This window comes from Cellvibrio sp. ARAG 10.3, from assembly GCF_051846955.1.
GTDB lineage: Bacteria > Pseudomonadota > Gammaproteobacteria > Pseudomonadales > Cellvibrionaceae > Cellvibrio.
In genome coordinates this window covers 1-57,671 of the sequence record NZ_JBPYCU010000018.1, presented here as the reverse complement: position 1 = coordinate 57,671, position 57,671 = coordinate 1, and the positions used below count along the sequence as shown (strand labels likewise).

Sequence of the window (57,671 nt, the reverse complement as noted above, 5' to 3'; positions counted from 1 at the left end):
ACACAGGGTTTTACAGGATGAGAAAGAACCTACCCATAACGGTTAACGAGCGTCGTTTTCCCTCCCATGTCAAATTAATCTCCGTCACCGATACCCAGGGCACGATCCTGGATTGCAATCAGGAATTTGTTGATGTCAGTGGCTTCAGTCGCGACGAATTGATTGGCCAACCCCACAACATTGTTCGACACCCGGAAATGCCGCCAGCAGCATTCAAGATTATGTGGGAACATTTAAAAGCCGGTAAGCCCTGGATGGGCCTGGTAAAAAATCGCTGCAAGAACGGCGACTATTATTGGGTCGATGCCTATGTCACACCGGTTACCCAGAATGGCAAAGTGGTGGGTTACGAATCGGTGCGCTCATGTCCCAAAGCGGAAGATGTTGCCCGCGCATCAAAAATTTACCCGATGCTGCTGGAAGGCAAGGGCTACTCGGTGAGTAGCAAAATACCAGCAGAAAACATTCTGCTGGTTGCGGGCTTGCTCGCGGCGTTGATCGCGTTCTTTGTTGACTACAAAAACCTGGCGGGCATTTTGTTGGTGGCGAGCACCATCGCCTACGCCGTATGGAGTTCTTTCAACAAAAAAGCGATGTTTGATTCACTCAACAACATGCTGTCCAAAGCCTTTTCCCATGATCTGGCTGCAGTTACCTATACCGATTCTTCCGGTGTCCTGGGCAAGGTGAAGGTGGCGATCCTGAGCCAGGAGGCGCACCTGGGTGCGGTGATAACGCGGATCGAACATGCGGCGGCATCGGTGTCGAGAGAGTCCGACAAAGGCGAGGCGCTAACTACGTTAATGGTCGAAAAAGTGGAACGTCAGCAGGCAGAAACCATTCAGGTATCGGCTGCAATGAATCAAATGACCACCACCATCGGTGAAGTCGCGCGGCACGTATCGGATACGGCGCAGCACGCCGATGAGGCCAGTCAGCTTGCCAACCATGGTAACCAGCTGGCGCAAAGCGCGAGCGTGTCGATTGATGAATTGCGCAAGACGGTTCATCGCATCAGCGAATCGGTTGCCGGTGTTGCGCAACAAACGCAGAATATTTCCCAGGCCGCGCAAATCATTGAGCAAATTGCAGACCAGACAAATCTGTTAGCACTGAACGCGGCCATTGAAGCGGCACGTGCCGGTGATCAGGGGCGCGGTTTTGCGGTGGTGGCTGATGAAGTCAGGCACCTTGCCCGACGTACCCAGGATTCCACCAAGGATATTTACAACATCGTCAATGCATTGAAAATGGAAGCGTCATCGGCGGTTCAGGTGGCTGAAAAAGGTTTGGAAGATGCAGAGCAGGGCGCGGTCAAGGTTAGTGAGAGTACCAAGGCATTAAATGGTATTAATGAAGCGGTCAACCAGATCGCCCAGATGTCGACACAAATGGCCACTGCGGTCGATGAACAAGCCCATGTTGTGGAGGATGTAAATCGGCAGATCAGTAATATTTCTGATCTTGTCAATGAGAGTGAAGATGCAGTCAATAACACCGCGACCTCTATCCGGCAGTTAAAATCTGTGTCCAACGAATTGCATGAATTAGTGGTGCGGTTCAAACGTAAATAACCAAGGCTGTTTTGTGATCATCTCTTCTGGTTGGTTTTTTATTCATCGCCGAGCCATTGGATAAAAACCAACCTGCATTTCCCGCCTGAAGTTCCCCTGTCACAAAAATTTCATCTAAATGCATAAAAGCGCGCAATAAAAATGAAACGAACGCCGTTTACCTTGCCGTTGCGTTTCTATTTCCCATCAGGAACCTGGGTACTCACAGGCACCGGGAAGGAGTCTTCTCTTGTTTACAAGAAGTAGAAATAGCTGAGCATTCATTTTTACTAACTGCGATGAATAAGAGGTAGGCAAGTTGAAAAACAACACAACAAATACCATCAAGTTAAACAAGAATAACTTGAGCCTGGCAATCGGCAGCACTATCGTTGGCGCGGCACTGGCAACAGGTTCTTTCCAGGTCATGGCGCAGGCACCGAGCGAATCACAACCCTTCCTGGAGGAAATCGTGGTTACCGGTGGCTATGCAAAAAGTCTTGAACAAGCCATCGATATCAAGCGCACTTCTGTTGGCTTTTCTGATTCAATCGTTGCTACCGACATCGCTGACTTCCCCGAACAAAACCTGGCAGAAGCTCTGCAACGTATGCCGGGCGTTACCATTGAGCGTAATAAAGGTTTGGGCAGCCGCGTTAATGTGCGCAGTTTGCCAAGCGAATTCACCCATGTGTCTATCAACGACCTAGCGACGGCGTCAGGCAGTGGCGGTCGTGATGTCGAGTTCGATATCTTCGCCTCTGAAATTATTCAAAGCGTCACCGTACAAAAATCGCCCACCGCTGCCGATGAAGAAGGTGGCATTGCCGGTTCGGTGCTGATTTCTACGGCGCGTCCGTTCGATTACAACGAACCCAAATTTGTTGTCTCTGCTGAAGCGGCCCATAATTCAATCTCTGAAGAGGTTGATCCAAAAATATCTTTCCTGGCCAGCAACACCTTTGGCAACTGGGGTGCGTTGGTGTCTTTCTCCGCGTCCGAGCGTACCAACAGAACTGACTCCAATTCCGGTATCAACTTCCGTCCGTTGTCACGCTGGACTGAAAAAACCGGTTCATCACAATGGCAATCAGATCAAACCATTGACGTGCTTGAGCGCGATACCGGTGTGGTGATTACCGATCCGTTTGATAAGGAACAAACCAACCGTGTGGTGTTCCACGATAAGGTCGGTGATCGTGCTTATTTGAATGAACAGGAAAAGTGGGGCGCGACAACCTCCTTGCAATTCCAGCCCAGCGGTAGTTTCAGTCTGACCTTCGATGCGATGCTCGGCGGTTACGATAATACCGAAGATGAATACGATGCAGCGGCTTATACAGCATCCAGTATCAGCGCGCTGGAAACCGTGCATGAGTTCGATAGTACTACCCTGGCTGAACACGGTATTGTTGTGTTGCGCGATGTGTCTTATGCAGCTACCCAGCACGAATTCCTGAGCAAGGAAAACGTTCATAAAACCGACTACACCCAATACAGTCTGACGATGGATTGGGAAATTGCCGGTTGGATCATTGAAGGTTTGGTGGGTTATTCAGGTGCAGAAAAAACCTCTGATACCAGCAACCTGAAACACGTGGCTTTTGCACCATCGCGCTCGCGTTTTACCTCAACCGGTGGTGTAACTGTTGTTAGCGCCAACCCGAACAGCATCGACATGTATAACTCGCCAGAGCGTTATCTGTTCGATTCTTATGAAGTCAATCTGGAGGAGATCCAGGACGATAAATCTGCTGCACAGCTGGATTTTATCAAGCCGCTGCAATGGGATTTCCTGCCGGTTTTGGATCAGGTTCAGTTTGGTGTGCGTTACACCGATAAATCCAAAGAGCGTAACCGCGGCACAAATAATGTGAGAGGCCCGGCAGAGGGTGATACCTCCTGGCGCAATGTCCGAACCTTGCAAGACAGCGAGTTAACCCCGATTTCCGATCTGGTTCCCGGTGGTGAATATTTGTCTGAGTCATCCAGCAGTCCGAGCTGGTCGCAAGTTTCCAACAGCTATGCGCGCAACGAATTCCGTTACGATGGTTTCGGTGTGGAATTTGCGGATAGCGAGTACTATCGCGTTGACGAAGAAGTGGTAAGCCTTTACGCCATGGCCGATTTCAAATTTGATATCGCCGACATGCCAGTGTTGATCAATGCAGGTGTGCGTTCAGTAGATACATCGGTACTGTCTTTCGGTTATCACCAGGTGCAGAATTCAGATGGTTCTACCGGTTATACACCGACACCAATCTCCAAAGAAGGTAGTTATACCGACGTGTTGCCCAGCCTCAATATGACCATGGAGCTGACCGATACGCTGTTGCTCCGTGCTGCGGCATCCGAGACATTAATGCGCCCGGCCTTGGGTGACATTGCCTATAAGCGCACCGTCAGCGTCAACGATTTCAAATACTACGATGGCAATCCGGATCTGAAACCCACTTATGCTGATCAGTGGGAAATCGGTTTGGAATGGTACATGGATGAAGGTGTGCTCTTTGCCGCATCTTATTTTGAAAAAGAAATTGAAGGCGTGGTGCGTGAATCGCTGACCGGTATCGTCAGAGACGTCACCAAATACAATGCTAACGGTACCATTGACGGCGTGTATGACTTCGAGATTTACCAGAAGGTGAACGCAGAAGGTTCCTACGATGTATCCGGTGTTGAATTGATTGCACAATTCCCCTTGAACATCATTCACGAATCCCTGGACGGTTTTGGTATCAATGCCAACCTCACCATGCTGGACAACTCATTGACCGGCGAGTCTGATCTGGATATTCCGGCACCACCGGAAGGTCTGGCGGATCGAACTTATAACCTGACGGCCTACTACGAAAACGATAAATTCGACGCGCGTATTTCTTACAACTACAAAGACAAGTATGTAGAGTACATCGCGAGCGATATGTATCCGGTTTATCGTGATGCCTACGGTCAGACAGATATGGCCTTGGGATACCAGGTGACTGACAACGTGAAGGTTACCCTGGAAGGTATCAACATCACGGATGAAGAAACCTCTGCGTACACCATTGATCCGTCGTTCCCGAGTATGTACGAGTTTTCGGGCCGCCGTATCAGCCTTGGCGTCAGAGCTGACTTCTAAGTGTAACGGTTATCGACCTGCCAAAAGGGATGCCCGAGAGGGCATCCCTTTTTTATTTCTCGCACATTATTTACGCAGGCCCTGCCATCGCCAATGGCGAATCTCCGGCATGTCTTCACCGTGTTCCTCAATATAAAATGTATGCTCCCTGAGTTTGTCATTGATCATCTGCCGTAGGCCGTCCAGGTCGAATCCGCTGTGGGGGATGCGCTCAATCACGGCGCGTAACAGGTGAAAGCGATCCAGCCTGTTCATCACCACCATATCAAAAGGCGTGGTTGTGGTGCCTTCCTCCTGGAAGCCGTGCACATGAAAATTCTGATGGTTGGTGCGGCGATAGGTCAGGCGATGAATCAGGGCAGGGTAGCCGTGATAGGCGAAGATCACCGGCTTGTCATGCGTAAACAGATTATCAAAATCTTCATTATGTAAGCCGTGAGGATGTTCACTGGGCGATTGGAGTTTCATTAAATCCACAACATTGATCAAGCGCACTTTTAGCTCGGGTAAATGCGTATGCAACAACTGTACGGTGGCCAGAGCTTCTATTGTCGGCACATCCCCGGCGCAGGCAATAACCACATCCGGTTCCTGCTCACCCGTATTGCTTGCCCATTCCCACACACCGATACCCGCCGCACAATGATCAATAGCAGCATCCATACTTAACCACTGCGGCTGTTCATTTTTACCGGCGACAATGACATTGATGTAATTGCGACTGCGCAAGCAGTGGTCGGTAACAGACAGTAAGGTATTGGCATCTGGTGGCAAGTAAATACGAATCACCTCGGCTTTTTTGTTAACGACATGATCGATAAAGCCCGGATCCTGATGACTGGTGCCATTATGGTCCTGTCGCCAGACGTGCGAAGACAGTAAATAATTCAGTGAGGCTATCGAGCGGCGCCAGGGAATATGGTTGGCCACTTTTAACCATTTGGCATGTTGATTGACCATGGAATCAACAATATGAATAAAGGCTTCGTAACAGGATAAAAAACCGTGGCGCCCGGTGAGCAGATAACCTTCCAGCCAGCCCTGGCATTGATGTTCGCTTAATACTTCCATCACGCGCCCATCGGCAGCCAGTTTGTCATCACCGCTTACTGTTTCTGCCATCCAGGTGCGTGCCGTCACGTCCAATACATCCTGCCAGCGATTGGAATTATTCTCGTCGGGGCTAAAGAGGCGAAAGTTTTTACTCGGCAGATTCCGGCTCATTACATCGGCTAAAAATTTTCCCATCACGCGGGTCGCTTCGGCATCAACTGCGCCGGGGGCAGGAATAGGCAGCGCGTGGGTGCGAAAATCCGGCATGACTAAATCTGTTAGCAACATGCCGCCATTCGCATGGGGATTGGCCCCCATGCGCCGCTTGCCCGTAGGTGCCAGCGCGGCCAACTCGGGAATCAGTTTGCCATGTTGATCAAACAGTTCATCCGCGCGGTAGCTACGCAGCCACCGGTCCAGGATGGCCAGATGATCTGGATTACCCATATTGCTTACCGGTACCTGATGAGAACGAAAGGTATTTTCGACCGCTTTGCCGTCGACTTCGTCCGGCCCGGTCCAACCTTTCGGCGAGCGCAAGATAATCATCGGCCAACGCGGTCTGCCACTGATGCCCCGCATACGCGCATTGTGTTGGATGCTGCGTATGTCTCCTAATACCTGATCCAGCGTTGCCGCCATTTGTTGATGCATGGTTTCTGGTTCATCGCCTTCAACAAAATAAGGCTGATAGCCATAGCCGATAAAGAGTGCTCTCAGTTCATCGTGCGGAATTCGTGCAAGCAATGTTGGGTTGGCAATTTTATAACCATTCAGGTGCAGGATAGGTAACACGGCGCCATCGTTGACCGGATTAAGAAATTTGTTGGAATGCCAGCCGGTGGCCAAGGGCCCGGTTTCTGCTTCGCCATCCCCCACCACACAAGTGACGATTAAATCCGGATTATCAAACGCAGCGCCGAATGCATGGGATAACGAATAACCCAACTCACCGCCTTCGTGAATGGAGCCGGGGATGTCCGGCGCAACGTGACTGGGGATACCCCCCGGAAATGAAAATTGTTTGAACAACCGCTGCAGGCCGGCTTCGTTTTGGGGAACCTCGGGATACTTTTCACTATAAGAACCCTCGAGATAAGTGTTCGCGGCCAATGCAGGACCGCCATGACCCGGCCCGGTAATAAAGATCATGTTGAGATCGTGCTGCTTGATAAGGCGATTTAAATGCACGTAGATAAAATTCAAGCCGGGTGTGGTGCCCCAATGGCCCAGAAGCCGTGGTTTTACATCGGTCGCTGACAGCGGCTTTTTCAACAAAGGATTGGCATAAAGATAAATTTGCCCGACCGATAAATAGTTGGCCGCACGCCAATACGCATTCATCTTGTGCAGTAAATCAGTGTTTAACGGGGTTGCTTTTGCCGTGATGGCATCAGTGTTGGTGGGATGCATCGCGATGATTCCCTCTTCATTGATGGTGGTCAGTGATGCGCGCGTCGAATCTGGGAGACCAATGCATACTGCGGTATGTCTGCCTTGCGCAGTTCGCTTTGCCCTACCAAGGGGTAAACCTGTTGCGCTATCACCAGTTCTTCGTTTGTCGGTATCACCATGGTGAGCACCTGACTGTCGGCTGCTGAGATAGCGGCAGCATTGGTGTTATTTTTTTGGGCGTCGAGTTTTATGCCCATGAATTCAAGCCCTGCACAAACGCGTGCGCGTATTTCCGACAGATTTTCGCCAATACCGCCGGTGAAGATGATGGTATCTACACCTTTCAATGCCCCGGCCAGGGCGCAAATCCATTTTTTCGTTTGATAACAAAATAACTCTACAGCGTCTGCTGCGCGCTGATCATCATGCTCATGTAGCAGTAGTTCCCTGATGTCCGAACTGATTTCAGAAATGCCCAGCAAACCGGATTCATGGTTGACCATGTGTTGAAAAGCTGCCGCGCTCATCTGTTCTGTTTGTGCAAGATAAGCGTATAAACCCGGATCCAGATCACCGGAGCGACTACCCATGGGGAGGCCGGCAGTGGGTGTGAGCCCCATACTGGTGTCTACACTTTTACCTTGATACGCCGCCGTCAGGCTGGCGCCATTACCCAGGTGCGCCATAATCACCCGGCCGCTTGCGCGCCGGGACCCTTCAAGATGCCGCAACTCTTGCAACAGGAAAGTGTAAGACAAGCCATGAAAACCATAACGACGAATGCCTTGATTAAAATAACGGCGTGGAATAGCCAGGAGTTGTGCAACCTTGGGCAGGGAGCGATGGAAAGCAGTATCGAAACACGCGATCTGAAGAACGTCCGGCATATCTTTCGCGATGGCTTTGATAAGCGAGATTTCTTCCGGCAGGTGTTCAGGATCGATAGCAACCCATTCTTCGAGTGTTGTCAGCATGGCGGGTGTAACAATCTCAGCCTCGCGATAAAGCGGCCCGCCATGAACCACCCGGTGACCTACGGCCAGCAGCAAATTAGTATCGATATGGGTATTGATCCATTGCAGCAAAAGATGGATAGGGGACTGGTTTGCTCGCTCTGTTAGCGAATAGTCCTGTGTCTCCAGTGAGGCGCGTTTGAGGATGCCGCTTTCTTCCAGTTTCTCCAGGTCACCCTGATGCAGGCTGGCATTAATGTGCAATTGTGAGGAACCGATACCGGTCATCTTTCCGCTCAATACACAATGGATCGAGACATCATTTTCCGTTTGGGGCGATTCGAAGAGCGCGAATTTGATGCTCGATGAACCTCCATTAATTGTCAGGACATAAGCTTGGTTGGCTGCCATAAACAGAATCACCGTATAACCAGTACAGGCACAGTGGTATTCGCGAGTACTTTTTGTGTTTCACTGCCGAGAAATAATTTGTTTAGTCCTTTTCTGCCATGCGAGGCCATAAAGATAACGTCGCAACCACATTTTTCGGCAGCATTGACAATTTCTTCGTAAGGATTGAAGTTGATAGCCGTCATCGTTTTGCAACTCACCCCGGCTGCCTTCGCCGCATCGGACACGCGCTGCACATAATCGTGCGCTAATTTGAACACTTGCTCGTCGTGCAGGTGTTGCCATTCCTCCATGTAGAGCGGGTCGGGTGCCATGCCGTCATGCAAGGGCAAATAAGGTTCCGCAACAGAAATGGCTACCAGCTTGGCATCCGCATCTTTTGCAAAGTCCACAGCATATTTAATGACTTTATCCGACAAGGGCGAACCGTCTGTCGGCACCAGAATATTTTTGAACATGATGAGAACCTCTTGGTGGAAGGGGGTAGCGCGGCGATGTTACAGATCATTATCAACTTATTACCTGTCGACGTTATGATCTACATCAATAGATTTGTACCTCCTCAACCGGCTAAAACCACTTTCAACGCCATCAGGAAGCGAGATCGACAATATATAACCAGATCAAGTGCTTCTAAAAAGTATCGACTATCGTTTTTTTGAATATATCCCGATAGATACAAGCGAAGCGGCTTTTATTATTGATATTCCTATAGCTTATTAACAGGAAGAAAATTGAAATTTCACCTGGCCGGTATGGAAAATGCTATGGCGTAAATTTGTAATTCTGTGACCCAGTGTCTACCTTAAAAAAGATATCCATTTGCAAATGCAGGAAAACCTTCTAAAGGCAGGACACATAACATGGCTACAAAAACCCCGCGCACGACTGATCAGGACGAGGTTATTACCAACGAAAAATCCCCGGCAGTAATCAAGAAGTATGTTAAACGTCATTCGTCCGTGGGAGGCAATGCCTTTGCGAGTGATAGCTATATGTACTTTACCGAGAGCGATTTAAATAAAATCCTGGTCAATCTCGACCAGCTGCGCAGCAGTGTTTTCCCCAATATCAATCCCGATATCGAAGACAGTCTGAAAAAGCAGCAGGATTTTCCTTCCGTGTGCCTGATTGGTTTAGGGCGTTGTGGTTCCAATATTGCCCTGGATGTCGCATCCCTGGTGTACAGCGCGCGCAGCTTCTACCTGAACGAATTCAACAACGAAGAACGTCAGCATCGCGAACAGGAGCGCCCGATCAGTTGGATCAAGCGCAGCCTGAGTTTATCCAACACGGCCGCAACCAAGCCGGTGTTTTTGATTGAACCCTTGGTGATGTTGGGCGATCTCGATAAAGATATTGAAGGTCGCATCCGCTTCTCCAGCAAAGGGGAGAAGAGCGGTTTCCTGTATGACTACACCAAGATGAAGATCATGGATCTTTCCGAGGTGCATGCGGGGGGCGCAGGTAATGCGCCGATCCTGGGGCAGTACCTGGCCAAGATTATTCTGAATAAAGATACGCAACGTTTTTCCAACGCCGATTGGAAATTTATTCATTCGTACCTGATTGATTCCTGCGGCATTAAAGCCAACCAGTCGCGGCTGTATTTTTATATCTTCAGTGCGGGTGGCGGTACCGGTTCAGGCATGGCATCCGAATTTGGTCTGGCTCAGCAGTACGCCTACATGAGCAAAACCTTTGATACCCGATCTCCCAATGAAGACGAAGAAAATCGCGGTCATTCGTTTGTGTTCGAGCCGATCTTCACCAGTGGTATCTGCATCCTGCCGAATATTTCCGATCACGGCGGTGAAATGTCAGAAGCCTTGCATATCAATGCCGGGCGCCTGTTATGTAAATACCTGGCGGAAGAGTGGGATTTTTCCTACAACTTTGACAACGAAGACACCAACGATGCCAGTGTGATGCATCGCATCCGCCCCTGGAATGCGATGATGTTGATCTCTAACGACATCATGCGTTATGCCGAGGAAACCGACGATGGCGACATCCAGCATATCGACGTTAATGCCATGGAAAAGTACGCGAACCAATATATTTCCCAACAGATCTTTAACATCCTGACTGCCCAGGCCGTCACCACGGATTACGACGAAAATTATTTCCGTCGAGCGGGTATTGATATCGGTGAAACGATTCGCCTCGACGCCAACGACCTGTTTATGAGCCTCGCGGGTCCGGTCGCGGTGGCTTACGCGGAATCGGTGATTCCCGATGCTGCGTTGAATACCGACAAAGTAAAGATCTATGACAAGCACAATGATGACCTGGATATCGATGATCTGTTCTTTCGTTCCATCGACCTGCCGCATTTCAACAAAGTCACCCAGGCAATCGAAGGGATCAGCCTGCTGCCGATTGAATCCGGCCGTTACCGCGAAGCCCTGCAAAATTACCTTGACAATGATTACAACCCGGCAGAACTGAAAGACCTGCATTTCTTTAAAAACTGCTCCTCCGTGGTGTCCATTGTTTCCTTGCCCAAAGATTACAAACTGTCTTACATGGACCTGAACAAACTCAAGTCCCATTTGAACAGCTTGTTTCCTAACACCACGCTGAAACGCTATGCGCTGGTGATCGGTGCTTCAGCCAATATCTCGCTGACCACGCTGATCGCCAAAAGCCCCTGTCTGAGTGACGATTTCCTCACCCTGATCGTCGCCTACATCAAACGCTGCTTCGCCCAGGACGACTACCGCTTTGATGACAAGATCGATATGTCGATGCTCGATTTCATCCGCTCCGACAAGTTCGACGAGAAATTGATCGACGATATGCTCAACGAACACGAAAACCCGGCCAAGATCCTCGATACCAACTGGTACGCGATCAAACCCATGTACGAGAAAAAATACCGCGAATTAATCAACAACAACGATAAATTCGTGTCCATCAACGATATTCGTTTGTCGCGCGACAGCGTTAAAAAAGCGATTAAATACCTGCGTGAGATCTATCGCCACAAGATCAGTAAAACGCGAGTGATTTCGTTGAATGATCAGGGGGCTGAGGTTAAGACTGGGAGAAAGAAAGGTGGTTAAAGCAATCCCTAATGGTTTTTTTACATTGTAATAAGGAGGTTTATGGGTAATAAACTCAACAAAATCATGATGTTAAGCTCAATTGCTCATTGAAGTATTGGCGTCTATTGCCACTGGAGGAAAACTCATTTATATTTCCTTCCAAAGCTCACATCTCGCGTAAGGATTAAGGACTAAGCGCGGAATCTTACTCAGGGACTGCCTGATTACAGCTTCCCCTCTTCATCAAAAATATCCTTCCTATTTATCTGTGTAGCTTTAGTACAGATATATTACTTCCTCAAAAGTTTAATAACTATTCCAGCGTTTGCATGGAGGATTCATGTTCCGTTCGCTATTACTGTTAATCGCTTTTTTATCTCTCGGCTTTATACAATCCTCTCAGGCGGCGGAAATCGGCACCCATAACTATGATATTTATGTTGGTGATATCAATAGTGATGGGGATGATGACTTCTACTTTCATGGCAAACCCTTAACATTAATATTGCATGGTGATATAGCAACCCCCATTCTATTGCATGCCCCAACTAGTTTTGTTATTTACGGGGATTATGATACTTACGCAAGTCCTGCTGAATATTCTCTTACCTCAATAGAGATTGCAGCAAGAGTTGCTGCTGGTACTTTAAAGCTATACAAAAATAACCACGATTTTTATATCTGGAGCAACGGAAATGCGGGCCTGAATAATGTCTTATTGCGGGGTAGTGATTCATATGCACCAGCTTTGTTGTTATCCAGTTCGACAAACAATACTTTTCCCCTGCTAAGCCAAGTTTATAACACCTCTGGAAACTCTAATCTCAGTGACAGAAGCCTTCCCATAACATTTCAAGACATTAATTATGACGGTAGGAAAGACGTAATTGTCGGCTCTTATTCAAGCGACAGGGGTGAATATGCCTTTGTTGCTGACTCCGGGGGGATACCCGCCGTACAGTATCGTGAGCTGTCGCCATCTATAGATAGTCCTTTGCCAAGTGGAGCAACGCATGTCGGTATAACTCCTGGTGAATTCCGTGTTGATGAATCAGGTGCGGCAACCTATAGCGTTCCTATCATGCTTGCTGAAGGAACAGCGGGTGTAACCCCTCAGCTATCTTTAAATTATTCGAGCTTAGGTGCTAATGGAATAGCAGGAAAGGGATGGTCGCTTGGAGGGCTGTCATCCATTACGCGATGCCGTCAAACGTTGATTCATGATGGAACTTCCAAGCCTATTACTTGGACTGCACAAGATCGCTTTTGTATAGATGGCCAGCGCTTGATGTTGGTTTCTGGTACATATGGTGCTGCTAATAGTACCTATAAAACTGAGTTAGATAACTTCGCATTAGTTACAGCAAAAGGTGGTAGTACAGGCCACCCCGCTTATTTCCTCGTTGAAGCAAAGGATGGATCTACCTCGGTATACGGCAACACTACGAATGCTAAAGTGACTGGAGGAGCGGCGAACACAACCTTGACATGGGCAATAAATCGCTTTCAGGATAACGTAGGAAATGCAATTGATTTCGTCTATGAAGGCAATGGATCAAATGGTCAGCGCATTAAAACGATTCACTATGCCTTTCCATCAGTAAATTCTTCAGCAACGGCAAGCGCACGAACAGACTCAAAAGCAAGCATAATATTTGATTATGAAGCGCGAAGCGACATTTCTCCTGCATACATAGCTGGCCATGCATTTGGATTGACGCAGCGGCTCAAGCAAATCAGAGTTAATAACGAAGGAGCAGAGCTGCGCCGTTACAACCTTACCTATATGTCAACGCAAACATCTGACGCCCGTTATAAAAATAAAATTAGCCGTTTGCAACATATTCAAGAGTGTCGCCAAGTAGATAGCGCTACATTAGCGTGTTTGCCAGCTACGACATTTAATTGGGGTGGTGGTACACATGTGGCGCTAAATCAAACAATGGAAACAATAGATTTTCCCGATGCAACTGATGATAAGTATGTGCTGAATAATTTGTTTGCTGATGTGACTGGTAATGGGAAACAAGACCTGATTTATTTGATGTACGAAAGAAGTTATGCCACATCCAGTCTGCCGAACAAAGCAAGCCTTGCCGTTCGGATTAAATACGCTGATAGTACAGCTTCATCCATGATTCCTTTGGGTATGGTAGATAATTATAATCAAATTAAGATAAACATGCTTGATTACAATGCTGATGGTCGTCAGGATTTGGCTGTATATGATTCGGGTTGGAAGATTTATGTTTCTACAACAAGGCCTGATGGGACTTGGAAGATAGATTCATCAAGCACGGTCATTTCGACTTTGAGTTTCCTTGATAAAAATACGTTCTTTGCTGATATTAATGGTGATGGTTTAGTTGATGCGATTTCCAATAACGGCTATCGGTTATTGGGGCGTAATGAACAGCTAAATTCTTCCGCTACAGCATACTCTTTCAAGAACTTCACGAGCTTTCAATGGGAAGCCGTTACAAATTTCCCAGAGGTAGCGACATCTCAACCTTCTTTTACTGGTCTTAGTGATTGCCGGCATGATGGGTATGAAACTAAAGTTCTCCCCGAGACTATGGGGGATTTTAACGGTGATGGTGTGGCCGATTTCATTGGCACCTACACAAGAAAATTCTCCTGTATAGCTTCAGGCAGCTCCAGTAGAGTAATAGTTCCTCATGATAATTATTATGTATTAGCCTTTGATCAAGGTGTGTTAAAAAACTACAGTCAAGAGAGGGTATTGATCCAATATACAGTAATGGATTTGAATGGCGATGGGTTATCAGATCTGCTTTATTCTTCGGGTCAAAATCGAATTAATTATCGGCTTAATAATGGAAATGGCTTTAATGCTGCGGTTGCCTGGATTGACTTGCCTTATTACGGTAGTTCTTCTCAAAGAGCTGTACCACAATATTTAGATTTTAATGGGGACGGTGCAACAGATATCGCATGGCATGACCGTAATACTGGAAAATTGTCGGTACGTTTATGGGGGGATACCGAGTCCTTTAATGTGCGGGATGTTGGCGTTCACGCCAAAACTAGCCATCTTTTGATGGACGTAAGTGGGGATGGTGTTATTGATTACATAAGAATCACATCCGCAGCACTAACAGGCTATCGAGGTGTAATGGCCGTTGCTGGTGAACCTATTCCTTGTCACTACGTTTATCATCAAGGGAATGCTTCTTGCGTGGGCGGAAACCCTAACCCATCCGATCCTGTGCCAAGCGATGAGCAGCATAATGCGATTATTAGCATCCAAAATGGACTAGGCGGTATAACCAAAATTATATATGGCACATTATCGAATAGTGGCCATTATTCAACCACTGATGTCAATGCCACGGTTACCCAGCATACATACCCCACTAATTGCACTGGACATCCTCAATGCCCCGCGACATATACCTACACGGTTACTGATGCAAGCAGTTTCTATTCACGCCTAAATGGCGGTTGGGATTTGCCGGACGACAGCGTCACATTAATTTCAGGCAATGACACCAAGGGTGCCCCGGTACTGGAAGTTAATGGTCCTGCATTTATTGTTGCAGAAGTGCAAAGTAGTGCTCCCACTGCAGAAAATGCTAACGCTCTAAGCAAAGTAGAATATTTTTACGCGGAAGCGAAAATGCAGGCGTCTGGCCGGGGTTTCCTCGGTTTTAATCGCTTGACAACTATTGATAAACAAACAGGTATTTCAACAACAACAACCTATCGCCAGGATTTTCCTTTCAACGGTCAGCCTTTATCTACCACTATTCACTCTGCAACCGGTTCAGCAGGGAAGATGCTGAGCAGTGCGGTAAATGAATGGGACTATAAAGAGATTGTTGGGCCGGATAACACTAAGCGCTATCAACCGTTCGTCAAAAAGAGCACGGAGAAAACCTACGCACTTAAAAGTGGTGGCAGTGAGCAAGGTGATCTATTGCAAACGGTGGTCACTGAAACAGAGCTGTATTCAGATGCCTATGGCAATACTAAAAATATCAAAGTAACCACAACGGATGGCTCTACAACACTTGTTAAAAATACCTACAGCGAGTATGGAGCCACGGATTGGGAAAAGCGTATGGGGCGCTTGTCAAGAGTCGAAGTTACTACAAATAACGATAGCAACAATAAGCGTATATCAACATTTGAATATTACGGAGGCGGAGAAACCGGCGGATTTCGTGGAATGCTGAAGAAAGAAATGATTGAGCCAGGGAATGCATTAGGTACAACCACAACCTATACCTACGATGGTTTTGGGAACAAAACGGGTGTTTCCACCGTTGCACTTGGGTCATCTGGTCAGGATGAGACCAGAACTACGACAACTACCTATAAAGATAACAAGGGCAGATATATCCAATCTACCAGTAATTCCCTTGGGCATACATCAACCATTAATTCTATAAATAGCTTTGGTTCCCCCACGCGTATTACAAGTGTAAACGGACTTACTACGAATATTTTTTACGATGCATTAGGCAGTGAATATATGCGCAAGGATGCAACAGGCGCATGGACTCGAACAGATACCATTTACTGCGGGCAAGGGGTTAGTTGCCCTGCTGGAGCAGTCTACCGCTCGTGGAAGCGGGCTGCTGGAGGTGGCGGTACCATTGAATATTTCGATGTACTAGGCAGAAATATCCGGACAACGACAATAAGTTTTGATGGTCGTCATGCCCATGTTGACACCGAATACGATAATTTGAGTAGAGTGAAGCGGCAAAGCAATCCCTACTACAATGGTGGCTCAATCAGTGGTTGGACCGAAAACGACTACGATATTCTTGGGCGTGTTGTTAAGGTGACAGGCCCAGATAATTCTGAAATTGAAAGTGTGTACGAGAATAACGTAACGACAATTACCAATAGCCTTGATCAAAAGCGTATTGAAACGCGGAATGGTTTGGGGCAATTGGTTAAAGTTGAAGATCATCTGGAAGGTACGATCAGTTATTCCTACGATGTTTATGGTGGCTTATTAAGTGCGACCACAACCGCTGATGGTATGTCTGTGACTGTCAGAATGTGCTACGACAAACTTGGTCGCAAAGTGGCAATGCACGATCCGGATAAAGGTGGCTTTAACATTGGTACAAGCTACAAGGGGGGCACTAATGCTACCAAAACATGCGATGAAGTTGCCGCCTCTCTAAATAGTACGAAGCTGGATGGTTGGTGGTATTACAACTACAACGGTTTTGGTGAGTTGATCAGCCAGATTGATGCCAAAGGCCAGACAACCACCATGACGTATGACCTCTTGGGGCGTGTAAAAACACGTACAGATTACAAGGCAAATAATTCTGTAGAGGGTCATACAACATGGTTCTATGATACAGCTGAGGACGGCGCAGTAAAAACCGGGGCCAAGGGCCAGCCGACAGCTATTGTTATGAATACCAATGGTACTAGCAGTCTTTGCTCAGCCGGAGCATTGAACTGCCATCGCACAGTTTATAACTACGATGATTTTGGGCGTCCCACAACTACGCAGGTATATCATCCCGGTGACGCGACGGCGTATACAACGAGTGTTACCTATGACAAGTACAGCCGCCCCAGTCATCAATATGACGTGCTTCATCAACTAATTAAAAGTAACGGCACCCCACAAACCAGTGGCGTAGAGATTCGCTACAACCTGAACGGCTATGAGCAAGAAGTAATTGATCTGGGCAGTGGTCAGCGGCTGAAAAAAACGCTGGCTACGAATGCACGAGGCCAGGTGACGAGTATTTTGCGTGGAAATGGTGCCACCACGACCAATACATATGATGAAACCACTGGCAATTTGACCCGTCAGCAGGCAAGCGTTATCTCACCGGTAAAGCTGATCCAGAATATTGGTTATGATTGGGATACAGTGGGTAATCTCAATTACCGCCATAATCAAAGCGCCAAAATGGGCGGTGGCAACAATAATCTTCAAGAACGTTTCTGTTACGACAATTTAAATCGATTAACCAGGACTTATTTAGGGTCATTGACAGGAAGCTGCACCGTCAGTGGTGCCCAATCAATCATCACCTACAATGGTCATGGCAATATTACTTCTAAAACAGGCGTCGGCTCATACACCTACGGTAGCCAGGCCGGCCCGCATGCTGTTACTGCTACAACGACTGGTAATAAGACTTATCAGTACGATAGAAATGGCAACATGATAAGTGACAAAAATAACGGGGCAGTTAATCGCAGCTTCGAATACACCACATATGATCAAGTGTCACTAATTGCTAATGATAATACGGAAACAACCTTTTACCATGGTCCGGATAGAAGCCGCTGGAAGCGCGTTGATACGAAAAACAGCCTGGCAACAACCACACGTTATTTTGGCTCAATAGAGCGAATTGAAACCGGGCTTGCAGGGGTGGTTGAGTGGAAGCGCAGTATAGCTGGTGCACTCTTTACTTATAAAACCGACACCGCCAACAATTTGCTTACCAATGGTATTAGCAAAGCATTTATCTATAAGGATCACTTGGGATCAGTAGATATTATTACCGATGCAGTGGGTACGCTCACGCACTCCATGAGTTTTGATGCCTGGGGTGCACGCCGTAGTGCCGAAACATGGAACATTGCTTATGACATATCAAAGCTTGAGTTAACCGGGTTTAATCACGAAGTGACTACGCGCGGGTACACCGGTCATGAGATGGTGGATGAGTTGGGAATCATCCATATGAATGGAAGAATATATGATGCTAAATTGGCACGCTTCCTTCAGGCTGATCCCTTTATTCAGGCTGCTACTAATACTCAAAGCTATAACCGATATTCTTATGTTTTGAACAACCCGTTAAATATGACGGACCCAAGTGGGTTTTTCTTCAAAAAATTATATAAAAGCTTTATGAAAGTATCAGGTATTTGGCACACCCATAAACTTTTAAATAATTATGCTCCTAGCGTAGTTCCTTTTATTCCAACCGTTCTAAACTTCATTCCAGTTGTTGGGCCATGGATTTCTGCCGCCTTCTCGGCAAATAACGCATTTTACTTGACCGGGAGCTTCACTGCAGGAGCAAAAGCGTTTGCAATAAGCAGGGGCTCTTCTTACGTTTTCCAGCAAATCGGCGGCGCCGATATGACGACCGGAGGGAGAATATTTGCTCATGCTATGGTTGGAGGAGTAATCTCTGAATTACAAGGCGGTAAGTTTGCGCATGGTTTTGTCAGTGCGGGTTTAAGTAAAGCTTTTATGTCTTACATGAAATTCGACTACAGCGATGGCAGTGTTTCCGCTGTCGCAGGACGAACCATGGTGGCTGCTTTAGTTGGTGGGACAATATCCGAGATTTCAGGAGGTAAGTTTGCGAATGGTGCAGTGACTGCTGCTATGGCGCACTTATTTAATCAGGAAAGCAGTGCTTCCAAAATGCGGGATTACTGGGGAAGAGTTGCGATTGTAGCTAAAGCGGAAGCAGATAGAATTGCTGGTTTGAGTCTAAGTGAGTTTCAGGAAGAGTTTGGTAGTTTTTATGGATTGAATTTAAAAGAAAGTAGCCTCCCGGTAAGGCAGCAGCTTATCTCCGCTCAGGCAAGTTTATACGCAAAATTGATGGGTATGAATGCGGAAGCTTTATCTATGGCCGTGAACCCTATGTCCAGAGGTTTCTTGGAAAATGCTGCCGTCATTTTGGATGATGCGGGTACGGTGGATAATTTTTATGGGGGATTGTCATCTGTGGGTGGAGTTATTGCAGGTGGACTTGCTCAGTTATTAGAATTTAGGAGTACATTTTCTTCATTTTCGTCAGGGAAGTTTGGTTACAGTGTTTGGTATAATTGCAATAACTCAATTAGATGTAATGTTGATGACATTAGCTTTAGTGAGCCAATAAAATGAGACCATTTGTACGATTAATGATGTTTTCTGCTTTATTCTGTGTGGCACCGGGAGCTTCTGCGAGTTCATTGGATTTTCATGGTTGCATAGTAGATGTCCCCCAAAAATTTTCCTCCAACTCAAAGGGAAATTATTATTATTTGAATAATGTATTTAAAAATATTTCGATTGATGAGGGTGAGGATATAAATACATTTTATCCAAACCCTTTGGAGATAAAGCATATGGATTCTTTTGAGGGTGCTGACGGATATTATCTTTTTAATTATATTTTGTATGATCTTAATAATCCTCAATCGTCAATTAACCATATAAGAGTATGGAAAAACAATAAATCTTTAAATTTTGTAGGGTTTGGATTGGGTGAAGTTAAGGATATGGTTAAGCATTGCTCTGATAGGTGGGTTCATATTAGCGAAGAGGATTTTCTAAAAAATGTTCTGTAATAAAAAATGAGATCATTAGAAGGGTTTTTATTCATCGTCTAATATTAAACTTACTATTTAGAGTTTCTTTAGAAAGTAAATTATCTCACCAAATATTAAGTGCCTCTGTGGAGGCTCTGTTTCCAAAGTGGCTTGGATGGTTATTATGCTTTTTTCTCTGCTATTAAAAATGTCAGCTGTAGGTAGATATTGGTAAACTTTTGCGAAATAGGCGGTCTCTGAATAGTGATATTAGATATATTACATTCAGGCAAATGCCTCATCTCTGTGTGTATTCTTGTGTGCACATCGGCGTGATGTGGGGATGAATTTAATCGAGTGCTATCCATTTATACTTTGTCGGCGGTCAGGATAAAAGCCTGTGATATGTGGTATACAGTGTCCATGCTAATAAAAATTCCTTCGGCCTTGGATGATTGAGATTTGATCTTTAAACTATAGACTTCTAAAGTCTTTAAAATTTGAGAAATATCAAGTTTTCCAATTACGATAAGGTCGGATAGTACTATAAACCAATTTGTTATTGGTCGTATTTTGTTAGGTTATAAGACTTAATAATTAATAAGGAGTGCACAATGAAAAAGATTAAAAAAATGGTTTTGTTGTCAATACTTTTGATGTTTTCTACGGTTGTGTCGGCAGAACCTTGGTCAACATTGACGAATGTAATAGAGGTTTATCCTAATACCGTAGGATTAGTATTTGTTACCTCTTATGCCAATACACAAATTAGTACTTGCGATAATGGTAAGCGTTTTTCTATCTCAAAAGATCATCCTAATTACGATGTAATGGCGAGTGCAATGCTTGCTGCTTTTATGGCAGATGAAAAGATAGTTTTTCATATTGAGTCTGGCCAAAATGGTTGTCAGCCAACAATCGATAGATTCAGAGTTTTGAAGTAAGGGAAAATGTCGTCTTCGATTAAGAAGGTGTGGGTCCTGCCTTTAAGGTATGTACGGAATTAGGCATCTTTGTGTGAGGCTATATGAACTATTTGTTGGGTTAAAATATGGAACTTATTAAATTAACAAGGCAAGAATTTCATTCGAGGAAATTTTTGGCTGTTGCAATGCTTCATTTTTCAATTGTTATATCAGTTTTTTCTTCGCATTCTACATTCGCGGCAAGGTACTGGCCGAGCCAAACTCTTACAGAATGGACGCTATCTCTAAATAATGGTGTTGCCTATATTACATCCAACCAAATACCCGATCATTGTGAACATTCTCGCGCGCAAATCGATATGGGTGGGACAGATTTTGATCGGGCGTTATACGCATATGCTTTGTCGGCGAAAGCTAGGGATAAAAGCCTGCGTTATGTGATTGATAGTGACCATACTGATTGCGTTATTTCGGCCCTGGATGAACGAGATTAACTCTTGGGCGGTGGAATTCTAGAGTCTTTAACTCAAGGAAAATCTTATGAGATATTTACTTATTTGTGTTCTGTTTTTAAGTTCGTTGGCTTTCTCAGCAGAACAAAGTCACACAGCAGAAATTCGTAGAATATACCCTGTGGCAAACGGCGATTTTGTCTTGTCTTTCAAGACTGAATCTGAGCACTGTACAAATGGCTCTAGTCCAAAACATTATTATGTATCCGTGGGGGAAAATGCGGTTACTCAGGAGGGTTCTGAGAAAATGCTGAGTGTTGCTCTCGTAGCTGCATCAACGGGTAAGCCAATAACAATCAGATTTAGTGATGCTACAAACCAATGTTTTATTAATCGTCTTTTTGTTGGTTTTTAAGGAAAAAATATAATTAATTGCTTTAAAAAAATTTTGCATTTGACTAATTTGGTATTTTTTTCTGACGCTATCTGGTATTGCCAGCATTGCGTTTTCTGCAGCTCAGGAATGTCGTACATTGGCGGACGGCAATTATTGTGTCTATGAGGGAAAAGTAAGATCGTTTTACGTAAAATCTAATAATCTTATGTTGATATGCTTCGATGCTACTTTTGATCCTGCGATAGCAGTCAGTGTGGGGTTTAATGTGTAGAGTGGAAGCGCGGCAGCTTTTCTGATAGCAGACTCTCCAGATTTTGGAAAATTACTTTACTCTACTGCGCTTGCCGCTCAATCAACTGGTCGCAGCATTAAATTGCAAATGCGAGGCACTGTAAGTGGCTACCTTAAGATTGATCGTATTTGGCTGGATGAGTAGTGCTAATAACAATGTGGCAATTCGCACAGACCCATACCCAAATAATCCTCGACCATGCGGCATGATCTGCCGCTTCATTTATCAGTGTCTTTATTAAAAAATCGGCGGCATTTCCACTCAACACTATCAGGTGAACCGGATGCCGTTTCCCCCCGCATTTCGCGAACGTTTACAGCGCCTTCAGCGCAATCATCTTATCGTTGCTCTCGTGCTGGCTGGCTTGTTAATTCTCTGGCTGGCCAGCGGCGATTTTTTGCGCGCTAAAGATGAACCGCCCGAGGAACAGCCTCAGCCGGAGGATTCCAAAGCATTTCGGGTAGAGACGTCGGTATTGGAGGCCGAACCACATTCACCGGTACATGTGGTGCAAGGTGAGTTGTTGCCAATAAGAGAGGTCGAGATTCTCAGCCAGACCAGCGCGCACCTGACCGAGCGGGCGGTGGATTGGGGCGCTGTGGTTGCCGAGGGAGACGTGTTGTTTCGGCTGGATCCGGAGGCGCGCGCAGCGGAGTTGGCGCAGGCTGAGGCGGCGCTGGCGTTGAGTCAGGCTGAGCTGAAAGGTGGCGAGGTTTTGCGTCGTAAAAATCTGCTGTCGGAAACAGAATATTTGCGTTTGAAATCAGCTGCCGCATCCGCTTATGCCGAGCGTGAGCAGAGTGCCTTGCAATTGGCTTATTCAAAAATCCGCGCCCCCTTTGCCGGTGTGATAGATCGCTTGCCAGTGGAAGAGGGCGATTATGTTCAAGTGGGGGAACCACTGGCCACCCTGGTGGATATTGCGGTGTTGCGTTTGATTGCTTATGTACCGCAACAACAAATTTATGCGTTGCGCCCAGGGCAATCGGTGGAAGCAAAATTGCTCGACGGCTCGACACTGCCAGGCATCCTGACCTTTGTGGCCAGTCGTGCAGAAAGCAGCACGCGCAGTTTTCGTATAGAAGCACAAGTGGATAACCCCGAGCGCCGCCGCATCGCCGGATCAAGTGCCACGTTGACTGTGCGCCTGTCAGATCAAAAAGCGCATCGACTTTCGCCCGCTTTGCTGTCATTGGGCGAGGGTGGTCAACTAGGTATTAAATCCATCGATGCCGAGCGCAAGGTCACATTTCTGCCGGTGGAGATTCTCAGCTTTGACCCGGATGGTGTCTGGGTCGGTGGCCTGCCGGAAGAGGTTGAAGTCATTACGCTTGGCGCCGGGTTTGTAACAGCTGGCGACCCGGTTAATCCGGTAAGCGCGGAGCAACCCTGATGGAAACCTTGATCCGCGCGGCTCTGGATCGCAGTCGAGCCACCTTGTTGATGTTCGTGTGTTTGCTGATTGCCGGTATCGCCGCCTATGTGGCCATTCCCAAAGAAGCCAATCCCGACGTCGCTATTCCGATGATGTATGTCTCCGTCACGCTGGATGGCATCAGCCCGGAAGATGCGGATCGGCTGCTGGTCAGGCCTCTGGAGCAGGAGCTGCGTTCGCTGGAGGGCGTGAAGGAAATGGTATCCATCTCCAGCGAAGGTCATGCGTCAGTCATGCTGGAGTTCGATGCTGGTTTCGATGCGCGCCGCGCACTGCAGGATGTGCGCGAACGCGTTGATGCGGCGCGTTCGTTTTTTCCTACTGAAGCCGATGAGCCGCGTGTTCACGAAGTCAATGTTGCGTTATTCCCTGTGTTGTCTGTCGCGCTTTCCGGCCCCATTCCTGAAGCGGAATTAATTTATATTGCGCGGCGTATCAAGCAGGAGCTGGAAGCGATTCCCGAGGTGCTTGAAGTCGATGTCGGTGGTGATCGTGAAGACTTACTGGAAATTGTGGCCCAGCCGCAAGTACTCGACAGCTATCAAATTGATTACAACCAATTATTTGATCTGGTCTCACGCAACAATCGTTTGATTGCGGCGGGCAGCCTCGACACAGGCGCCGGTGCCATGCCGTTAAAGGTGCCCGGCGTTATTGAAACCATTGAAGACGTGTACTCCATTCCCGTGAAAGTGGATGGCGACAGCGTCGTGACCTTTGGTGATATCGCGCTACTGCGTCGTACCTTTAAAGACCCGACCGGTTTTGCGCGCATCAACGGCCAGCCGGGTATTGTGCTGGAAGTGAGTAAACGGACCGGCGCCAACATTATTGAGACGATTGCCAAGGTCAAGGCAACCATGGAGCAAGCCGATAACCTGCTGCCCGAGGGTATTGAAGTGAACTACATCATGGACCAATCCAAGGAAGTGGAGATGATGTTGTCGGACCTGCTTAACAATGTGCTGACGGCCGTAGTGCTGGTACTTATTTTAATTATTGCCACCATGGGGCTACGTTCAGCGGTGCTCGTGGGCCTGGCAATTCCCGGTGCGTTTTTAACGGGCATTTTGTTGATCTGGGCGGTGGGTTACACCATGAATATCATTGTGCTTTTTGCACTGATTCTGGTGGCCGGCATGCTGGTAGATGGTGCGATTGTGGTGAGTGAATTGGCCGATCGGTACCTCCATGAAGGGCAGGGTCCGAAAGAGGCCTGGATCAACGCGGCAGCACGCATGAGTTGGCCGGTTATTGCCTCCACCGCCACCACCTTGTCGGTGTTTTTCCCGCTGTTATTCTGGCCGGGTGTGGTGGGCGAATTTATGAAATACCTGCCGGCGACAGTGATTTTATGTTTGCTGGCATCGCTACTGATGGCACTGATTTTTTTGCCGACGATGGGGGCCGTGAGTACGAAAAAACCCGCGCAGGAAGAGCCGGTCAGTGGCAAGTTTATGGAAAAATACCGCCACGCTTTGGGCACCTTATTGCGTTATCCCGGCTATACATTCCTTGGCACTTTAGGTCTTATCGTCGTTATCTATATTGCCTACATGCAATTTAATCACGGGGTAGAATTTTTTCCTGACATTGAGCCGGAAACGGTGCAGCTTCATGTGCGTGCGCGCGGCGATTTATCCATTTATGAAAAAGATCGGGTGCTCAAACGGATTGAAAAACGCCTTGCAAACTATTCCGAAGTGGAAGCCGTTTACGCGCGCAGCTTTGCCATGCCGGACGAGCAGATGGGGACGGACGTCATTGGCGTTTTGCAATTCCAGTTAATTGATTGGCATGAGCGCCGTCGCGCCAGGGAGATTACGGACGCAATGTACGCTGCCGTTGCCGACATACCCGGTATTGTGCTGGAGTTCCGCGAGCAGGAGCAGGGACCAGGGCAGGGGAAGCCGGTTCAATTGCGGGTGAGCGCAACCGATCCTGCCTTGATGGATGAAGCCGTAACCCAAGTGCGCAATCTGATGGAAGAGATCGGTGGCTTTATCGATATTGAGGATGACCGCACCTTACCCGGTATTGAATGGCGGATTGAAGTTGATCGCGAAGCGGCGGCGCGGCTTGGTGCGGATGTGCTGACTGTCGGTAATGCGGTGCAGTTGGTTACCAACGGCTTGCTGTTGGCGACTTATCGCCCGGAAGATGCAACCGATGAAGTGGATATTCGGGTACGCCTGCCGGGCGACTGGCGTTCCATCGAGCAGCTCTCACGCTTGACCGTAAACACCACACGCGGGCAGGTTGCCTTACCCTATTTTGTTGATGTGCTGCCCGCACAAAAAACCGGCACGGTACGGCGCGTGGACAGCATGCGCACCACAACGATCCAGGCGGATATTGCACCGGGCGAGCGATTGGACGCTTTATTAGATCAACTGCGCGAAAAATATGATCAATTGCCGGAGGGCGTGGAGATAAGAATTGACGGTGAAGATGCTGACCAGCGTGAGGCTGCACAATTTTTAATGTCGGCATTTTTAATTGCGATCTTTTTGATGGCATTGATCCTGATTATCCAATTCAACAGTGTCTACCAAACGATGTTGGTATTGTCCGCTATTGTGTTTTCCACCGCTGGCGTACTGCTCGGCTTATTGGTGAATGGACAGTCCTTCGGGGTCGTGATGGTAGGGATGGGTGTGATCGCGTTGGCCGGTATTGTGGTAAATAACAATATTATTTTGATCGACACCTATAATATTCTGCGCCGTGACGGGATGAACCCCTATGAAGCCGCATTGGAAACCGGCTGCCTCAGGCTCCGACCGGTCTTGCTTACGGCGGTAACTACCATTCTCGGTTTAATGCCCATGGTATTGGGGGTTAACGTCAATTTGCTTGAGCCCAGCCTGGGGTGGGGTGCGCCTTCCACGCAATGGTGGACCCAGCTCTCCAGCGCCATAGCCGGCGGCCTCACCTTTGCCACACTACTCACGCTGCTGTTGACGCCGTGTATGTTAATTCTGGGTGCGAGATTTCTTAAGCGTTGATATTATGCCACTTCTTTTTAACATCGCTTTTAAGGAATAGATTAACCATGACAACCTTCAAGCTCGATTTCAAAGTGCGTGATTATGAGTGTGATATTCAGGGTATTGTTAACAATGGCGTCTATCAAAATTATCTTGAACATGCACGGCACGAATTCCTGCTGGAGCGCGGTGTCAATTTTGCCGAGCTGGCAGCGCAGGGCGTCAACCTGGTGGTCCTGCGTGCGGAATTGGATTACAAATGGCCATTAAAAAGCGGCGATGAATTTTATGTGGATGTTGTGGTAGAACAATCATCACGGGTTAAGTTTGATTTCGTGCAGAATATTTACCGTAAATCAGATGACAAGCTATGCCTGAGTGCGCGAATTACCGGTACCTCGCTCAATGAACGTGGACGCCCCTTTGTGCCCGACGCTGTCGCCGCATTGTTTAGCAAGACAAATACCTCCATCTGAACCGGGCGATATCCGCCTCGTTTTCCTGTCTTCATGCTCGTCGGCTTCGTCCTACCCTGATTAGGTAATCGCTGGCAATAGGATCTATTGAAATTGGTCCTTTTGCCGGATATGCTTTGTCAATATATATGGATATACGAATATGTATATGTATTGATGCATCGATAACCACAGTGAAGCGCTTATGAATATGCTATCCCCTGACCAATTTGGAAAATGCCTGGCTGATGAAACGCGCGCCCGTATTGCGCTGTTGATCGCGGGTGAAAAAGAATTGTGCGTATGCGAGCTTACTCATGCTTTAGATGAAACCCAGCCAAAAATTTCCCGTCACTTGGCCCAGTTACGTAGTTGCGGATTTTTGGCAGATCGGCGACAGGGGCAGTGGGTATATTACCGGCTACACCAGGACATGCCAGGGTGGGCCAAAAAGACGTTGAAAGTGATGCGCGAATCCCATGGGGAATGGCTTGCGGATAACCTGCAACGTTTGCACGCAATGCATGACCGACCGCAACGCTGTTGTTGATGGTGCAGGAGCTGCGCGAGTTAGTTTGGTGGTCCGAAGGGCAGGTGTGGTGCTCGCCGGAACGACACGGTTCCATGAGTGCGGTATTTAAAGCGCAAATCGACTGGATTCCGTTGTCGATGGGTGCGATTCGGTCAACTCAGGGCAAGACGCTGGCCGTGATGCAAGTCTGCGACGGTTCACAATCGTTTAACGTCGTCAACCAGTTGCGTGTATTGGGGCGTTGGATGCGTATGTTCACCATAAGCCTTTCAGTAGTGTGACGATGAAAGCCGCATGAAGCCTTCTTCTTACTATGATCGCGTATTGAATCCGCTGAAGCAGTCAGTCGGCGAGTTAACCAATCTTCTATTTAATGCTTTGCGGGAAGCAGGAGTTAATAAGTGAAAAAAATCAAAGTAGGTATTAACGGATTTGGCCGTATTGGCCGTTTAGCGCTGCGCGCATCCTGGCACTGGCCGGAGTTTGAATTTGTGCAGATTAATGATCCGGCGGCTGATGCGGCTACTTATGCACACTTGCTGAAATTCGATTCGGTGCAGGGTATCTGGCCGGAAGATGTGCAGGCCGACAGTGACCATATTTTTATCAACGACCAATCGATAACTGTGACAACGCAAAAAACCATTGCAGATACTGACTGGTCCGGCTGTGATGTGGTAATTGAATCCAGCGGCAAGATGAAGTCAGTGGCGGTATTGCAAGCCTATCTGGATCAAGGTGTGAAACGTGTTGTGGTGAGCGCGCCGGTGAAAGAGCAGGGCGCTTTGAATATTGTGATGGGTGTTAATCATCACTGGTTTAATCCTGCGGAGCATCGCATTGTTACGGCAGCATCCTGCACAACCAATTGCCTCGCTCCCGTGGTTAAAGTGATTCACGAGAAGCTGGGGATTCGTCATGGCTCCATTACAACCATCCATGACTTAACGAATACGCAATCCATTTTGGACCAACCACACAAAGATATGCGCCGGGCTCGTGCGTCCGGGTTAAATTTAATTCCTACTACAACGGGCTCTGCAACGGCCATTGCGGAGATATTTCCTGAGTTACGCGGCCGCTTGAATGGCCATGCCGTTCGGGTGCCGCTGGCAAATGCATCCTTAACCGATTGTGTCTTTGAAGTTGAGCGTGCAACCAATGTAGAAGAGGTTAATGGTTTTCTGAAAGCAGCAAGTCAGGCCGAACTTAAAGATATTCTGGGTTATGAAGAACGCCCGCTGGTTTCTACCGATTATTGTGGTGATCCTCGTTCTTCGATTGTTGATGCCTTGTCGACATTGGTTATTAATAATACCCAAGTGAAAATCTATGCCTGGTACGACAACGAGTGGGGATACGCCAATCGTACAGTGGAGCTTGCACGCATGGTCGGCTTGGCCGGTTGAGGATTATTCTATGACAACCACAGCAGGCAAGCCGCTGAGTGCTGAGATAAAGCAATATCTGGTGGTCACTGGTAATTACTGGGCGTTTACCCTGACCGATGGCGCTTTGCGCATGTTGGTGGTATTGCATTTCCACCAGTTGGGCTATAGCCCGTTGCAAATTGCAGCTTTGTTTTTGTTTTATGAAATCTTCGGTGTAATTACCAATTTAATCGGGGGCTACCTCGGCGCGCGCATCGGTTTGAACCGCACCATGAATATCGGTTTGGCGCTGCAAGTTGTCGCGTTACTGATGCTCGCCGTACCTTCCGCGATGTTGACTGTGGTGTGGGTAATGGCAGCCCAGGCATTATCCGGTATCGCTAAAGACCTCAACAAGATGAGTGCAAAAAGCTCGATTAAATTGTTGGTGCCTGGCGATCAGCAAGGCCAGCTGTTCAAGTGGGTGGCCTTATTAACGGGTTCTAAAAACGCGTTAAAGGGTGTGGGCTTTTTCCTTGGTGGTGCTTTACTGACGTTAATCGGTTTTACCGGTGCTGTTGTGGCAATGGCAGCGGCGTTGTTGATTATCTGGTTGGCCAGTTTAATTTTATTGAAAAAAGACTTGGGCAAAGCAAAAGCGAAACCCAAATTTAACGCGTTATTTTCTAAAAGTCGCGCGATCAATGTCTTGTCTGCCGCACGATTGTTTTTATTTGGTGCGCGGGATGTCTGGTTTGTTATTGCCTTGCCGGTATTTCTGAGTAGTCAATTGGGATGGGATTTTTGGTGGGTCGGCGGATTCCTGGCGGCGTGGGTGATTGGCTACGGTATTGTGCAATCCATTGCGCCAATGCTGATAAAACGCTCACAATCTGCATCACCTGGCGGATCTGAAGCCTTGTTATGGGCAATCGTGCTTACCATTATTCCAGCGGCAATTGCCTTTGGTTTGAAAGCAGGCCTCCCTATAGCAACGATTTTAATTGGTGGACTGTTGATATTTGGGGTTGTTTTCGCGATTAACTCTTCGCTGCACAGCTACCTGATTGTGAGTTATGCAAAGGAAGATGGTGTGTCGCTGGATGTAGGGTTTTATTACATGGCTAATGCAGCTGGACGCTTGCTGGGTACATTACTGTCTGGGTGGGTTTATCAAGCGGCAGGGCTTACAGCATGCTTATGGATATCGTCGATGTTGATCGGTCTTGCGGCTGTGGTGTCTATCGCTTTGCCCAAGCATCACGCAGCATGAAATATCAATTTGATGAAAGGTGGCGATAGGTTGTGAAATCTGTGACGACAGCCCGGCTAGTACATATTAATGAGCCAGCCCGCAACACCACAAGCAATCACAACCAGCCAGGGCGGTAACTTCCAAAACATCAACGCAACCAGTGCGACCAATGCCAGTGAAAAATCCTGTACGGAATAGATAGCGCTGGTCCACACTGGATCATAAAGCGCCGCGAGCAACAGACCTACCACGCCAGCATTAACACCCGTCAATGCTGCCTGCACGCGGTCGTTGCGCCGCCATACATCCCAATAGGGCAATGCGCCCGCAATCAATAAAAATGACGGCAAAAAAATAGCCACCACTGCGATGAAGCCTCCCAGCCAGCCTGATAAAACGCATCAATTACCGCAAGAATGTGGGAGGAAAATACGTGTGAAAAAATCGGCAAGGCAATGAGCAACGCAGCAAAAATACTTAACCACAAGACACCGCTGTGACGATGATGTTGAGTCTTCGATGCAGGGGTAACGGTTGGATGAAGCGCTATATCCCGAGCGGCATTAAACATGGCAGTATTGAATAACCAGAGCCCAAGCACACCAGCACAGATAATCACGCCGACCTGCGTCCAGGTGGATGAAAACAATAAAACCGCACAAGCCGCCGCAACCCTGACTACTGGCCGGACCCGGCAAAAACTGGCACAGGGCAACAAGGTCGGCGTAATCACGCTCGCTCAACCACTGACGGCGCGCTACAAACTCTTCGCGAAAATAACCTAGATGTGCTACTGGCCCTCCGAAGGAGGTGAGGCCCAGGCGGAGGAAGATGGTGAAGATGTTCCAGAAATTGTTCGAGGAAGTAATGTCGGTCATTGGCTGCAGAATGGAATTTATAATTGTGAGCAGCGCAATTATACAGAGATTTATTAATTCACCAATAAAATGCCCCGCATGGCGGGGCATTCAATTAATAATCCAGCATTACTTGGCGTAATTTAGCACCGCAATATAGTGCATCTCGGTCAGCTGGTTGTTCACTAATCCGGGAATGAACCTGGTTTGTTTTAACGTGGTTTCAATAACAGCCGCGTCACGCTTGCCTTTCCCCCGGGCATCCAGCGTGCTGACACTGGCTACATCCCCATTGGTTTTTACTGTTCCGATAACGCGGGTAAGACGCCCTTTATTAAAGAAAGGCTTACCCTGAGCCCAGGTATTTTGCGAATATCCGCTAAACCAATCTTGTTGATCAAGGCGTTCCTGTGGTGCTACATAATTATATCCGTGCTGAGCCTGTAAGGTACCAAGATTAGGTAGCATTAAAATATCGGGCTGATCACCAGTACGGGAATACACCACGCGGAACTGCAGGCGGACAGGAACGGCTTGATTGTCAACTTTGGCGGGAACAAAAGAGACGCTATCAAGAGCATCCAGCGTTTGTTGGCGCAGGTTAGCAATCTCATTATCCTGATAACACAATGTATTGCTAATCATGCCGGATGTAGCAACATCGGTTTGGCAATAAACAGCTATAGTTGTAAAGCCACCTTCGAATGTATCGGGGAGATTAACTTTTGCGGTAAGTTGACTGACGGCATCGCCAAACTGCGCAGGGGTATAAGTCTCGGCGCTACTGGAGAAGGGCAGAACAGCTGCAATGATGGTCAAAGCACTGAGCATTTTTTTATAAAGAGTAGTTTGCATAGGTCCTCCTCAAAACGGAATAAGGGCATGTTATGGTGTTGATAAACGCTTGGATGCCCCATTTATGGGATCTGTTCGCGCCAGAAGAGGGCGTTAAACGATCTTGTTATAAGAGTAACAGCTGCAAATCATACTATTGTTAATAATTCATGACATTTTAGAAATATTTGAAAATATATTTTCCTATCGAAATAAGGTTGTTGATTATCTTTGTAAATTGAAACAAAAGTGTCATATTTCATCGCAATGAAATAAAAAAGCCGCTCAAAAGAGCGGCCAAAGAAGCGGAAGCCAATAAATCAATATTTAGAATGAATAACGCAAGTCCAAACTGAAACTGGTACCCACATCCTGTTCCAGAATAGTTACGTTTTGCCCTTCACTATTAACCTGTTCAAAAGTTCTTGTCTCATCAAGAATATTGCCCACTTTCAGTTTTGCCGTCAGAGACTCTGTTGGGAAGAATGAATAAACAATATCCAGAGAGTTGAAAGGTTTTTCGTAAGCATCATCATGACCATCCTGACGAGCAGCATAATAGATTCTCTCACCAAAGACGTTATAAACCAGAGAAACGCTATGCATGCCATTGTCAGAGTCATAGCCAAGCTGCATGTTGGCAACATACTCAGATTGACCGGTCATCTGGCGAATGGGGTTGGTATAACCAACATCCGCTGAAGATTCTATTTCAGAATCTGACAAGGTCACGTTACCCGATATGAAGAATCCTGCACCAATATCTTTCAAGCCTTCAAACTCCGCACCGTAAATTTCACCAGCGTCAGCGTTATAAAACGTTAATTGGATATTGTCATCGGAACCTGGTTCACGGCTCTGTTCGATAGGATCGGCAATATCCTTGTAGAACAGGGTTACAGTGAAATTATCACCGTTGTCGTAAAACCATTCTGTGCGAACTTCAAAATGATCAATCTCTGAAGAGACCAATAAAGGATTGCCTTTAACCTGAACATCAAGATCCGGGTCGATATAGTACACTTCTGAAACTTCACGCAAGTCCGGGCGAACTAGTGTTTGAGCGAAGCTCGCGCGGACCTGGAAATCTTCTGCGCCCATAAAGCCATGGTTCATGTAGGTCAGCGCCAGAGAAGGGTACCAGCCGTCATCGCGAATAGCGTAACGTTGATCCTCTTTCTGAATCGCATCAATTAAGTCTACGATGTGTTGACCGGTGTAATCGAGTAAATCGAGTGGCAGTAAAGCTTGGCGGAACTCTTCGTAGCGCGCGCCACCAGTAAGTCGCCAGGTTTCATTCCACTTTAAATCGAACATACCGTAGGCAGCATCTGTCATCTGCGCGGCGATATAGCTCTCTGTGCCCAAACCGGTACCCATCGTTAACTCAAAACGATTGTCCGGGTTATTGATGTTGGCGTTGGTGAACACATTCCCCGGTGTGTTATTTAACACCTGCGTAGGAACACCGTTAGTACCTATGTTGGCTGTATAACCAAAATACTCCCGCGCTTTATCGTTATAGCTGTAGCCTGCAGATAAGGTGATTTCGGTATTGTCGAAGAAAAGGGGAATATCAATATTTCCGCCGTAACTTTCGACATCGTCTTGGAGGTTCAGAAATTCAAATGCGGCTGTAGTCGCTGACACAAAAAGTTGTGTATTCAGGACTTCGCCGGTATCTGGATCAAGTCTATTGCTGCCCTTGACCGTGGCTTTTCCAGGAATATTTGTCTCCACGCTGGAGTCAGAATAAAACCAATCGACATTAATAGTGCCCAGAATACTACCAGACAACTGATCAAACTTATGCTCGCCGAGTGCCTGATAAACTTCCAGTTCCCGCTCTTCATAACGTGTTATGTAATCGATAAGTTGACGATCCCCACTGGCTAAGTTGTTGGCATCATAACCGGCCTGGATTTGTGCTTCATCTTCTGTAATATCAATTTTGTAAGCATTCAATTCCAGATTGTGAAAGTCCTGGAAATTCAATCCCACATTGAAGCTCAGTAACTCCCTTGTTTCTTCAATAGTACGATCAACTTGCGTGTAAATATCTTCCGGATTGTCGATGCCTTGGCGGAATTGATTTTTGTTACGAACTTCCTGATCGTGAGAGGCGTTTACCACGGCTCCAAAACGCCAATCATCTCCAATACTCCATGAGTTGCCCAGAGCAACCGCACCATTGATATCAATAGGATTGGATTTTTTTTCAATTTCAATATTGCGATTCAAACTCAGAATCAGATCACGGTTGATTTGACGGGCTTGTAATATCTGCTCCTGAGATGGAGAGCCTCCATCAGTATCAATAATGTCAGCAATATTGTTGATATTGAGTCGACCTTGGTATGTATCTAATGCAGTACTGATGGCAGCAGGAAGGCCATCAACCGCTCCACCGCTACGATAGCTTAGCCCATCATTAGAGCTTTCCGAATTCATACCTGTTCCGATAGCCATTTCAAACAGGAATTCTTCAGGAATGCTTTTTGTTTTGATATCAACATTACCGCCGCCGAAATGTGCAGGTAAGTCCGGAGAATAGGACTTTTGAACTTTCAGGTTTTCTACAATAGAGGAGGGGATAATATCCAAGGGTAAGACGTTGCGTGTCAGTTCCGGCGACGGTACCGCTGCACCATTTAGCTGGACACTGGCGTAACGCTCACCCAGACCGCGAACATACACGTATTGGCCTTCTTTTACAGTAACACCAGGGACGCGTAAAAGCGCCATGGCTACGTCAGAGTCGCCGGCGCGCGCGATTTGATCTGCACCAAGGATGTCGGCAGAGAATGCTTGTTCCAGCCGTTGCTCAACGACTGATTGCGCACCGCTTTTCAAGCGGCCACTGACAATCATTTCTTCAATAACCGGTGCGACAATAGGCGATACAACAGGGGGCTCTTGTTCCTGCGCGCTGACAGCGCTGCCGGTACACATCGCAAGAGAGGCGGCGGTAATGGCCAGTCCCAATTGACGCTGCTTTGTGTTTAATTTACGCATGATAAAAAACCTTTTCAAAACAGGTTGATGTTGTGGCGCTGGCTATTTAGCAATGAGGCGCCCGCAGGCGCCTCATTAGGATTAACCAGCAACATGACTGCCTGATTAATTGCGTGTTACTCGCCCAGGCCTACAGTCCAACCTGCGGTCCAGTCGTTATCTGCAGATACCGCACCAATGAAGTTGACGCTTTCAAAGAAGCTGCTATTACCTTGCGCGCCCAAGGCGGGTGCTGCATCAGCTGCAAAGTCATCATCCAGACGAGTGACGTCAAACACTGGGATATTGATTGCACTAGCGTTGGCATCAGCAAAGGAGGCTGCAGTAATGTAGGCACGTGGGTTCTCAGCAAGTCCTTCAAGAATAATTACTGGTAAGGCGGCTGGGTCAGAAACAATCACGTTATTAGCGTTAGGAGCCGTTGCAAGCCAAGTTGCGAAGCTAAAAGCGCTATTTGCAGGATTGACGCCTTGTTTGAGCGCTTCGGTACAGGCGATAAAGTTACTTGCTGCGGCAGAGTAACCCGCCTCTGCATAATCGATAGTTTGAGGTCCGGCAGAGTCAATAATTTCAAAACACTCGTTAGAAGACATATCCACAGTGCTTGAAGTTACGATTGAGTTGTACAGTTCAAAGATGGCGCCTTCACGGTAGACCATGCCTTCTGAGTCACCTTTGGATGACGGGAACTCACCTTGGCCGCTGTCAACACCTGAGGTCAGACAAGTAAGGTTAGAAATACGACCTTTCGTTAAAGGAGTTAAATCATCAGCGCGACCTTCACCGGTGTTATCTGCTTCAACACAATTATTTGCTCCGGAGCTATGAACAGCCAAGGCAAACTGGATATTACCAACCCAGCCTTCGGAGAAGTCAAAGGTGTCGTCGCCAACGTTTACGCCAACGACATATTTCAAATCAACCGCACCACCAAACATTTCGAAACCGTCGTCTTGCGTGGTGTAAGTTTGTACGTATTCAATAGTAGTACCAGAGCCTACCGCATTGAGGGTAAGACCGTTTAACTCGCTACCGTCAACAACTTCAAAGCCCGCGTGCTTGATGACTACGTAACGCAGCGTACCAGAATTTTCAGCGTTGTTATTTCCGCCATAAGTAGCCGGACGACCTTCAGCCGTAACGTGACAGTTATGTGGGTTGTTTCCTACTGGCAGGCGTTGAGCATCACTACACTTGTTGGTCAACCCGTTACCATTAATTTGTACACCGCCCCATAAACCGCGGTCGTCTTCAGTCGCATCATTGTCACGCAAATCTTGGACAGCACTGAAAATAATCGGGGCATCAGCTGTACCTTCGGCAACAATACGTGAACCGCGTGCAATACGTACGTAATCATTGCTGCCAGAAAATGCAATTTTGGCACCCGCAGCGATGCTGAGGGTAGGACCTTCACCATTCTGTGGAACCCTTACACCTGCAGTAGCAGAGTTGCTGTCAACGTCTTCACCGATAAATAAACTGTCAGCAAAAATATGGATGCCATTATTAGCCAAAGCAGGAATGAACAGGTTAGTGGTCAGCGGACGAGAATCGCTTACGAAACTAGCTGGGTAACTACAGTTGCCATCAGCAAATGTGCCAATAAATTCCTGGCCACCGGACGTGTACTTGGCACAAGGATTTTGTGTGGTGTTGCCGCCACCATTATTAATAGTGTTGTTTGAATCAGTAACTGTATTGCTTGGATTCAGTTCTATGTCACCACCGCCGCAGGCGACCAGTGCCGCAGTCAGCGCATTGAGTGCAATCAGTGTCTTGATTTTCATATCTAACTCTCTTTAGTTGTAAGCGAATTGTTAAAAGAAGGTCTTGATGGTCAAATGCGCAACGTGATGAGGGACACATCAATAGAGCGCATGCTTATTCCTGTTTTAGTTGTAATGCGCACATGATTGGTTAGAAATATGAAATTTAGGTGACAGCTTTGTTAAACTTTTATTGCGGTTGTTTCATGTGTCATAACGGTCGTAAATAAAGGCTGTTAGGAGTTAGGAGTTGCTTACCTGGTTCGGTAGAAGGAAGAAACTGGCGTTAAAACCGAGAGTTTTGTGACAACATCGAGCACAAAACTTTTGGTATCGAATACATCTTTTCATCATAGTGAAATAATCATTTGAGGCAGGTATGTCAGTTAAAAGCTATCGGATCAGAGAGCATGGCGATGAGTCAGTCCTGCATCTGGAGTTGTCAGTGGTCCCCGGTCCAGCCCCCAACCAGGTCCGCATCCGCCACACCGCCATCGTTGAGGCGGTGGGCGCAGGTGTTTTCCGGTAGCGTGAAGGGGGATCGGGTGGCTTATTGCCAGGGCGCGCCGGGTGCTTATGCGGAAGCGAATGTGGTGGATGCTGATCGCGTTGTCGCTTGGCCAGACTTTATCTCAGACGAACAGGCGGCTGCTGTGTTGCTTAAAGGCCTGACGGCTGCCTACTTATTGCATCACACCTTTCCGGTACAAGCTGGCGGGGCGCCAGGCGCTCGGTTCCAGCATCCTGGTACCCTGACCCCATTATCAGCGCGCGACCAATCGTGTATAACTGCGCCTATCAATCAATAAGTTGGACCCACTATGCCCTCAGGTTTCGGTAACAAGCTGGTCATCGCCATTTCATCGCGTGCGCTGTTTAATCTGGATGACAGCCATCAGGTCTATATAAAGGAAGGACTAGAAGCTTACGCCCGGCACCAGATCGAGCATGAAGATGATGTCTTGCTACCGGGCGATGCCTTTCCCATGGTGAAAAAACTGCTACGGGTTAACGAGCGCCTGGGTGGCGATCCGCGGGTGGAGATCATCCTGCTGTCCCGCAACAGCGCCGATACCGGACTGCGGGTGTTCAATTCCATCGAGCACTACGGCCTGACCATCACCCGCGCGGCATTTTGCGGTGGAGTTTCACCTTATCGTTACGCCTCGGCATTTGGCTGCCATTTGTTCCTGTCAACGGATGGTGAGGACGTGCGTCAGGCGTTGAACCACGGGATGGCTGCCGCCACCTTGATTGCTTCCAAGAACAAAGCCGAACATGAAGATGAACTGCGTTTTGCGTTCGATGGCGATGCAGTGCTCTTCTCGGATGAGGCTGAACAAATATATAAAAAACAGGGTCTTAGCGCTTTTACTGAAAGTGAAAAGTTATCTGCAAAGCAGCCCTTGAGTGGCGGGCCTTTCAAGGAATTTCTGACCGCCTTGCAAGGTTTGCAGGCTGAGTTCAGCGGTGATATCTGCCCGATCCGCACGGCCCTGGTTACAGCGCGTTCTGCTCCCGCCCATGAGCGGGTTATCCGGACCCTGCGGGCCTGGAATATCCGGATTGATGAATCGCTCTTTTTGGGTGGGTTGGCTAAAGGGCCATTCCTCAAGGCATATGGCGCCGATGTATTTTTTGATGACCAGCGGATGCACTGTGATTCGGCCAGCGAGCATGTGGCTACCGGCCATGTTCCGCACGGAATTGCTAACGAACCGCTGCAATAAGTGGCAAATCGAGACCTGTTCTACAAAAACTATTAAATTTCTGGATATAGTCTAAAGTTATAGAAAGTCGGCTGTGTTAGCCGTCAATCTGAATTGAATTGGCAAAGTGTAAAATGCCAACTATTCTGTAGACGAATAATGCAATTAATTTTTATAACACGAGTCCTTTTGTATAACTGCACGCGTATTGCGGGTGCGGTGACAAGAACTACCCACAACATCTAACTAAGAAGAGGGGCCATCTGGAGGGCTTATGAAGCTTCAACAACTCCGTTATATATGGGAAGTAGCCCATCACGATCTTAACGTGTCCGCTACGGCCCAAAGCCTGTATACGTCTCAGCCAGGGATCAGCAAACAGATACGTTTGCTGGAGGACGAGCTGGGCGTAGAGATTTTTTCTCGTAGCGGTAAACATCTGACGCGTATTACTCCGGCAGGTGAGGCGATCCTCAAGACCGCCGGGGAGATTCTGCGTAAGGTGGAAAGCATCAAGCAGGTCGCCCAGGAGTTCAGTAACGAGCGCAAGGGCAGCCTGTCCATCGCCACCACCCACACCCAGGCGCGTTATGCCTTGCCGCCGGTGATCGGGGCGTTCATCCGCCAGTATCCGGAAGTATCGCTGCACATGCATCAGGGTACTCCCATGCAGATTTCCGAGATGGCCGCCGATGGCACCGTCGACTTCGCTATCGCAACCGAAGCGATGGAGCTATTCAGCGACCTGATCATGATGCCGTGCTACCGCTGGAATCGTTGCATTGTGGTACCCAAGAATCACCCACTGACCCAGATTTCCCATCTCACCCTGGAAGACGTGGCCAAGCATCCCATCGTGACTTACGTGTTCGGTTTTACCGGTCGCTCCAAGCTGGATGAAGCCTTTATCAACCGCGGCCTTGCACCCAAGGTGGTGTTCACAGCGGCGGATGCGGACGTCATCAAGACCTACGTTCGCCTGGGGTTGGGAATCGGTATTATCGCCAAGATGGCCTACAACGAATCCGTGGATTCTGATCTGGTGGCGCTGGATGCCAGCCATTTGTTCCAGAGTAGCGTTACCAAGCTGGGCTTCCGGCGCGGGACTTTCCTGCGCGGTTTCATGTATGACTTTATTGAGCGCTTCGCGCCGCACCTTACCAAAGACATTGTCAACGAAGCCTTCAACCGTCACTCCAAAGCGGAGCTGGACGAGTTATTCGAAGATATTGATTTGCCGTCCTATTAAAACAGGTGCAAACAAGTCCAATCGGGCTTGGCTCTTTTTAAAACCGGACATTGTCCGGTTTTTTTATATCTTTCAAAACCTTACCCGCCTTTGTTAACGTTGTTTGGTTAACTTTTTCTTACCAGGTCAAAAAAATAATTGTACAAACTTATTGCATTGTACAAGTTTTAACGCTAAAACTTATACAACGTATTTAATCTTGTATAGGTTTTTCCGTGACCAAAATTCCTGTAGGTGTCAGCGAATGTCTGTTAGGCGAACCCGTCCGCTTTGACGGGGGACACAAGCACAACCGCTACCTGACCGAGGTGCTGGGGCAATATATGGCTTTTCGTCCCGTCTGCCCGGAGGTGGCGATCGGTCTGGGTATTCCGCGCAAGCCGATTCGCATCGTGGCGACTGACCGGGGTTCGCGTATTCTGGGCGTGACCAATCCCGACCTGGATGTGACCGAGGCGCTCGCTGCCCAGGCAGACCTGGCGGCTGCGGCTATGCCGGATATCTGCGGCTACGTGTTTATGCAGAACTCGCCCAGTTGTGGCGTCTTTGACATGAAGCGTTATGGCACCAACGGCCATCCGCTGGATAACAAAGGGCGGGGCGCTTACGCTGAGCGGTTGATGGCGTTGATGCCTTTACTGCCGGTGGAAGAGGCCGGGCGCCTGAATGACCCGGGGCTGCGCGATAACTTCATCACCCGCGTGTTTGCTTTTTACGACTGGAAGTGCGCTGTCGCTGCGGACCCAAGTCCCAAGAAACTTATCGATTTCTACTCCCGTTACAAATACCAGGTGATGGCGCATCACGTACCTAGCTATACCGCGCTGGGCAAATTGCTCTCGGATTTATCCGGGCGTGAGATCCATGATGTCTGCGAAGAATTTATTGCCATGTTTATGGGGGCGTTGGGCCATATCGCTAATCGCAAAGGCAATACCAACACCATGATGCATCTGCGCGGTTACCTGAAAGGCTTGTTGAAGCCTGAAGAAAACGCCGAGTTGGATCGGTTGATCAAGTCTTACCAACTGGGCGAGGTCCCGCTGGTGGTTCCGCTCACCCTGCTCAAACACCATCTGATGAAGGTGGATAATCCTTACCTCAAACAACAAACCTTTTGGGCTCCGCATCCGGAGAAACTCGGATTGCGTAATGCCATCGTCAATAATCTGTAATTGAAGCCCGTTATGAACATGCAAGAACCCGATACATCCGTCCTGTTGCCGATCCGTGAAATCTCTCGGCTTACCGGCGTCAACACCGTCACCCTGCGTGCCTGGGAGCGGCGTTATGGATTGTTAAAGCCCACGCGCACCGAAAAAGGCCATCGGTTGTACAGCCATGATGATGTGCAGCGCGTAAAGATCATTCAATCCTGGCTGGTGCGCGGGCTCGCCATCAGCAAGGTGAAAGGCATCCTGAACAGTGAAACAGTGGATGACATCGAGGCCGGGATTGATAGTGTCTGGCTGGAATACAGCGCACGCATTGAAACCGCACTCAGCCAGTTAAATCGTGCCGCATTGGCCGGTTTGCTAAACGAATTGGTCGCGTTGTATCCCGCCGAAATTGTTGCCGATCAACTGCTGGCTCCTGTGCTGGAAAAATTGCAGATTGCAGCGGAATACGGCGCCCGTACCAAGCTGGCTTTTCTGCACAGCCTGGTACTGGAGCACTTTTATTTTGGTCACTACCGGCAACGTCAGACGGCGAAGGGAAAACGTGTATTGGTGGTAAATCTCAATGCGGATGACAGCGATATTCTGCCGCTGATCCTGAATTACAGTTTGCTCGTAAACACCTTCCAGGCGGAGTACATCGGCTACCTGCCTTTACCGGAGTTGGTGTTTGCGGTAGAGCAAACGGGTGCGGAAGGGGTGGTGCTTTACAGCGATTCGGCAATCCATCTCGGCAATCTCCGTCAGCAGTTACTGGAATGGCAGCAGATCCTGATGATCCCCGTTTTTGTCGCCGGCAAGATTACCCGCATGTTCATTGAGGAGCGCGATGCTATTCAACATCTTATGGCCGGCGACAATCTGCAGGCCGCTCTCGCCACCCTCACGCAAACATTCACTGAACAATAACCTTGGGATGCCTTGCTATGACTAGCCGTATCGTTCAACAAGTGCAGCAACTCTATAGCCGCTTTGACGAAAGCATTATTCCTGCAATGTCCGATGTCTATCGCGCAGATATTGTTTTCCAGGACCCCTTGCAGCGGGTCGAAGGGTTGGGCGAGGTTACCCGCTACTTCGCGGGTATGATGAAAAATTTGCAGGAATGCCGCTTTGAGTTTGGCCAGGTGATTGACATGGCGTCTGATCAAAAACCCGGTGTGCATCAGGCAGTACTGTTCTGGACGATGCATTATCGCCATCCCAAACTCGCTGCCGGAAAACGGTTGAGTGTGAGTGGCAACAGCCACATCAAATTTCAGGACAAGGTGTTTTACCACCGCGATTACTACGATGCGGGCGCCATGTTATACGAGCACTTGCCGGTCGTGGGGTGGGTGATTCGTCACATCAAAAAGCGCACGGAGGCTTAAGATGAAAACCCTGGTTTGGCTGCGCCACGATTTACGTCTGGAAGATAACCCGGCCCTTTACCGCGCCAGTGAGTTGGGTGAAGGCGTAGTGGCGGCTTATCTGCTGTGTGCCGAGTACATCGAGCGCCACACGATAGCACCGGTGAGACTGGATTTTATTCGCCGTCATCTACAGATTATGGCTCCACAATTAGCGGCCTTGAATATACCGCTGGTGACCATAGCGGTTGATAGTGCGGCAGAGATTCCCGAACGCATATTACAGCTTGCGCAGGAGCACCGCTGTGAACAACTTTTTTTCAATGCGGAATATCCGCTCGATGAATTAAATCGGGATCGCGCGGTCGCCGATCACTGCCGTACGCAGGGCATGACGGTCAAACGCTTTCATGATCGCGTGATTGTGCCGCCGGGCATGTTGCGCAATGGCCAGGGCGAGCCCTATAAAGTGTTCACGGCGTTCAAAAAGAAATGGTTGCAAACCGTTATGCCTTTGAGGTTGCAACCGCTGCCTGCGCCACAACAGCAGCCGGACACCCGGGCGTTCACGCCGCCGGATATCAACGCATTATTCAAACCCTTTGCGCAACGTGACCTGCAGGAATTATGGCCTGCAGGCGAAACAGAAGCGCGCCGCCGGCTGCATCAATTTGTCGAGCAAGACCTGCACGATTACCAGAAAGAACGCGATTTTCCAGCCCATGAAGGCACCTCAACCCTATCGCCGTATCTGGCGGTGGGCGCTATTTCACCGCGCCAATGTGCCGCCGCTGTATTGGCCGCAAATAATGGTGAGTGGGATACCGGTAGTGAGGGCGCGCGGTGTTGGCTGGGCGAAATTATTTGGCGCGAGTTTTACCAGCATGTGGTAGTCGATTACCCCTGGGTGTGCAAACACCAGGCGTTACAACGGCATACCGAGGCGTTTCCCTGGCGCAAGGACCGTGGGGCTTTTCAGGCGTGGTGCGATGGCAAAACCGGTATCCCCCTGGTGGATGCTGCCATGTTGCAATTAAAAGCCACCGGTTGGATGCACAACCGTTTGCGCATGGTGGTGGCCATGTTTCTCACCAAAAACCTGCAAATTGATTGGCGCCTTGGCGAGCAATACTTTATGTCGCAGCTCATTGATGGCGACTTTGCTGCAAATAATGGCGGTTGGCAGTGGAGTGCATCCACGGGCACCGACGCCGCACCGTATTTCCGTATTTTTAATCCCATCAGCCAATCAGAACGTTTTGATCCCCAGGGTGAATTTATTCGTATTTACTTACCGGTATTGAAACACTTATCCAATAAACAGATTCACAGTCCGCCGCCCACATCAGGTTATCCCTTGCCCATTGTTGATCTGGCGGAAAGTCGTAAACACACCATTGCGTTGTTCAGCAACCTTGGCGCAGCGTAGATGGAGCAGGGTATGGCCATGACAGAACTGCCGTTAAAAATCTGGATCACCGGTGCCTCAACCGGTATTGGTGCCGCCTTGGCTCGCAAACTCCTGCTCGAGGGGAATGAGGTGATTGTAACGGCGCGCAATCTGGCCAACCTGCAGCCCTTGTTGAAGGAATTTCCCGAGCGATGCAAGGCGGTGGTGGTTGACCTGAGTGATAAGGAAGCCCTGGTTGCTGCGGAAAAATCCTTACATGATCAGGTGGGTTATCTGGATACCCTGATCATTAATGCCGGCACCTGTGAATACGTGGACGTTAAGCACTTTAACAGTGAGTCTTTTGCTACCGTCATGGATATTAATTTTACCGGCGCAGTACACACACTGGAGCTGGCCTTACCGTTTCTGCGTCGCTCACCCAATCAGGCTTATATACTCGGTGTATCGAGCATGGCCACTGTGCTGCCGATGCCGCGCAGTGAAGCCTACGGTGCATCCAAAGCCGCCCTGGAGTATTTGCTGGAATCCCTGCGTGTGGATCTGGCAGCGGAGGGGATAGATGTGTCTATTGTTCGTCCCGGTTTTGTCAAAACGCCGTTAACGGATCGCAATGATTTTGACATGCCATTTATCCAGTCGCCACAGCAAGCGGCAGATGACATCGTGTACGGAATGGCGCGGCGTAAATGGATTATTCAGTTTCCCTGGCAGTTGGTCAGCATCATGACGTTATGCAGTTGGTTGCCGATGCGTTGGCAAACCGCGTTGTTGAAAAAAATGTCCCGTAATAAGGTGTAAATCAGATGGTGCAAAACTCGGGTCATGTAAAACAGATTGCTGTGGTCGGCTCCGGCATCAGCGGATTATTGTGCGCGCATCTACTCAGTCGCCATCACAAGGTCACGGTGTTTGAAGCGGGGGCAGAAATTGGCGGTCACACGGCAACGCGTGAGGTTGTGATCGCAGGCAAACGCTATGCGATCGACACCGGCTTTATCGTCTTTAATGATCGCACCTATCCGAACTTTATAAAATTAATGTCCCGTTTGGGCGTCGTGAGCCAGCCGACCCAAATGGGTTTCAGTGTGAGTTGCCAGAACAGCGGTTTTGAATACAGCGGTACCTCCCTGAACGGTGTGTTTGCCCGGCGACGCAACTTGTTCAATCCGAAGCATTGGCGGATGTTGCAGGAAATCCTGCGGTTCAATCGCGAATGCACCCGGTTGCATGAAGCTGGTGATATTGACAGCAATCAAACGCTGGGTGATTTTCTGCGTTCTGGTAGTTACAGTGAATTTTTCCAGCGCTATTACATATTGCCGATGGTTTCTGCGATATGGTCTTCCGGTCTGGACACGGCGGCGGCCATGCCGTTGTTATTCTTTATCCGCTTTTTTCACAACCACGGCCTGCTGACGGTCACACAGCAACCACAGTGGTACACCATCAAAGGCGGATCAAAAACCTATCTCGATCCTCTAACCAAAGCCTTCAAAGGTTCTATCCATGTTAATGCGCCGGTGCAGTGGGTAAAACGTCATGACGAGGGTGTTACCTTATACACCGCTGCCCACGGACAACAGCATTTTGATGAAGTGGTCTTTGCCTGTCACAGTGATCAGGCGCTGGCGATTTTGCTCGACCCGACGCAGGATGAAAGCGATATTCTTTCCGCGATTCCCTACAAGATGAACGATGTCTGCCTGCATACCGACACGCGGCTGCTTCCCCGCTCGAAACGCGCCTGGGCCAGTTGGAATTATCTGTTGCTCAACGGTGCTGATGCCGACGCGGCCGCCTTGACCTACAACATGAATATCCTGCAACGCCTGGAAAGCGATATCACTTTTTGTGTCAGCGTGAATGCTAACGCAGTGATTAATCCTGACGAGGTTCTGGGACAATATCGCTACAGCCATCCGGTATTTACGCTGGCCAGCGTCGCCGCCCAGCAACGTTGGGCAGAGATCAGCGGAAAACAACACACGCATTACTGCGGTGCCTATTGGCGCAACGGCTTTCATGAAGACGGTGTGGTATCAGCCTTGAATGTGGCACGTATGTTGGGCGAGGAATGGTAAATGTTCAGTGCAATTTATCAGGGTAGCTTGCGGCACCGGCGCTTTTACCCAAAAGCCCATGCGTTTACCTATGACTCGACGCTATTTTATATCGACCTTGATGAGCTGCCGCAGTTATTCGAGGGTGTAACCGGTTGGTCGGTCGACGGAAAAACCCTGGGGCGATTTCGTCGACAGGATTACCTAGGTGACCCGCGCAGTGAATTAAAAGAGGCAGTGCGCGCAGAGGTTGTGCGCCAACGGGGCAGCTGCCCGCAAGGCGCGGTGCGTATGCTAACCAACCTGCGTATGTGGGGCTTCTGTTTCAATCCCGTCACACTTTATTACTTGTTTGAGCCGGATGCCGACAGGCCGGCACTCATCCTGGCGCAGGTCAATAACACGCCCTGGAATGAACGCCACAGCTACATCATTCCCTGTGATGACAGCGGTAAAACGCAAACCGCATTTGCCAAACAATTTCATGTATCGCCGTTCAACCCACTGGATATGCAATACCACTGGGTCAGCACAACGCCTGCTGAGCATTTGCTGGTGCACATGGAAAATCATCGCGCAGAGGTGTGCCATATGGATGCCACCCTTACACTGGAACGCCGCCCCTGGTCGGCCCGGCAACTGCAACGCATTTTATGGCGGCAGCCGTGGTTGACGCTCAAGGTACCGGTGATGATTTATTGGCAGGCGTTGAAATTATTGATCAAAGGTGTGCCGTTTTATTCACACCGTGTTTCAGCTGGAGAAGACAAAGGGAATCGACAACCCATTGTTATGCAGCGCAACATTTCCAACCGTTAAAAGCAGAGGCGACAGAAGGTGAACAACTCTCACATCCGCATCACACACTTGCGACCACATCGGGTAAATTCGCTCAAGTGGGATCAGGCGATAGCAAAAAAAATGCTGTTCAAGTTGTTCGCGCAACTGGACACCGGATGCCTGCGGATTCACGAAGGAGAGGAACGCCACGAGTTCGGTCAACCGTCCGACCAGGCAGAGATAGTGGCTGATCTGCACGTGCATAATCCGCAATTGTACGCCGACGTCGTCTTCGGTGGTTCCATCGGTGCGGGTGAAGCCTACATGAGCGGTTACTGGTCGAGCCCCAACCTGACCAGTATCACTCGCTTGTTCGTGCGCAATATGGCCGCATTGGATGCGATGGACTCCCGTCAATCGCGCATCGGCAAGGCTTTGCTCAAGATATTCCACTGGTTTAATCGCAATACCCGCGAAGGTTCGCGCAAAAATATTTCTGCGCACTACGATTTGGGCAACGCATTTTTCCGCCTGTTTCTCGATCCTACCATGATGTATTCCTCCGCGATTTACCCAACGGGGGCATCGACCCTGGAGGAGGCATCGGTCCATAAACTGGCGGTGGTCTGTGAAAAGTTGCGTTTGACTGCCGACGATCACCTGCTGGAAATCGGCACCGGTTGGGGCGGTATGGCGATCTATGCCGCACGTCATTACGGCTGTCGCGTTACCACCACGACTATTTCAAAAGAGCAATATGATCACGCGGTGGCACAGGTAAAAGCGGCGGGACTGGAGGATCGTATTGACGTGTTGTTCGATGATTATCGCGATCTGCGCGGGCAATATACCAAGCTGGTTTCTATCGAGATGATTGAAGCGGTTGGTCACGAGCATTACGCCGAATATTTCGCGATGTGCTCGCGCCTGTTAAAAGACGGAGGCCTGATGTTACTGCAAGCCATCACCATTGCCGATCAGCGCTATGCCCAGGCACGGCGTTCGGTGGATTTTATCCAGCGCTACATTTTCCCCGGCGGTTCCTTGCCGTCTATCACGGTGATCAGTGATCTGGTCACACGGATGACCGACATGAACATCCTGCATATGGAGGATATTGGCGAACACTATGCGCGCACCTTGCGCGACTGGCGTAAGGCCTTCCTGGCGCAGTTAGAGCAAGTCCGGCAACAGGGTTTTGATGAGCGCTTCATCCGCATGTGGGAATTCTATTTATGTTACTGCGAAGGCGGATTTATGGAGCGCAGTATTGGCACCGCACAGATTTTGTTGGCCAAGCCACAGTTTCGCCAGAATTTTTTAGCATGAATGAAACTCCTGCCACAAAATTCTTTCAAAATCCCCGTAGCCGATGGCTCGCCAATGCGTTGATTTTTCAACTGGGCTGGTTCATTTGCGTCATGGGTGGAAGCATCTGGGCCGCGTTATTCACGGCGGTTGCATTGGTTATTCACGTCTGGATGTTTGGTCGTGCGGATAAAACCACCCTGGTGGTGTGCCTGCTGTTGGGCTGGGTTCACGACAACCTGTTGGCTGCGGCCGGCGTGTTTGTGTTTTCAGGGCAGGGATGGTCACCGTTGTGGCTCTCTTGCCTGTGGGCCCTGATGGGGACCACGCTGAACCATTCCCTGGCGTGGATTTATCAACGCCCGTGGATTAGCGCCATCACCGGTGCAGTGGCTGGCCCACTGGCCTACGCGGGTGGTATGGCACTATCGGATGCCCAGTGGGGCGTGCCATTGGTACCGGCTTTTGCCATAATGGCGCTCACATGGCTGATGGTGTTGCCATTAATCCGATTTCTTGTACACAGGATAGATTCATTATGCCGTTGACTACATCTTTTCCCGTTAAATCATTTGTTGTCGGTTTGACGCTCTTCGTTGCCGGCGCTGCTGTTGCCAATGAAAACTATGCCGTTACCGGCAATGCATACAATGTTAATAACAACTTGCTGGTCTACAGCGAGTATTACACAGACATGAATCATAACCGCGAGGTAACCGTAAATTATGCCAAGCCGGACGGTACTATTTTTGCGACTAAAACCCTGTTCTACACCGGTGAGATAACCCAGCCGGAATTTCAATTACATGATAAGCGTGATGATGAAAAAGTCTCGGCGCGGTTTGTGGATGGTCGTCTGGTGTTGTCACACAGTTTGAATTATTCGACCAACGAAAAAACTATTATGGACAATGCATCCCTGGTGATCGATGCCGGTTTTGATGCGTTTATCCAGCAAAATTGGCAAAAATTAACCAGTGGGAAAAAAGTAACTTTCATGTTTGCTTTGCCCACTCGTGTGGACACCGTGCGTTTGCAAGCGCGCGAAGTTACCACCGATAAAACACCACTGGCCAACAACAAAAATCCCGCTAATTGGCGTTACTTTGTGATTACACCGGCGAATCGCTTTGCATCCATTTTTGCCGACCCGATTTATCTGGCTTACTCGCCGGAAAAATATCTGATGCGTTACCAAGGGCGTTCTAACCTGGATGATGACAAGGGCGGTGCCTGGGATGTCAGGATTGAATACCAATACCGTTAATAAGCCGCGGTAATTAAAAAACGGGCCTTTGCAAAAAGCGAGGCCCGTTTTAGTTTGTGTATCAACAGCGGTTTACTGAATGCCGTTGTTGTGCGTAGCTATCGATAAGAACACCAATCACTCCAGCTGCCGGGATAAAGCCGCGCTTCAATACCGCTCAAATACAACGACAATATATTTACGCACGCAGTGACACCGGAGCCGCAATACACCACCAGGTTATCTTTGTCGGGCAGGCTTTGCCAGCGCGTCTGCTGCCACTCCACCGGCTTGATAAAACCTTGCTCATCAGTGACATCCTGCCAGGGATAGTTGAGTGCGCCCGGAATATGGCCAGCAACCGGATCAATGGGTTCTTCCAGTCCTTCATAGCGTCGCGGCTCACGTGAATCTATCAACGTCAGAGATTCGCGATTATCGCGGACGGTGGTGTAATCAATAATATCCTGCGTTGTAGATACGGCGCGAAAGTTTCCTGCTTTTGGTGCGGGTTCGCGCCGATCCTGCATGCCACCCAGCGCACACCAGGCCTGATAGCCCCCATCGAGAATAGCAACATGCTCATGGCCCAAATGCCGTATCAGCCACCAGGCGCGCGCAGCAAAGGCCATGCGTGAATCATCGTAAACCACAACCAGGGTGTGTTGGTTCACACCGGCACGACGCAATTTATCAGCCAGAATTTCTGCACCGGGCAAGGGATGGCGACCCCCATGCTCTGCTACCGGCGCGGATAAATCGTGCTCCAGGTGAAAATACCAGGCGCCGGGAATGTGGCCTGTACGATATTGTTGGTAGCCTTGATTTTTATCCATCAAATTAAAACGGCAATCGATAACAACCACTCCCTTGCCCAGTTGAGCTTGCAATTGTTCGGCGGTGATCAGGGGTGTATTCATAACCGGGTTCTGTTGATGAAAGAAAAATTCATCTTGTCACTTATGTGACAAACAGTGAAGGGCATGGATTGCAGGAAAAGGTTATTTTTTGTATTGAGTGAAAGGGTTACCAATTTTTAGTGATTCGGGGCTTTGGGATTCCAGCCTTCCGGTTGTTTACCTTCCAGGTCATAAGCAAAGGCGATGAGGTAAGCCACGGCGATGTAAAGTGACGTGGGAATCTCATCGCCTAACTCCAGGGTGACCAGCAGATCGACCAGCGCGCTGTTGTCGCATAAAGGGACCTGATGCGCTTTGGCGATATCAATAATTTGCTGCGCGACCGCACCGACGCCTTTGGCGCTCACGTGCGGTGCATTTTTTCCATCGTAGAAAAGGGCCACCGCTTTCTGTACCTGCTCGCGGGAAAACAACTCGTCGTTTTTTTCGTTCTTCATGGTTTCTCAGGTTTTGATATCCACTAACGCATAATTCAGTGAGACAGCGCGGCTGGGCGGCGGCCCGCTCAGGCATTGCAGTTGTTTCACTTCCACCCCCTGGGATTGCAATTGTTGGCGCAACTGCTCCAGGCTCGCCTGGGCCTGGGCAAGTGTGGACGCTTCTTCCGCCCACAATTTGGCGGAGACGGCGTCATCGAGCACGGTGAGTTGCGCGTAGAGGCCGCCGAGGCGGGGTAGGTTGAAGGTCAGCATGACCGACCACTGTTTCACCTTGTCGCGCTGGCTCTCTTCACCCTTGTCATCGTTCACCCACTCCTGATCGATCCGAATTTCCAGTGGATGGATGTCGGACCCGTAGCGCACGGGAATATCAAATAACCAGGATTGGGTCGGCTGTGGGTTATCCACCTGACTCTGCTGGTGGTTCAGACTGTGCAACTGCTGCAACTGTACTTTTGCCAGACTGGTTAAGGTGTGCTGATGCAAGAGCAACAGCAGTTGCGTACGCAGCACTTTGTCGCTCAGATCTGCCTGTGGTCGCGCTGCCAGGTGTTGCAGCAGTTGCAACGCGCCGGGGAATTGCAAGGGCGGCGGCACAGCAAAATCGGCGGGCATTGACGGGGGTAGCGCTTGAGTGGCTGGACTCGTCGTCGGTGATATGGCGGCGGGAGGAATGATCACTGCTGCCGATTGCGCCTGATTGGCCTGCGGGGCGGCGTTGCCCAGAGCCTGACCGAGTTGATGGAGCAGGTGCAGGAGGGCGCCTTTATAATCCTGGCCAATCAATCGCTGAGTAATCGGGTTTGCCGGGGGCGCAACTGGATTTTTTTCCGTCGGGCGTGCATCCGGGGCTAGAGGCACATTGGCAGCGAGTTTCTGTTCAAATAGCACGCCGCTGTTCTTCAAAACCATGGGGAGCAATTTCGGGCTGGTCAGGTGGGGCAGGGAGCGTATTTGATCGGCCACACTGCGCAAGGCTTGCTGCACGTTGGTCGGCAGGAGCTGGTCGCGCTGTTTAAGCGGCAACTGTTGCAGGTGGGGCAGCAGGCTCAATAATGCCTGGGGCTTTTCCTTTTGGGGCAACAAGGTGCGTAAAGCGTTTGCCAGGGCTTCCTGGGTTTGGGCTTTGGCATGCGTCACGGCAGATTGTGCCTTGGCGGCGAGGGCGATATCAGGCTCTGCTGGTGTGCCGGTGCTCGGGATTGGCCTGGCATCAAGCGCGGTGAAGAGTTGTACCAGACGTTGCTGCGCGTCCAGCTTCACGGGAATCTGCTGGCCCGGCTGTAACGGTTGGTCCGTGTAAGTCAGCAGGCTGCGATTGTTCAGTTGTAATTGCACCAGTTTTAGTGGTGGTGATGCCAATAACTGTTGTTGTTCCAGCAGGCCAGCTATCTGGAGTTTGATGGCCGGTGTAAGGGGTTTTTGTTGCAGTTGTGCCAGGAGTTGCTGGTTTTGAGCCAGCAACAGGTCGCGCTGGGACTGGCTGGCCGGTGCTATTTGCTCCACGACAGCTGTCAGGGTACTACCGATACTCAAACCGGTAATCTTGCTCAGTGTGGCCAATTGCTCAGTCCGCATCTGCTGCACACTGCTGACCAGATTCTGGGTTATAGGTGGCAAGTTGCTGGGCATAAGTGATGGCTGCGTCAGGGTTGCGGGTAAATAAACGTGAAATCTCCGGCGGATGCTCGTTATAATCGCTCGCCTGTTTTCACCGCTGAACTGTTTGAGTTGGCTCCGAGTATAACGGCAGCAATTGCCAAATACTGAGCTTCATTTCGTTGATAGACCACGAGAACGATAATTTTGACCGAGTCACCCCTGACTTCGCCGGAAGCTTTCTCCCCGCCGTCCACGCCGTTGCTGGCTTTGCGCCAGGTCTCCTGTGAACGGGACGAGCGCCAGCTATTTACGCAACTGAACCTGCGGGCTTACCCCGGTGATGTGATCCAGATTGTCGGTCCCAACGGCAGTGGCAAGACCACCTTGTTGCGGGCCTTGGCCGGGATCAACAAGGACTACACCGGTGACGTATTATGGGCTGGTCGCCTGGTCACCGAGGTCGCCTGGGAATACAGTCACAACCTTCTGTACATCGGCCATTTGCCCGGCATTAAAAAAGCCTTGAGCCCACTGGAAAACCTGCGTTGGTATGCCGCCATCAGCGGTCATCAAACGCGCGCTACCCTCTACGCTGCGCTGGAAGCGGTGGGGCTTTACGGTTACGAGGATACGCCTTGTTATCAACTCTCCGCCGGACAATTGCGACGCGTGGCCCTGGCCCGGTTGTACCTCAGTCAGGCGCGCCTGTGGATACTCGATGAACCCTTCACCGCCATCGACAAACGCGGTGCCGCCCAATTGGAAACACTTTTCGCCCATCACGCCGAGCAGGGCGGCGTCATCCTGCTGACGTCCCATCAGGATCTCGCGCTACCCTCGCTTAAATACCTGAACCTGCTGGATTATCAACCGGCCCCCGTAGTGGATAATCTGGAGCCTGACCATGGTTGAAGCGGCAGTATCCTCAGGCAGCGCCACCTTTGCCGTGTTCTGGGCGACCTTGCGCCGGGACCTGTTGCTCGCCGTACGCCATCGCGCCGAGATGGTTAATCCCCTGGTGTTCTTCCTGATTGCCATCACCCTGATTCCCCTGGGTGTCAGCCCGGAGAGTAAAACCCTGGCCGTCATTGCGCCGGGCCTGATTTGGGTGATGGCGCTGCTGGCAACCTTATTGTCCCTGGACGGTCTGTTCCGCAGTGATTTTGAAGATGGCTCTCTGGAGCAGATGCTGATCAGTCCCCAGCCGCTTTATTTCACCGTGTTAGCTAAAGTAATGGTGCATTGGCTGGTCACCGGTTTACCCTTAACCTTGATGTCGCCGCTGTTGGGCGTTATGTTGGCTTTGCCGTCAGGCGGCTATGGTCCGCTGTGCGTAACCCTTTTGTTGGGTACCGCCAGCATGAGTCTGATTGGCGCCGTCGGCGCCGCATTGACCGTGGCCCTCCGAAAAGGTGGTCTTTTGTTGTCGTTAATTGTGATGCCGTTATATGTTCCGGTACTGATCTTTGGTGCCAGCGCAGTGCACAATGCGGTATTGGGCAGCGCCATCAAAAGTCAACTTGCTGTATTGGGCGCATTCCTGGCGCTGGCAGTTGTGCTGGCGCCCCTGGCGGCTGCCGGTGCGTTGCGCGTATCCAGCGATGGTTAATCAACAATAATAATGAGCGAGGTGAAAAACGTGGCGTGGCAATGGTTTCATCGATTAGGGTCTCCCCGGTGGTTTTACGAAAAAACGCAGGCCTGGTTGCCCTGGCTAACGGTCATTACCTTGATGCTATTGATTGTCGGTACGGTGTGGGGCCTGGCCTTCGCGCCGGCTGATGCCAAGCAGGGCAATAGCTACCGCATTATCTATATCCACGTACCCGCCGCCTTTCTGGCGCTGGCGGGTTACTACATCATGGCCATCAGCGGCGCTGTCGGCCTGATCTGGAAGATGAAGTTGCCCTACATGGTGATGAAGTCCGCCGCCCCTATTGGTGCTGCCTTGACCTTTATTTCGCTGGTGACCGGTTCAATCTGGGGCAAGCCGACCTGGGGCACCTGGTGGGAGTGGGATGCGCGCATTACCTCCATGCTGATCCTGTTTTTCCTTTACCTAGGCATCATGGCCTTACAGCAGGCATTCCATAGCCGGGATACCGGCGATAAGGCCGGCGCTATCCTGGCGCTGGTGGGTACCGTGAATATCCCTATCATCTATAAGTCGGTGGATTGGTGGTACACGCTGCATCAACCGGCGTCGATCAAATTTGTCGGTGAGTCAACGATTCACGCCAGTATGTTGTATCCGCTGCTGACCATGGTGATAGCGTTTTACTGTTTTTATGCGTTGGTGTTGTTGCTTTACATTCGCGCGGAAATCCTGCGTCGGGAGAGCCGCACCCAATGGGTGAACGATCTGGTGGCGCAGGCGACGTGGCCGGACAACAAAGATATGCCGATAAAAGGGGGCAGCCCCGTATGAACTTTCAATTTGACTCCTTTGCCAGCTTTATGGCCATGAACGGCCACGGTCCCTTCGTTTGGGCCGCCTATGGTATTACGTTTGTCGTGCTGGTCTATTTGCTGGTTAGCCCGCTGTTGCAACGCCGGCAATTCCTGCGTCAACAGGCCCGCCAGCAGCGTGCCGCCAACAGAAGTGTCTAGTTAATTTACTAAGTGGAATCGCCATGCATCCCGTGCGTAAGCAACGTTTGATTATTGTGGTCTTCATCGTGGTTTTCTCCAGCCTCGCCATCGGTCTGATGACCTATGCCTTGCGGGAAAACATCAACCTTTTCTACCCCCCCAGCAAGATTGCTGCCGGCGATGTGCCGCATAACACGCGTATTCGCGCAGGCGGTTGCGTCAAGCCCGGGAGTGTGTTCCGGGCGCCAGACAGTCTGCTGGTCAATTTTGTGATTACCGATGGCAACGCCGACGTACCGGTAACCTACAGTGGCATTCTTCCCGATCTGTTTGCTGAGGGTGAAGCGGCGGTGGTGAATGGTATTGTCACGATGGCCGGGGTCTTTGAAGCAACTGAAGTGCTGGCCAAACATGATGAAAATTACATCCCGCCGGAAGTGGCTGAGGCCATGAAAGATAAGGGTGAACACCAGGCAAGTTGCGAGGGCGTAAAGTATGGTTCCTGAACTCGGTCAATTTGCTCTGATCCTTTCGCTGTTTGTGGTATTGGCGCTCACCATCCTGCCATTGCTCGGTGCGCAATCGGGTAACCAATTGTTGATGCTCACCGGGCGCTCGCTGGCGACCGGTTTTTTTGTGCTGATCATGATTGCGTTTATCTGCCTGGTGTATGCCTTTGTGCACGACGACTTCTCTGTGGCTTATGTCTCATCCAACTCCAACAGTTTGTTGCCGGTGCACTATAAAATCAGCGCGGTCTGGGGTGGCCACGAGGGCTCGTTGCTGTTGTGGGTGTTGATGCTCGCTGGCTGGACCCTGGCGATTGCCACCTTCAGTAAAAGCCTGCCGCTGGATATGCAGGCTCGCGTACTGTCGGTGATGGGTTTTGTGGCAGTGGGCTTTCTGTTATTCATGATCTTCACCTCAAATCCCTTCCAGCGCATTCTGCCCCTGGCGCCGCAGGAGGGCAGTGACCTTAATCCCTTGTTGCAGGATATTGGATTGATCATCCACCCGCCGGTGCTCTACATGGGCTACGTCGGGTTCAGTGCGACCTTTGCCTTTGCTATCGCCGCCTTGATGGCGGGGCGCCTTGATAGCGCCTGGGCGCGTTGGTCGCGGCCCTGGGCCAACATGGCGTGGGGATTTCTCACCGTCGGTATCGCGCTGGGCAGCTGGTGGGCCTATTACGAGTTAGGTTGGGGCGGCTGGTGGTTCTGGGACCCGGTGGAGAATGCCTCATTTTTACCCTGGTTGGTCGGCACCGCCTTGATCCATTCCCTCGCGGTGACGGAAAAGCGCGGTATGTTCAAAAGCTGGACAATCCTGCTGGCGATCTTCACCTTTTCCCTGAGTCTTCTCGGCACCTTCCTGGTTCGCTCCGGTGTGCTGACATCGGTCCATGCCTTTGCCAATGATCCCGAGCGCGGTGTGTTTATCCTGGTGTTTTTACTACTGGTGGTCGGCGGTTCACTGACCCTCTACGCCTTGCGCGCGCCGGTGGTGAAAAGTCTGCCGGGCTTCAACTGGCTATCCCGTGAGACGCTGCTGTTGGGTAACAACATCCTGCTGACTATCACCATGATTACCGTCTTGTTGGGCACCCTCTATCCATTGATTGCGGACGCCTTGGGATGGGGCAAGATCTCGGTCGGCCCGCCATACTTTAATTTCTTCTTCCTGCCGCTGATGGGTGTGTTGTGCCTGTTGATGGCGCTGGGGCCTTTGGCAAACTGGAAGCGGACCTCCATCAAGCATATGGCGCAATGGTTATGGCGGCCCTGGGTCGTCAGCATGGTAATTGGTTTGATCGTTCCGTATTTTTACAACGAGGAGTATTCCTGGCTTGCTGCGCTCTCGATATTTATCGGCAGCTGGATTTTTACGGCGCTAATCGCTGATGTCTGGCACAAATTGCGTAACAGCAATAATCGCTTGGCTGGCCTGAAGAAACTGAGCCTGAGTTACCACGGCATGATCATTGCTCACGCGGGTATCGCTGTGACCCTGCTCGGAGTAAGCCTGACCAGTATCTATAACGAACAGCGCGATGTGCGTATGGCGGTGAACCAATCCCTCGCGGTGGAAGATTTTGTATTCACGCTGCAAGAAGTGCGCAAGGTTGAAGGGCCGAACTACATCGCCGATGAGGCGGTTATCAGCGTCACTGAAGATGGCAAGCCCATTCCGGATATGAAACCCCAGAAACGCCGTTACCTGGCAGGTGGTAATGTGATGACGGAAGTGGCACTTGAGGTGGGTTTCTTTCGTGATCTGTACGTCGCCATGGGTGAGCCCTTGGGTGATGGTGCCTGGGCCATGCGTGTGCATTTTAAGCCATTTGTGCGCTGGATCTGGTTGGGTGCGCTGATGATGGCTTTCGGCGCAACCTTGTCGGTAGCAGACAAGCGCTACCGCAAAAAACAGGCCGCCAATGCAACGCAGCAACTGGCCAACTCACAGGAACTTGAAACAGGAGTTGCCCGATAAATGGTGTCGCAACGTCTCAAGCTGTTTATTCCGCTGATCGTGTTTGTGGTGTTGGCGGTGTTGTTCTGGCGCGGCCTGTCGCTCGATCCGAATGCCATGCCCTCCGCACTGATCGACAAGCCCGTGCCAGCGTTTAGTTTGCCGATGCTGGAAAACACAGACCGCATGGTGGATCAGGATATTTTCAAAGGTAAGGTCAGCTTACTGAATGTCTGGGCGACATGGTGTCCGACCTGTTATGCCGAACATGGTTTTCTGGTTACCCTGGCAGAGCAGGGGGTGCCGATCTACGGTGTGAATTACAAGGATGATGTACCGGCAGCGCAAAAATGGTTAAAAGAATTGCACAATCCCTACGTTCTCAGTGTGGTGGATGCGGACGGTCGCCTGGGCGTTAACCTGGGCGTATTCGGCGCACCCGAAACCTATGTAATCGACAAGGAAGGTGTGATTCGTTACAAGCACATCGGCGTTGTGGATGAAAAAGTCTGGACGCAAACATTGCAACCCTTGATGGCGAAGTTGCAGTAAAACACGGCTCACTTGATTCGCATCAAATTGCGGGTTACCGCGCTGCCATAAGCTGTAAGCATCTGCCATAACCAACGGGTGCTGTCATGTATATGGATTGGGTCATTGTGTCGAGCTTGATTGTTGTTGCCTTGACGTGCGCTATCGTAATTTATATCGGCGTGTATGCACTGAAGAAAATTCGCAAAGATATTGCGCGCTCCGGGGGCGGTGTGTGCGATGCAGGTGACGAGATCAGCAATAAAAAATAGTGACCGCGACGTGCAAAACTGACAGACATAAAAAAGCCCCGGATGACGGGGCTTTTTATTGGTTTGTTAAAACCAGAATAGTGGCGGACCGGACGGGACTCGAACCCGCGACCTCCGGCGTGACAGGCCGGCATTCTAACCGACTGAACTACCGGTC

Annotated in this window: 47 protein-coding genes; 36 read left to right on the top strand and 11 right to left on the bottom strand. The window is 49.4% G+C overall.

Going from position 1 to position 57,671, the window contains the following annotated elements; genetic code table 11:
• Positions 1-17: 17 nt before the first annotated feature.
• Both ACSV5M_RS18180 and ACSV5M_RS18175 read left to right on the top strand, forming a co-directional pair.
• Positions 18-1,574, top strand: a complete 1,557-nt coding sequence (locus ACSV5M_RS18180) for a methyl-accepting chemotaxis protein (protein WP_439177916.1) — start codon at positions 18-20, stop codon at positions 1,572-1,574.
• A gap of 298 nt (positions 1,575-1,872) precedes the next feature.
• On the top strand, positions 1,873-4,677 hold the full coding sequence (locus ACSV5M_RS18175; RefSeq protein ID WP_439177914.1) for a TonB-dependent receptor: 2,805 nt from the start codon (positions 1,873-1,875) through the stop codon (positions 4,675-4,677).
• 66 nt (positions 4,678-4,743) lie between these two features.
• On the opposite strand, the gene ACSV5M_RS18170 is transcribed toward ACSV5M_RS18175, so the two are convergent.
• The 3 genes from ACSV5M_RS18170 to ACSV5M_RS18160 are packed head-to-tail and all read right to left on the bottom strand — an operon-like array spanning position 4,744 to position 8,947.
• Positions 4,744-7,143, bottom strand: coding sequence for a phosphoketolase family protein (locus tag ACSV5M_RS18170; RefSeq protein WP_439177913.1), 2,400 nt, complete (start codon positions 7,141-7,143; stop codon positions 4,744-4,746).
• Positions 7,144-7,172: 29 nt separating this feature from the next.
• Complete coding sequence (locus tag ACSV5M_RS18165; protein WP_439177912.1) at positions 7,173-8,489, bottom strand: acetate/propionate family kinase; 1,317 nt, start codon at positions 8,487-8,489, stop codon at positions 7,173-7,175.
• A gap of 8 nt (positions 8,490-8,497) precedes the next feature.
• Complete coding sequence (locus ACSV5M_RS18160; RefSeq protein WP_439177911.1) at positions 8,498-8,947, bottom strand: universal stress protein; 450 nt, start codon at positions 8,945-8,947, stop codon at positions 8,498-8,500.
• 405 nt (positions 8,948-9,352) lie between these two features.
• On the opposite strand from ACSV5M_RS18160, the gene ACSV5M_RS18155 reads away from it, so the two are divergent.
• The 13 genes from ACSV5M_RS18155 to arsJ all read left to right on the top strand — a co-directional run bounded on the left by ACSV5M_RS18155 (position 9,353) and on the right by arsJ (position 29,935).
• Positions 9,353-11,557, top strand: coding sequence for a hypothetical protein (locus ACSV5M_RS18155; RefSeq protein WP_439177910.1), 2,205 nt, complete (start codon positions 9,353-9,355; stop codon positions 11,555-11,557).
• 322 nt (positions 11,558-11,879) lie between these two features.
• The gene (locus tag ACSV5M_RS18150) at positions 11,880-19,406 is read left to right on the top strand and encodes an FG-GAP-like repeat-containing protein (protein WP_439177909.1); all 7,527 of its coding nucleotides are present in this window, start codon (positions 11,880-11,882) and stop codon (positions 19,404-19,406) included.
• Positions 19,403-19,852: a hypothetical protein gene (locus ACSV5M_RS18145; RefSeq protein ID WP_439177906.1), complete on the top strand. Its 450-nt coding sequence runs from the start codon at positions 19,403-19,405 to the stop codon at positions 19,850-19,852. The genes ACSV5M_RS18150 and ACSV5M_RS18145 overlap by 4 nt, the downstream gene beginning before the upstream one ends.
• Before the next feature lie 575 nt (positions 19,853-20,427).
• Positions 20,428-20,757 carry a hypothetical protein gene (locus tag ACSV5M_RS18140; RefSeq protein ID WP_439177905.1) on the top strand — a complete coding sequence of 110 codons (330 nt, stop codon included), beginning with the start codon at positions 20,428-20,430 and terminating at the stop codon, positions 20,755-20,757.
• A gap of 107 nt (positions 20,758-20,864) precedes the next feature.
• Positions 20,865-21,233, top strand: coding sequence for a hypothetical protein (locus ACSV5M_RS18135; protein WP_439177903.1), 369 nt, complete (start codon positions 20,865-20,867; stop codon positions 21,231-21,233).
• Positions 21,234-21,279: 46 nt separating this feature from the next.
• Positions 21,280-21,606, top strand: coding sequence for a response regulator receiver protein (locus ACSV5M_RS18130; protein ID WP_439177902.1), 327 nt, complete (start codon positions 21,280-21,282; stop codon positions 21,604-21,606).
• Positions 21,607-22,163: 557 nt separating this feature from the next.
• The gene (locus tag ACSV5M_RS18125; RefSeq protein ID WP_439177901.1) at positions 22,164-23,273 is read left to right on the top strand and encodes an efflux RND transporter periplasmic adaptor subunit; all 1,110 of its coding nucleotides are present in this window, start codon (positions 22,164-22,166) and stop codon (positions 23,271-23,273) included.
• Positions 23,273-26,323 carry an efflux RND transporter permease subunit gene (locus ACSV5M_RS18120; RefSeq protein ID WP_439177900.1) on the top strand — a complete coding sequence of 1,017 codons (3,051 nt, stop codon included), beginning with the start codon at positions 23,273-23,275 and terminating at the stop codon, positions 26,321-26,323. Before ACSV5M_RS18125 ends, ACSV5M_RS18120 begins: the two co-directional genes overlap by 1 nt.
• A 47-nt stretch (positions 26,324-26,370) precedes the next feature.
• The gene (locus ACSV5M_RS18115; RefSeq protein ID WP_439177899.1) at positions 26,371-26,781 is read left to right on the top strand and encodes an acyl-CoA thioesterase; all 411 of its coding nucleotides are present in this window, start codon (positions 26,371-26,373) and stop codon (positions 26,779-26,781) included.
• A 184-nt stretch (positions 26,782-26,965) separates the two neighbouring features.
• Positions 26,966-27,310 (top strand): metalloregulator ArsR/SmtB family transcription factor, encoded by a 345-nt coding sequence (locus ACSV5M_RS18110; RefSeq protein ID WP_439177898.1) that lies wholly within the window; start codon positions 26,966-26,968, stop codon positions 27,308-27,310.
• Entirely contained in the window at positions 27,310-27,573 is a 264-nt protein-coding gene (locus tag ACSV5M_RS18105) for an NAD(P)H-dependent oxidoreductase (protein WP_439177897.1), read from the top strand. The genes ACSV5M_RS18110 and ACSV5M_RS18105 overlap by 1 nt, the downstream gene beginning before the upstream one ends.
• Before the next feature lie 120 nt (positions 27,574-27,693).
• Positions 27,694-28,701, top strand: a complete 1,008-nt coding sequence (locus ACSV5M_RS18100; RefSeq protein ID WP_439177896.1) for an ArsJ-associated glyceraldehyde-3-phosphate dehydrogenase — start codon at positions 27,694-27,696, stop codon at positions 28,699-28,701.
• Positions 28,702-28,711: 10 nt separating this feature from the next.
• The gene (arsJ, locus tag ACSV5M_RS18095) at positions 28,712-29,935 is read left to right on the top strand and encodes an organoarsenical effux MFS transporter ArsJ (protein ID WP_439177895.1); all 1,224 of its coding nucleotides are present in this window, start codon (positions 28,712-28,714) and stop codon (positions 29,933-29,935) included.
• Between the two features lie 56 nt (positions 29,936-29,991).
• Here the strand turns inward: arsJ and ACSV5M_RS18090 are convergent, their stop codons facing one another.
• The 5 genes from ACSV5M_RS18090 to ACSV5M_RS18070 all read right to left on the bottom strand — a co-directional run bounded on the left by ACSV5M_RS18090 (position 29,992) and on the right by ACSV5M_RS18070 (position 36,413).
• Entirely contained in the window at positions 29,992-30,300 is a 309-nt protein-coding gene (locus ACSV5M_RS18090) for a chromate transporter (protein WP_439177943.1), read from the bottom strand.
• A gap of 180 nt (positions 30,301-30,480) precedes the next feature.
• Positions 30,481-30,795, bottom strand: a complete 315-nt coding sequence (locus tag ACSV5M_RS18085; protein WP_439177942.1) for a chromate transporter — start codon at positions 30,793-30,795, stop codon at positions 30,481-30,483.
• 108 nt (positions 30,796-30,903) lie between these two features.
• On the bottom strand, positions 30,904-31,629 hold the full coding sequence (locus ACSV5M_RS18080) for a hypothetical protein (protein WP_439177894.1): 726 nt from the start codon (positions 31,627-31,629) through the stop codon (positions 30,904-30,906).
• A gap of 306 nt (positions 31,630-31,935) precedes the next feature.
• Positions 31,936-34,623, bottom strand: coding sequence for a TonB-dependent receptor domain-containing protein (locus ACSV5M_RS18075; RefSeq protein WP_439177893.1), 2,688 nt, complete (start codon positions 34,621-34,623; stop codon positions 31,936-31,938).
• A gap of 116 nt (positions 34,624-34,739) precedes the next feature.
• On the bottom strand, positions 34,740-36,413 hold the full coding sequence (locus ACSV5M_RS18070; RefSeq protein ID WP_439177892.1) for a hypothetical protein: 1,674 nt from the start codon (positions 36,411-36,413) through the stop codon (positions 34,740-34,742).
• A 494-nt stretch (positions 36,414-36,907) separates the two neighbouring features.
• Between ACSV5M_RS18070 and ACSV5M_RS18065 the strand changes: the two genes are divergently transcribed.
• The 13 genes from ACSV5M_RS18065 to ACSV5M_RS18005 all read left to right on the top strand — a co-directional run bounded on the left by ACSV5M_RS18065 (position 36,908) and on the right by ACSV5M_RS18005 (position 48,709).
• Entirely contained in the window at positions 36,908-37,201 is a 294-nt protein-coding gene (locus ACSV5M_RS18065) for a hypothetical protein (RefSeq protein WP_439177891.1), read from the top strand.
• 12 nt (positions 37,202-37,213) lie between these two features.
• Positions 37,214-38,122, top strand: coding sequence for a 5'-nucleotidase (locus ACSV5M_RS18060; protein WP_439177890.1), 909 nt, complete (start codon positions 37,214-37,216; stop codon positions 38,120-38,122).
• A gap of 253 nt (positions 38,123-38,375) precedes the next feature.
• Positions 38,376-39,350: an HTH-type transcriptional regulator CysB gene (gene cysB, locus ACSV5M_RS18055; protein WP_439177889.1), complete on the top strand. Its 975-nt coding sequence runs from the start codon at positions 38,376-38,378 to the stop codon at positions 39,348-39,350.
• A 215-nt stretch (positions 39,351-39,565) separates the two neighbouring features.
• Positions 39,566-40,525, top strand: coding sequence for a YbgA family protein (locus ACSV5M_RS18050; RefSeq protein ID WP_439177888.1), 960 nt, complete (start codon positions 39,566-39,568; stop codon positions 40,523-40,525).
• A gap of 12 nt (positions 40,526-40,537) precedes the next feature.
• Complete coding sequence (locus ACSV5M_RS18045) at positions 40,538-41,437, top strand: MerR family transcriptional regulator (RefSeq protein ID WP_439177887.1); 900 nt, start codon at positions 40,538-40,540, stop codon at positions 41,435-41,437.
• A gap of 17 nt (positions 41,438-41,454) precedes the next feature.
• The gene (locus ACSV5M_RS18040) at positions 41,455-41,901 is read left to right on the top strand and encodes a nuclear transport factor 2 family protein (protein WP_439177886.1); all 447 of its coding nucleotides are present in this window, start codon (positions 41,455-41,457) and stop codon (positions 41,899-41,901) included.
• A gap of 1 nt (position 41,902) precedes the next feature.
• Entirely contained in the window at positions 41,903-43,309 is a 1,407-nt protein-coding gene (gene phrB / locus ACSV5M_RS18035; RefSeq protein WP_439177885.1) for a deoxyribodipyrimidine photo-lyase, read from the top strand.
• 12 nt (positions 43,310-43,321) lie between these two features.
• Complete coding sequence (locus tag ACSV5M_RS18030) at positions 43,322-44,092, top strand: SDR family NAD(P)-dependent oxidoreductase (RefSeq protein WP_439177884.1); 771 nt, start codon at positions 43,322-43,324, stop codon at positions 44,090-44,092.
• Positions 44,093-44,097: 5 nt separating this feature from the next.
• On the top strand, positions 44,098-45,375 hold the full coding sequence (locus ACSV5M_RS18025; RefSeq protein ID WP_439177882.1) for an NAD(P)/FAD-dependent oxidoreductase: 1,278 nt from the start codon (positions 44,098-44,100) through the stop codon (positions 45,373-45,375).
• Entirely contained in the window at positions 45,376-46,173 is a 798-nt protein-coding gene (locus tag ACSV5M_RS18020) for a DUF1365 domain-containing protein (RefSeq protein ID WP_439177881.1), read from the top strand.
• An 18-nt stretch (positions 46,174-46,191) separates the two neighbouring features.
• Positions 46,192-47,463 (top strand): class I SAM-dependent methyltransferase, encoded by a 1,272-nt coding sequence (locus ACSV5M_RS18015; protein ID WP_439177880.1) that lies wholly within the window; start codon positions 46,192-46,194, stop codon positions 47,461-47,463.
• A complete protein-coding gene (locus tag ACSV5M_RS18010) occupies positions 47,460-47,990 on the top strand; it encodes a DUF2878 domain-containing protein (RefSeq protein ID WP_439177879.1) in 531 nt (176 codons plus the stop codon). The genes ACSV5M_RS18015 and ACSV5M_RS18010 overlap by 4 nt, the downstream gene beginning before the upstream one ends.
• Positions 47,981-48,709 (top strand): hypothetical protein, encoded by a 729-nt coding sequence (locus ACSV5M_RS18005; protein WP_439177878.1) that lies wholly within the window; start codon positions 47,981-47,983, stop codon positions 48,707-48,709. The genes ACSV5M_RS18010 and ACSV5M_RS18005 overlap by 10 nt, the downstream gene beginning before the upstream one ends.
• Positions 48,710-48,807: 98 nt before the next feature.
• Here ACSV5M_RS18005 and ACSV5M_RS18000 read toward each other — a convergent pair whose 3' ends face one another.
• The 3 genes from ACSV5M_RS18000 to fliK form a co-directional block, all read right to left on the bottom strand.
• Positions 48,808-49,608 (bottom strand): sulfurtransferase, encoded by an 801-nt coding sequence (locus tag ACSV5M_RS18000; RefSeq protein WP_439177877.1) that lies wholly within the window; start codon positions 49,606-49,608, stop codon positions 48,808-48,810.
• 116 nt (positions 49,609-49,724) lie between these two features.
• The gene (locus ACSV5M_RS17995; protein ID WP_439177876.1) at positions 49,725-50,045 is read right to left on the bottom strand and encodes an EscU/YscU/HrcU family type III secretion system export apparatus switch protein; all 321 of its coding nucleotides are present in this window, start codon (positions 50,043-50,045) and stop codon (positions 49,725-49,727) included.
• 6 nt (positions 50,046-50,051) lie between these two features.
• Complete coding sequence (fliK, locus tag ACSV5M_RS17990; RefSeq protein WP_439177875.1) at positions 50,052-51,680, bottom strand: flagellar hook-length control protein FliK; 1,629 nt, start codon at positions 51,678-51,680, stop codon at positions 50,052-50,054.
• A gap of 174 nt (positions 51,681-51,854) precedes the next feature.
• On the opposite strand from fliK, the gene ccmA reads away from it, so the two are divergent.
• From ccmA to ACSV5M_RS17950, 8 genes are all read left to right on the top strand, one after another.
• Positions 51,855-52,562 (top strand): cytochrome c biogenesis heme-transporting ATPase CcmA, encoded by a 708-nt coding sequence (gene ccmA / locus ACSV5M_RS17985; protein ID WP_439177874.1) that lies wholly within the window; start codon positions 51,855-51,857, stop codon positions 52,560-52,562.
• The gene (gene ccmB / locus ACSV5M_RS17980) at positions 52,555-53,259 is read left to right on the top strand and encodes a heme exporter protein CcmB (protein WP_439177873.1); all 705 of its coding nucleotides are present in this window, start codon (positions 52,555-52,557) and stop codon (positions 53,257-53,259) included. Before ccmA ends, ccmB begins: the two co-directional genes overlap by 8 nt.
• A gap of 30 nt (positions 53,260-53,289) precedes the next feature.
• Positions 53,290-54,078 carry a heme ABC transporter permease gene (locus ACSV5M_RS17975; protein ID WP_439177871.1) on the top strand — a complete coding sequence of 263 codons (789 nt, stop codon included), beginning with the start codon at positions 53,290-53,292 and terminating at the stop codon, positions 54,076-54,078.
• Positions 54,075-54,260 (top strand): heme exporter protein CcmD, encoded by a 186-nt coding sequence (gene ccmD / locus ACSV5M_RS17970; protein WP_439177869.1) that lies wholly within the window; start codon positions 54,075-54,077, stop codon positions 54,258-54,260. Before ACSV5M_RS17975 ends, ccmD begins: the two co-directional genes overlap by 4 nt.
• Positions 54,261-54,283: 23 nt before the next feature.
• A complete protein-coding gene (gene ccmE, locus ACSV5M_RS17965) occupies positions 54,284-54,748 on the top strand; it encodes a cytochrome c maturation protein CcmE (RefSeq protein WP_439177868.1) in 465 nt (154 codons plus the stop codon).
• Positions 54,738-56,732: a heme lyase CcmF/NrfE family subunit gene (locus ACSV5M_RS17960; RefSeq protein WP_439177867.1), complete on the top strand. Its 1,995-nt coding sequence runs from the start codon at positions 54,738-54,740 to the stop codon at positions 56,730-56,732. The genes ccmE and ACSV5M_RS17960 overlap by 11 nt, the downstream gene beginning before the upstream one ends.
• Positions 56,733-57,263, top strand: coding sequence for a DsbE family thiol:disulfide interchange protein (locus ACSV5M_RS17955; protein ID WP_439177866.1), 531 nt, complete (start codon positions 56,733-56,735; stop codon positions 57,261-57,263).
• Positions 57,264-57,349: 86 nt separating this feature from the next.
• Positions 57,350-57,514 (top strand): hypothetical protein, encoded by a 165-nt coding sequence (locus ACSV5M_RS17950; RefSeq protein WP_439177864.1) that lies wholly within the window; start codon positions 57,350-57,352, stop codon positions 57,512-57,514.
• Positions 57,515-57,671: the final 157 nt, after the last annotated feature.

Coding starts and splice junctions, on each gene's coding strand:
- ACSV5M_RS18160 (WP_439177911.1), bottom strand. CDS start 8,947: ATGTTCAAAAATATTCTGGTGCCGACAGACGGTTCGCCCTTGTCGGAT.
- ACSV5M_RS18075 (WP_439177893.1), bottom strand. CDS start 34,623: ATGCGTAAATTAAACACAAAGCAGCGTCAATTGGGACTGGCCATTACC.
- ACSV5M_RS18020 (WP_439177881.1), top strand. CDS start 45,376: ATGTTCAGTGCAATTTATCAGGGTAGCTTGCGGCACCGGCGCTTTTAC.
- ccmE (WP_439177868.1), top strand. CDS start 54,284: ATGCATCCCGTGCGTAAGCAACGTTTGATTATTGTGGTCTTCATCGTG.
- ACSV5M_RS18045 (WP_439177887.1), top strand. CDS start 40,538: ATGAACATGCAAGAACCCGATACATCCGTCCTGTTGCCGATCCGTGAA.
- ACSV5M_RS17995 (WP_439177876.1), bottom strand. CDS start 50,045: ATGAAGAACGAAAAAAACGACGAGTTGTTTTCCCGCGAGCAGGTACAG.
- ACSV5M_RS18085 (WP_439177942.1), bottom strand. CDS start 30,795: ATGACCGACATTACTTCCTCGAACAATTTCTGGAACATCTTCACCATC.
- ACSV5M_RS18110 (WP_439177898.1), top strand. CDS start 26,966: ATGAATATGCTATCCCCTGACCAATTTGGAAAATGCCTGGCTGATGAA.
- arsJ (WP_439177895.1), top strand. CDS start 28,712: ATGACAACCACAGCAGGCAAGCCGCTGAGTGCTGAGATAAAGCAATAT.
- ACSV5M_RS18025 (WP_439177882.1), top strand. CDS start 44,098: ATGGTGCAAAACTCGGGTCATGTAAAACAGATTGCTGTGGTCGGCTCC.
- ACSV5M_RS18120 (WP_439177900.1), top strand. CDS start 23,273: ATGGAAACCTTGATCCGCGCGGCTCTGGATCGCAGTCGAGCCACCTTG.
- ACSV5M_RS18105 (WP_439177897.1), top strand. CDS start 27,310: ATGGTGCAGGAGCTGCGCGAGTTAGTTTGGTGGTCCGAAGGGCAGGTG.
- cysB (WP_439177889.1), top strand. CDS start 38,376: ATGAAGCTTCAACAACTCCGTTATATATGGGAAGTAGCCCATCACGAT.
- ACSV5M_RS18145 (WP_439177906.1), top strand. CDS start 19,403: ATGAGACCATTTGTACGATTAATGATGTTTTCTGCTTTATTCTGTGTG.
- ACSV5M_RS18005 (WP_439177878.1), top strand. CDS start 47,981: ATGCCGTTGACTACATCTTTTCCCGTTAAATCATTTGTTGTCGGTTTG.
- ACSV5M_RS18070 (WP_439177892.1), bottom strand. CDS start 36,413: ATGAAAATCAAGACACTGATTGCACTCAATGCGCTGACTGCGGCACTG.
- ACSV5M_RS18150 (WP_439177909.1), top strand. CDS start 11,880: ATGTTCCGTTCGCTATTACTGTTAATCGCTTTTTTATCTCTCGGCTTT.
- ACSV5M_RS18125 (WP_439177901.1), top strand. CDS start 22,164: ATGCCGTTTCCCCCCGCATTTCGCGAACGTTTACAGCGCCTTCAGCGC.
- ACSV5M_RS18115 (WP_439177899.1), top strand. CDS start 26,371: ATGACAACCTTCAAGCTCGATTTCAAAGTGCGTGATTATGAGTGTGAT.
- ACSV5M_RS18165 (WP_439177912.1), bottom strand. CDS start 8,489: ATGGCAGCCAACCAAGCTTATGTCCTGACAATTAATGGAGGTTCATCG.
- ACSV5M_RS18010 (WP_439177879.1), top strand. CDS start 47,460: ATGAATGAAACTCCTGCCACAAAATTCTTTCAAAATCCCCGTAGCCGA.
- ccmB (WP_439177873.1), top strand. CDS start 52,555: ATGGTTGAAGCGGCAGTATCCTCAGGCAGCGCCACCTTTGCCGTGTTC.
- ACSV5M_RS17960 (WP_439177867.1), top strand. CDS start 54,738: ATGGTTCCTGAACTCGGTCAATTTGCTCTGATCCTTTCGCTGTTTGTG.
- ACSV5M_RS18155 (WP_439177910.1), top strand. CDS start 9,353: ATGGCTACAAAAACCCCGCGCACGACTGATCAGGACGAGGTTATTACC.
- ACSV5M_RS18000 (WP_439177877.1), bottom strand. CDS start 49,608: ATGAATACACCCCTGATCACCGCCGAACAATTGCAAGCTCAACTGGGC.
- ACSV5M_RS18060 (WP_439177890.1), top strand. CDS start 37,214: ATGCCCTCAGGTTTCGGTAACAAGCTGGTCATCGCCATTTCATCGCGT.
- ACSV5M_RS18180 (WP_439177916.1), top strand. CDS start 18: ATGAGAAAGAACCTACCCATAACGGTTAACGAGCGTCGTTTTCCCTCC.
- ACSV5M_RS18040 (WP_439177886.1), top strand. CDS start 41,455: ATGACTAGCCGTATCGTTCAACAAGTGCAGCAACTCTATAGCCGCTTT.
- ACSV5M_RS18080 (WP_439177894.1), bottom strand. CDS start 31,629: ATGCAAACTACTCTTTATAAAAAAATGCTCAGTGCTTTGACCATCATT.
- ACSV5M_RS18135 (WP_439177903.1), top strand. CDS start 20,865: ATGGAACTTATTAAATTAACAAGGCAAGAATTTCATTCGAGGAAATTT.
- ACSV5M_RS18130 (WP_439177902.1), top strand. CDS start 21,280: ATGAGATATTTACTTATTTGTGTTCTGTTTTTAAGTTCGTTGGCTTTC.
- ACSV5M_RS18140 (WP_439177905.1), top strand. CDS start 20,428: ATGAAAAAGATTAAAAAAATGGTTTTGTTGTCAATACTTTTGATGTTT.
- phrB (WP_439177885.1), top strand. CDS start 41,903: ATGAAAACCCTGGTTTGGCTGCGCCACGATTTACGTCTGGAAGATAAC.
- ACSV5M_RS18170 (WP_439177913.1), bottom strand. CDS start 7,143: ATGCATCCCACCAACACTGATGCCATCACGGCAAAAGCAACCCCGTTA.
- fliK (WP_439177875.1), bottom strand. CDS start 51,680: ATGCCCAGCAACTTGCCACCTATAACCCAGAATCTGGTCAGCAGTGTG.
- ACSV5M_RS18030 (WP_439177884.1), top strand. CDS start 43,322: ATGGCCATGACAGAACTGCCGTTAAAAATCTGGATCACCGGTGCCTCA.
- ccmD (WP_439177869.1), top strand. CDS start 54,075: ATGAACTTTCAATTTGACTCCTTTGCCAGCTTTATGGCCATGAACGGC.
- ACSV5M_RS17955 (WP_439177866.1), top strand. CDS start 56,733: ATGGTGTCGCAACGTCTCAAGCTGTTTATTCCGCTGATCGTGTTTGTG.
- ACSV5M_RS17950 (WP_439177864.1), top strand. CDS start 57,350: ATGTATATGGATTGGGTCATTGTGTCGAGCTTGATTGTTGTTGCCTTG.